The organism is Clostridium sp. ATCC BAA-442 (assembly GCF_964239415.1).
GTDB classification, from domain to species: Bacteria; Bacillota; Clostridia; order Oscillospirales; family Oscillospiraceae; genus Flavonifractor; species Flavonifractor plautii.
Window position 1 is genome coordinate 1 of record NZ_CAXSQB010000024.1, and the last position, 50,354, is coordinate 50,354.

Annotated in this window: 60 protein-coding genes, 1 tRNA gene and 1 pseudogene; 23 read left to right on the forward strand and 39 right to left on the reverse strand. The window is 61.4% G+C overall.

Features of this window, described 5'->3' with window-relative positions:
- Positions 1 to 41 precede the first annotated feature (41 nt).
- The 12 genes from ACESY8_RS11295 to acpP form a co-directional block, all read right to left on the reverse strand.
- Positions 42 to 497, reverse strand: a complete 456-nt coding sequence (locus ACESY8_RS11295) for a MarR family winged helix-turn-helix transcriptional regulator (protein ID WP_009259866.1) — start codon at positions 495 to 497, stop codon at positions 42 to 44.
- Between the two features lie 60 nt (positions 498 to 557).
- Positions 558 to 995: a 3-hydroxyacyl-ACP dehydratase FabZ gene (gene fabZ / locus ACESY8_RS11300; protein ID WP_007488094.1), complete on the reverse strand. Its 438-nt coding sequence runs from the start codon at positions 993 to 995 to the stop codon at positions 558 to 560.
- A gap of 3 nt (positions 996 to 998) precedes the next feature.
- Positions 999 to 2,240: a beta-ketoacyl-ACP synthase II gene (gene fabF, locus ACESY8_RS11305; protein WP_054338369.1), complete on the reverse strand. Its 1,242-nt coding sequence runs from the start codon at positions 2,238 to 2,240 to the stop codon at positions 999 to 1,001.
- 14 nt (positions 2,241 to 2,254) lie between these two features.
- Positions 2,255 to 2,998, reverse strand: coding sequence for a 3-oxoacyl-[acyl-carrier-protein] reductase (gene fabG / locus ACESY8_RS11310; RefSeq protein WP_138308394.1), 744 nt, complete (start codon positions 2,996 to 2,998; stop codon positions 2,255 to 2,257).
- Between the two features lie 4 nt (positions 2,999 to 3,002).
- The gene (locus tag ACESY8_RS11315; RefSeq protein WP_054338368.1) at positions 3,003 to 3,929 is read right to left on the reverse strand and encodes an ACP S-malonyltransferase; all 927 of its coding nucleotides are present in this window, start codon (positions 3,927 to 3,929) and stop codon (positions 3,003 to 3,005) included.
- Positions 3,926 to 4,852 (reverse strand): DUF561 domain-containing protein, encoded by a 927-nt coding sequence (locus ACESY8_RS11320; protein ID WP_044939552.1) that lies wholly within the window; start codon positions 4,850 to 4,852, stop codon positions 3,926 to 3,928. Before ACESY8_RS11320 ends, ACESY8_RS11315 begins: the two co-directional genes overlap by 4 nt.
- A 217-nt stretch (positions 4,853 to 5,069) precedes the next feature.
- The gene (locus ACESY8_RS11325) at positions 5,070 to 6,020 is read right to left on the reverse strand and encodes a beta-ketoacyl-ACP synthase III (protein WP_054338367.1); all 951 of its coding nucleotides are present in this window, start codon (positions 6,018 to 6,020) and stop codon (positions 5,070 to 5,072) included.
- A complete protein-coding gene (locus ACESY8_RS11330) occupies positions 6,017 to 6,838 on the reverse strand; it encodes an acetyl-CoA carboxylase carboxyltransferase subunit alpha (protein ID WP_035298655.1) in 822 nt (273 codons plus the stop codon). The genes ACESY8_RS11325 and ACESY8_RS11330 overlap by 4 nt, the downstream gene beginning before the upstream one ends.
- Entirely contained in the window at positions 6,828 to 7,694 is an 867-nt protein-coding gene (gene accD, locus ACESY8_RS11335; RefSeq protein WP_055180442.1) for an acetyl-CoA carboxylase, carboxyltransferase subunit beta, read from the reverse strand. Before accD ends, ACESY8_RS11330 begins: the two co-directional genes overlap by 11 nt.
- Complete coding sequence (accC, locus tag ACESY8_RS11340) at positions 7,691 to 9,070, reverse strand: acetyl-CoA carboxylase biotin carboxylase subunit (RefSeq protein WP_498794744.1); 1,380 nt, start codon at positions 9,068 to 9,070, stop codon at positions 7,691 to 7,693. The genes accD and accC overlap by 4 nt, the downstream gene beginning before the upstream one ends.
- Before the next feature lie 4 nt (positions 9,071 to 9,074).
- Positions 9,075 to 9,503 carry an acetyl-CoA carboxylase biotin carboxyl carrier protein gene (gene accB, locus ACESY8_RS11345; protein WP_009259874.1) on the reverse strand — a complete coding sequence of 143 codons (429 nt, stop codon included), beginning with the start codon at positions 9,501 to 9,503 and terminating at the stop codon, positions 9,075 to 9,077.
- Positions 9,504 to 9,557: 54 nt separating this feature from the next.
- On the reverse strand, positions 9,558 to 9,788 hold the full coding sequence (gene acpP / locus ACESY8_RS11350; RefSeq protein WP_009259875.1) for an acyl carrier protein: 231 nt from the start codon (positions 9,786 to 9,788) through the stop codon (positions 9,558 to 9,560).
- Between the two features lie 238 nt (positions 9,789 to 10,026).
- Here acpP and ACESY8_RS11355 point away from each other — a divergent pair, with 238 nt between their 5' ends.
- A complete protein-coding gene (locus ACESY8_RS11355; protein ID WP_007488075.1) occupies positions 10,027 to 10,827 on the forward strand; it encodes a M55 family metallopeptidase in 801 nt (266 codons plus the stop codon).
- 107 nt (positions 10,828 to 10,934) lie between these two features.
- Here ACESY8_RS11355 and ACESY8_RS11360 read toward each other — a convergent pair whose 3' ends face one another.
- The 5 genes from ACESY8_RS11360 to ACESY8_RS11380 form a co-directional block, all read right to left on the reverse strand.
- Entirely contained in the window at positions 10,935 to 11,177 is a 243-nt protein-coding gene (locus ACESY8_RS11360; RefSeq protein WP_044939558.1) for a hypothetical protein, read from the reverse strand.
- Positions 11,178 to 11,315: 138 nt separating this feature from the next.
- The gene (locus tag ACESY8_RS11365) at positions 11,316 to 11,528 is read right to left on the reverse strand and encodes a cold-shock protein (protein ID WP_009259878.1); all 213 of its coding nucleotides are present in this window, start codon (positions 11,526 to 11,528) and stop codon (positions 11,316 to 11,318) included.
- A gap of 208 nt (positions 11,529 to 11,736) precedes the next feature.
- Positions 11,737 to 12,174, reverse strand: a complete 438-nt coding sequence (locus ACESY8_RS11370; protein WP_007491496.1) for a hypothetical protein — start codon at positions 12,172 to 12,174, stop codon at positions 11,737 to 11,739.
- A gap of 98 nt (positions 12,175 to 12,272) precedes the next feature.
- Complete coding sequence (gene glpK, locus ACESY8_RS11375) at positions 12,273 to 13,757, reverse strand: glycerol kinase GlpK (RefSeq protein ID WP_054338365.1); 1,485 nt, start codon at positions 13,755 to 13,757, stop codon at positions 12,273 to 12,275.
- 14 nt (positions 13,758 to 13,771) lie between these two features.
- Entirely contained in the window at positions 13,772 to 14,434 is a 663-nt protein-coding gene (locus tag ACESY8_RS11380) for a Crp/Fnr family transcriptional regulator (protein ID WP_054338364.1), read from the reverse strand.
- A 149-nt stretch (positions 14,435 to 14,583) separates the two neighbouring features.
- On the opposite strand from ACESY8_RS11380, the gene ACESY8_RS11385 reads away from it, so the two are divergent.
- On the forward strand, positions 14,584 to 14,754 hold the full coding sequence (locus tag ACESY8_RS11385; RefSeq protein WP_007491488.1) for a hypothetical protein: 171 nt from the start codon (positions 14,584 to 14,586) through the stop codon (positions 14,752 to 14,754).
- 67 nt (positions 14,755 to 14,821) lie between these two features.
- Positions 14,822 to 15,640: a MerR family transcriptional regulator gene (locus tag ACESY8_RS11390; protein ID WP_054338363.1), complete on the forward strand. Its 819-nt coding sequence runs from the start codon at positions 14,822 to 14,824 to the stop codon at positions 15,638 to 15,640.
- A 149-nt stretch (positions 15,641 to 15,789) separates the two neighbouring features.
- Here the strand turns inward: ACESY8_RS11390 and ACESY8_RS11395 are convergent, their stop codons facing one another.
- The gene (locus ACESY8_RS11395; protein WP_007491511.1) at positions 15,790 to 16,113 is read right to left on the reverse strand and encodes a carboxymuconolactone decarboxylase family protein; all 324 of its coding nucleotides are present in this window, start codon (positions 16,111 to 16,113) and stop codon (positions 15,790 to 15,792) included.
- A gap of 10 nt (positions 16,114 to 16,123) precedes the next feature.
- Entirely contained in the window at positions 16,124 to 16,570 is a 447-nt protein-coding gene (locus ACESY8_RS11400; RefSeq protein ID WP_226916675.1) for a cupin domain-containing protein, read from the reverse strand.
- A gap of 140 nt (positions 16,571 to 16,710) precedes the next feature.
- On the opposite strand from ACESY8_RS11400, the gene ACESY8_RS11405 reads away from it, so the two are divergent.
- Entirely contained in the window at positions 16,711 to 17,601 is an 891-nt protein-coding gene (locus ACESY8_RS11405; RefSeq protein ID WP_009261411.1) for a LysR family transcriptional regulator, read from the forward strand.
- Between the two features lie 69 nt (positions 17,602 to 17,670).
- Here ACESY8_RS11405 and ACESY8_RS11410 read toward each other — a convergent pair whose 3' ends face one another.
- The 3 genes from ACESY8_RS11410 to ACESY8_RS11420 are packed head-to-tail and all read right to left on the reverse strand — an operon-like array spanning position 17,671 to position 19,497.
- Positions 17,671 to 18,000 carry a YqfO family protein gene (locus ACESY8_RS11410; RefSeq protein WP_054338362.1) on the reverse strand — a complete coding sequence of 110 codons (330 nt, stop codon included), beginning with the start codon at positions 17,998 to 18,000 and terminating at the stop codon, positions 17,671 to 17,673.
- A 6-nt stretch (positions 18,001 to 18,006) separates the two neighbouring features.
- The gene (locus ACESY8_RS11415; RefSeq protein WP_434307954.1) at positions 18,007 to 18,765 is read right to left on the reverse strand and encodes an EFR1 family ferrodoxin; all 759 of its coding nucleotides are present in this window, start codon (positions 18,763 to 18,765) and stop codon (positions 18,007 to 18,009) included.
- Positions 18,766 to 18,789: 24 nt separating this feature from the next.
- Positions 18,790 to 19,497 carry an alpha/beta hydrolase gene (locus tag ACESY8_RS11420; protein WP_054338361.1) on the reverse strand — a complete coding sequence of 236 codons (708 nt, stop codon included), beginning with the start codon at positions 19,495 to 19,497 and terminating at the stop codon, positions 18,790 to 18,792.
- A gap of 127 nt (positions 19,498 to 19,624) precedes the next feature.
- On the opposite strand from ACESY8_RS11420, the gene ACESY8_RS11425 reads away from it, so the two are divergent.
- Positions 19,625 to 20,389: a MerR family transcriptional regulator gene (locus ACESY8_RS11425; protein WP_009261408.1), complete on the forward strand. Its 765-nt coding sequence runs from the start codon at positions 19,625 to 19,627 to the stop codon at positions 20,387 to 20,389.
- A 35-nt stretch (positions 20,390 to 20,424) separates the two neighbouring features.
- Here the strand turns inward: ACESY8_RS11425 and ACESY8_RS11430 are convergent, their stop codons facing one another.
- The 4 genes from ACESY8_RS11430 to ACESY8_RS11445 form a co-directional block, all read right to left on the reverse strand.
- The gene (locus tag ACESY8_RS11430) at positions 20,425 to 20,655 is read right to left on the reverse strand and encodes a hypothetical protein (protein ID WP_007491523.1); all 231 of its coding nucleotides are present in this window, start codon (positions 20,653 to 20,655) and stop codon (positions 20,425 to 20,427) included.
- A gap of 694 nt (positions 20,656 to 21,349) precedes the next feature.
- Positions 21,350 to 22,435 carry a glycosyltransferase gene (locus tag ACESY8_RS11435; RefSeq protein ID WP_054338360.1) on the reverse strand — a complete coding sequence of 362 codons (1,086 nt, stop codon included), beginning with the start codon at positions 22,433 to 22,435 and terminating at the stop codon, positions 21,350 to 21,352.
- Positions 22,436 to 22,494: 59 nt separating this feature from the next.
- Positions 22,495 to 23,607, reverse strand: a complete 1,113-nt coding sequence (locus ACESY8_RS11440) for a BclA C-terminal domain-containing protein (RefSeq protein ID WP_044939576.1) — start codon at positions 23,605 to 23,607, stop codon at positions 22,495 to 22,497.
- A gap of 13 nt (positions 23,608 to 23,620) precedes the next feature.
- Positions 23,621 to 24,733 (reverse strand): BclA C-terminal domain-containing protein, encoded by a 1,113-nt coding sequence (locus ACESY8_RS11445; protein WP_054338359.1) that lies wholly within the window; start codon positions 24,731 to 24,733, stop codon positions 23,621 to 23,623.
- Between the two features lie 264 nt (positions 24,734 to 24,997).
- On the opposite strand from ACESY8_RS11445, the gene ACESY8_RS11450 reads away from it, so the two are divergent.
- On the forward strand, positions 24,998 to 25,816 hold the full coding sequence (locus ACESY8_RS11450; protein WP_421823255.1) for an alpha-helical endospore appendage domain-containing protein: 819 nt from the start codon (positions 24,998 to 25,000) through the stop codon (positions 25,814 to 25,816).
- 287 nt (positions 25,817 to 26,103) lie between these two features.
- On the opposite strand, the pseudogene ACESY8_RS11455 reads toward ACESY8_RS11450, so the two are convergent.
- From ACESY8_RS11455 to ACESY8_RS11500, 10 genes and pseudogenes are all read right to left on the reverse strand, one after another.
- A pseudogene (locus ACESY8_RS11455) lies at positions 26,104 to 26,237 on the reverse strand (transposase); the annotation flags it as partial.
- A gap of 257 nt (positions 26,238 to 26,494) precedes the next feature.
- Complete coding sequence (locus ACESY8_RS11460; RefSeq protein ID WP_204681352.1) at positions 26,495 to 26,653, reverse strand: DUF6440 family protein; 159 nt, start codon at positions 26,651 to 26,653, stop codon at positions 26,495 to 26,497.
- Positions 26,654 to 26,674: 21 nt separating this feature from the next.
- The gene (locus ACESY8_RS11465; RefSeq protein WP_054338358.1) at positions 26,675 to 27,358 is read right to left on the reverse strand and encodes a DUF2461 domain-containing protein; all 684 of its coding nucleotides are present in this window, start codon (positions 27,356 to 27,358) and stop codon (positions 26,675 to 26,677) included.
- 15 nt (positions 27,359 to 27,373) lie between these two features.
- Positions 27,374 to 28,225, reverse strand: a complete 852-nt coding sequence (locus ACESY8_RS11470) for an RNA polymerase sigma factor (RefSeq protein WP_434307955.1) — start codon at positions 28,223 to 28,225, stop codon at positions 27,374 to 27,376.
- A gap of 216 nt (positions 28,226 to 28,441) precedes the next feature.
- Positions 28,442 to 28,633 (reverse strand): helix-turn-helix domain-containing protein, encoded by a 192-nt coding sequence (locus tag ACESY8_RS11475; protein ID WP_353956946.1) that lies wholly within the window; start codon positions 28,631 to 28,633, stop codon positions 28,442 to 28,444.
- A 6-nt stretch (positions 28,634 to 28,639) separates the two neighbouring features.
- Positions 28,640 to 28,792, reverse strand: a complete 153-nt coding sequence (locus ACESY8_RS11480; protein WP_353956947.1) for an AraC family transcriptional regulator — start codon at positions 28,790 to 28,792, stop codon at positions 28,640 to 28,642.
- Between the two features lie 228 nt (positions 28,793 to 29,020).
- A complete protein-coding gene (locus ACESY8_RS11485) occupies positions 29,021 to 29,764 on the reverse strand; it encodes an ABC transporter permease (RefSeq protein WP_204681348.1) in 744 nt (247 codons plus the stop codon).
- Positions 29,761 to 30,480 carry an ABC transporter ATP-binding protein gene (locus ACESY8_RS11490; protein WP_054338356.1) on the reverse strand — a complete coding sequence of 240 codons (720 nt, stop codon included), beginning with the start codon at positions 30,478 to 30,480 and terminating at the stop codon, positions 29,761 to 29,763. Before ACESY8_RS11490 ends, ACESY8_RS11485 begins: the two co-directional genes overlap by 4 nt.
- Before the next feature lie 69 nt (positions 30,481 to 30,549).
- Positions 30,550 to 31,290 (reverse strand): MerR family transcriptional regulator, encoded by a 741-nt coding sequence (locus ACESY8_RS11495; protein ID WP_054338355.1) that lies wholly within the window; start codon positions 31,288 to 31,290, stop codon positions 30,550 to 30,552.
- 253 nt (positions 31,291 to 31,543) lie between these two features.
- On the reverse strand, positions 31,544 to 31,795 hold the full coding sequence (locus ACESY8_RS11500) for a hypothetical protein (RefSeq protein ID WP_054338354.1): 252 nt from the start codon (positions 31,793 to 31,795) through the stop codon (positions 31,544 to 31,546).
- A 156-nt stretch (positions 31,796 to 31,951) separates the two neighbouring features.
- Here ACESY8_RS11500 and ACESY8_RS11505 point away from each other — a divergent pair, with 156 nt between their 5' ends.
- A complete protein-coding gene (locus ACESY8_RS11505; protein WP_174888196.1) occupies positions 31,952 to 32,254 on the forward strand; it encodes a helix-turn-helix domain-containing protein in 303 nt (100 codons plus the stop codon).
- Between the two features lie 305 nt (positions 32,255 to 32,559).
- On the opposite strand, the gene ACESY8_RS11510 is transcribed toward ACESY8_RS11505, so the two are convergent.
- Positions 32,560 to 32,646, reverse strand: a tRNA-Leu gene (locus tag ACESY8_RS11510).
- Between the two features lie 160 nt (positions 32,647 to 32,806).
- Here ACESY8_RS11510 and ACESY8_RS11515 point away from each other — a divergent pair.
- The 11 genes from ACESY8_RS11515 (at position 32,807) to ACESY8_RS11565 (ending at position 43,638) form a co-directional block, all read left to right on the forward strand.
- The gene (locus ACESY8_RS11515) at positions 32,807 to 34,186 is read left to right on the forward strand and encodes a hypothetical protein (protein ID WP_007493840.1); all 1,380 of its coding nucleotides are present in this window, start codon (positions 32,807 to 32,809) and stop codon (positions 34,184 to 34,186) included.
- A 40-nt stretch (positions 34,187 to 34,226) separates the two neighbouring features.
- Entirely contained in the window at positions 34,227 to 34,913 is a 687-nt protein-coding gene (locus tag ACESY8_RS11520) for a response regulator transcription factor (RefSeq protein ID WP_007493839.1), read from the forward strand.
- Positions 34,914 to 35,200: 287 nt separating this feature from the next.
- On the forward strand, positions 35,201 to 36,628 hold the full coding sequence (locus ACESY8_RS11525) for a sensor histidine kinase (RefSeq protein ID WP_054338353.1): 1,428 nt from the start codon (positions 35,201 to 35,203) through the stop codon (positions 36,626 to 36,628).
- A 92-nt stretch (positions 36,629 to 36,720) separates the two neighbouring features.
- Complete coding sequence (locus ACESY8_RS11530) at positions 36,721 to 37,701, forward strand: DUF1385 domain-containing protein (protein ID WP_054338352.1); 981 nt, start codon at positions 36,721 to 36,723, stop codon at positions 37,699 to 37,701.
- A 169-nt stretch (positions 37,702 to 37,870) separates the two neighbouring features.
- Positions 37,871 to 38,734, forward strand: coding sequence for a peptide chain release factor N(5)-glutamine methyltransferase (gene prmC, locus ACESY8_RS11535; RefSeq protein ID WP_065534952.1), 864 nt, complete (start codon positions 37,871 to 37,873; stop codon positions 38,732 to 38,734).
- Between the two features lie 43 nt (positions 38,735 to 38,777).
- Complete coding sequence (recA, locus tag ACESY8_RS11540; protein WP_007493829.1) at positions 38,778 to 39,890, forward strand: recombinase RecA; 1,113 nt, start codon at positions 38,778 to 38,780, stop codon at positions 39,888 to 39,890.
- Positions 39,877 to 40,524, forward strand: coding sequence for a regulatory protein RecX (locus ACESY8_RS11545; protein WP_054338351.1), 648 nt, complete (start codon positions 39,877 to 39,879; stop codon positions 40,522 to 40,524). The genes recA and ACESY8_RS11545 overlap by 14 nt, the downstream gene beginning before the upstream one ends.
- A 44-nt stretch (positions 40,525 to 40,568) precedes the next feature.
- Positions 40,569 to 41,144, forward strand: a complete 576-nt coding sequence (locus ACESY8_RS11550) for a nitroreductase family protein (protein WP_007493825.1) — start codon at positions 40,569 to 40,571, stop codon at positions 41,142 to 41,144.
- A 13-nt stretch (positions 41,145 to 41,157) separates the two neighbouring features.
- Positions 41,158 to 42,477, forward strand: a complete 1,320-nt coding sequence (gene rimO, locus ACESY8_RS11555; RefSeq protein ID WP_204682084.1) for a 30S ribosomal protein S12 methylthiotransferase RimO — start codon at positions 41,158 to 41,160, stop codon at positions 42,475 to 42,477.
- Positions 42,478 to 42,481: 4 nt separating this feature from the next.
- On the forward strand, positions 42,482 to 43,009 hold the full coding sequence (gene pgsA / locus ACESY8_RS11560) for a CDP-diacylglycerol--glycerol-3-phosphate 3-phosphatidyltransferase (protein ID WP_007493822.1): 528 nt from the start codon (positions 42,482 to 42,484) through the stop codon (positions 43,007 to 43,009).
- A complete protein-coding gene (locus ACESY8_RS11565; protein WP_024723205.1) occupies positions 43,009 to 43,638 on the forward strand; it encodes a DapH/DapD/GlmU-related protein in 630 nt (209 codons plus the stop codon). Before pgsA ends, ACESY8_RS11565 begins: the two co-directional genes overlap by 1 nt.
- 47 nt (positions 43,639 to 43,685) lie before the next feature.
- On the opposite strand, the gene ACESY8_RS11570 is transcribed toward ACESY8_RS11565, so the two are convergent.
- Together ACESY8_RS11570 and ACESY8_RS11575 are read right to left on the reverse strand one after the other, a co-directional pair.
- Positions 43,686 to 44,165 (reverse strand): zinc ribbon domain-containing protein, encoded by a 480-nt coding sequence (locus ACESY8_RS11570; RefSeq protein WP_009257752.1) that lies wholly within the window; start codon positions 44,163 to 44,165, stop codon positions 43,686 to 43,688.
- A 472-nt stretch (positions 44,166 to 44,637) separates the two neighbouring features.
- Complete coding sequence (locus tag ACESY8_RS11575; protein ID WP_024723204.1) at positions 44,638 to 45,132, reverse strand: zinc ribbon domain-containing protein; 495 nt, start codon at positions 45,130 to 45,132, stop codon at positions 44,638 to 44,640.
- Positions 45,133 to 45,450: 318 nt separating this feature from the next.
- Between ACESY8_RS11575 and epsC the strand changes: the two genes are divergently transcribed.
- The 5 genes from epsC (at position 45,451) to ACESY8_RS11600 (ending at position 50,215) form a co-directional block, all read left to right on the forward strand.
- Positions 45,451 to 46,149 (forward strand): serine O-acetyltransferase EpsC, encoded by a 699-nt coding sequence (gene epsC / locus ACESY8_RS11580; protein ID WP_009257754.1) that lies wholly within the window; start codon positions 45,451 to 45,453, stop codon positions 46,147 to 46,149.
- The gene (cysS, locus tag ACESY8_RS11585) at positions 46,146 to 47,555 is read left to right on the forward strand and encodes a cysteine--tRNA ligase (protein ID WP_009257755.1); all 1,410 of its coding nucleotides are present in this window, start codon (positions 46,146 to 46,148) and stop codon (positions 47,553 to 47,555) included. Before epsC ends, cysS begins: the two co-directional genes overlap by 4 nt.
- A gap of 192 nt (positions 47,556 to 47,747) precedes the next feature.
- On the forward strand, positions 47,748 to 49,055 hold the full coding sequence (locus ACESY8_RS11590) for an MATE family efflux transporter (RefSeq protein WP_204682085.1): 1,308 nt from the start codon (positions 47,748 to 47,750) through the stop codon (positions 49,053 to 49,055).
- 130 nt (positions 49,056 to 49,185) lie between these two features.
- Positions 49,186 to 49,677 (forward strand): RNA polymerase sigma factor, encoded by a 492-nt coding sequence (locus tag ACESY8_RS11595; protein WP_007493806.1) that lies wholly within the window; start codon positions 49,186 to 49,188, stop codon positions 49,675 to 49,677.
- A 70-nt stretch (positions 49,678 to 49,747) separates the two neighbouring features.
- Positions 49,748 to 50,215: a hypothetical protein gene (locus ACESY8_RS11600; RefSeq protein WP_225123345.1), complete on the forward strand. Its 468-nt coding sequence runs from the start codon at positions 49,748 to 49,750 to the stop codon at positions 50,213 to 50,215.
- Positions 50,216 to 50,354: the final 139 nt, after the last annotated feature.

Below are 50,354 nucleotides of genomic sequence, written 5' to 3' on the forward strand. Positions count from 1 at the left end.
CCCCCCCCCCCCCCCCCCCCCCCCCCCCCCCCCTCTTCTGTTTACAGAGTTTGAGAATGACCGAGATCCACCTCGGGCATCAGTTCTTGGTTGATAATAGTGAGCATCTCTTCCAGCTTGGCGCACTCCTCCGGGGAGAAACGCTGCCGGATGCGCTCGGTCACGGCATGGACGTAGTCGTTGCTGATGTTGTAGTAGTCCTTGTATTTCTGGGTGACCTGGAGGTGGTACTCGCGCTTGTCGTGGGCGGACTGGATCTTCTGCACATAGCCCTTGCGGATCAGGCTGTTGATCTTATAGGCCGCGTTGGGCGGCGAGATGCGCATAAAGGAGGCGAACTCGTTGATGGTTGGGCAGCCCAGGGCCTGGATGGTCTCCATGGCGAAGGTCTCTACCGTGGTCAGGCTGGCCTCGCGGTTTTGAAAGCGCTCGAAGATCTCCTGATAAAAATGAAGCTTGAATTTGGTATACACGATTTCAAATTTCTGTTCCAACATGCCGGCGCCCCCGCATTGTCATATTTTTTTCATTTTATCAAAAAGCGGAGGGAAGGGCAATCACAAATCTTTGGCCAAGGCAAAGGTAAGCTCTGCCGAAACGGCCAGTTGGCCGCCCACGGTGGCTTTGGCCTCAGCGACAGCTACCGGGCCCTTCTGCTTTAGAATGGTGCACTCCAGCTCCAGTACGTCGCCGGGGGTGACCTGGCGGCGGAAGCGGGCGTTTTTGATGCCGCCGAACAGGCCGATCTTTCCCTTGTTCTCCGGCATGGACAGCATGGTCACGGCCCCCACCTGGGCCAGGGCTTCAATGATGAGCACGCCGGGCATCACGTGGTACTGGGGGAAGTGGCCCTGGAAGAAGGGCTCGTTGACGGTGACGCATTTGATGCCCTTGGCCCACTTGCCCACCTCGCCGTCCACGATGCGGTCCACCAGGGCGAAGGGGTAGCGGTGAGGGATGATCTCAGCGATCTGGTTGGAATTCAGCTGCATCATGGCTCAGCCCTCCCACTTCTTGAACAGCACGCAGGCGTTGTGGCCGCCGAAGCCCAGAGAGTTGGACAGGGCATACTCCACCTGCTGCTCCCGGCCCTGGTTGGGGATATAGTCCAGATCGCAGGCCGGGTCGGGCACCTGGTAGTGGATGGTGGCGGGCAGGAAGCCGTCCCGCAGGCTCAGGGCGGTGAAGATGGCCTCCACCGCGCCGGCGGCCCCCAGCATGTGGCCGGTCATGGCCTTGGTGGAGCTGACGGCCAGCTTGGCGGCGTGGGCGCCGAACACGGCCTTGATGGCCTCGGTCTCCCCGGAGTCGTTGAGGGGGGTGGAGGTGCCGTGGGCGTTGATGTAGCCCACCTGATCGGGGGACGCCCCGGCGTCGGCCAGGGCCAGGGCCATGGCGCGGGCGCCGCCCTCCCCGTTGGGGGCGGGGGCGGTGATGTGGTAGGCGTCGCAGGTGGCGCCGTAGCCCACCACCTCAGCATAGATCTTGGCGCCCCGGGCCATGGCGTGCCCGTACTCCTCCAGCATCAGCACGGCCGCACCCTCGCCCATGACGAAGCCGCTGCGCTCGGCGTCAAAGGGGATGGAGGCCCGGCTGGGGTCATCCCCCACATGGAGGGCCCGCATGGAGGTGAAGCCGCCGATGGACAGAGGGGTGATAGCGGCCTCGGCGCCGCCGCAGAGCATCACCTCGGCGTAGCCGTCCCGGATGTGGCGGAAGGCGTCGCCCACCGCGTTGGAGCCGCCGGCACAGGCGGTTACCGGGCAGGTGCACATGCCCTGAAAGCCCGCCATGATGGCAATGAAGCCGGCGCCCATGTTGGCGATGGTGGTGGGGATATAGAAGGGGGAGGCCCGGTCAAAGCCCTTCTGGGAGCAGCGCAGCTCCTCGCTCTCGGCCATCTCGATGCCGCCCACGCCGCTGGAGACGATGACGCCGCAGCGGGTGAGATCCTCCTTCTCCCGGTCCAGGCCGCTGTCGGCCAGGGCCTCCTTGGCGGCGGCGGCGGCCAATTGGGTGTAGCGGCTCATGTGCCGCACATCCTTCTTGTCCAGCACGGTGGTGGGGTCCCAGTCCTTGACCTCGGCGGCCAGGTGGACCTTCTGGGCGGAGCAGTCATACCGGGTGATGGGGCCAATGCCGCACACCCCGTCCCGGACAGCCTGCCAGGTGTCGGCGGCGTTGTGGCCCAGGGGGTTGACGGTGCCAAGGCCGGTAATCAGCACTCTGCGTTTTTCCATAATTGCGTTCCTCCTCACATGCCCATTCCGCCGTCCACCTGGAGCACCTGGCCGGTGATGTATCCGGCCTCCTCGGAGGCCAGGAAGGCCACAGCGGCGGCCACGTCCTCCGGGGTGCCGGGGCGGCCCGCCGGGATGGCGGACAGCATGGCCTCCCGGGCCGCGTCGGGCAGGGCGGCGGTCATATCAGTGGCGATATAGCCGGGGGCCACCGCGTTGACGGTGACGCCGCGGCCGCCCAGCTCCTTGGCCAGGGACTTGGTCATGCCGATGAGCCCCGCCTTGCTGGCGCAGTAGTTGATCTGGCCCGGGTTGCCCCGCAGGGCCACCACGGAGCTGAGGTTGACGATGCGGCCGTAGCGGGCCTTCATCATGGGCCGGGCGGCGGCCTTCATGGTGAGGAAGGCCCCCTTGAGGTTGGTCTCGATGACCGCGTCGAAGTCCTCCTCCTTGAGCATCATGGCCAGGTTGTCCCGGGTGATGCCCGCGTTGTTGACCAGAATGTCCAGGGAGCCCAGCTCCTTCACGGCGGTGTCGATGAGGGTTTTTACGGCGGCGGGATCGGCCACACTGCCCTGGACGGCACGGGTCTGGACGCCCAGGGCCTCCAGCTCCTTTCGGGTCGCCTCTGCCGCGGCGGTGTTGCCCGCGTAGGAGAAGGCCACGTTGGCCCCCCGGCGGGCCAGCTCCAGGCAGATGGCGCGGCCGATGCCGCGGCTGCCGCCGGTGACGACGGCGGTTCTTCCGGTAAAGCTCATAGCGTTATCCTTTCAGCGCGGCGGAGAGGGCGTCCAAATCGGCGCAGGTCTCCACGGCGTAGGTCTTGATGGCGGGAGCGGTCTTCTTGACAAAGCCGCTGAGGGCCTTGCCCGGGCCGATCTCCACGATGGTGTCCACCCCCAGCTCGGCCAGGCGGCGGATGGTGTCCTCCATGTAGACGGAGGTCTGCACCTGCTTCTCCAGCAGGGCGGGGATGGTGTCCTCCGGCCCCATCTCCCGGCCCAGACAGTTGAAGAGCACGGGGATGCGCATCGCGCCGAAGGTGGTCTCCTTGAACTTCTCCCGCAGGGCATCACCGGCGGGGGCGAGGAGGGAGGTGTGGAAGGGCCCGCTGACCTTCAGGGGCAGGCAGCGCTTGGCGCCCAGCTCCTTGGCCAGTGCGGCGGCCTGGTCCACGGCGGCCTGCTCGCCGCCGATGACCAACTGGCCGGGGCAGTTGTAGTTGGCGATCTCCACCACCCCCGCGCCGGCGGCCTGCCGGCATGCCTCCTGGAGCTTCTCGCGGTCCAGGCCCAGCACGGCGGTCATGCCGCAGGGGCGGCCCGCCGCGGCCGCGGCCATGGCCTTGCCGCGGAAGGCGGCCAGGGAAATGGCCCGGGAGGCGGTGAACACCCCGGCGCACTGGAGGGCAGAGTACTCGCCCAGGGAGAGGCCCGCGGCGTAGTCCGGGACAATGCCCCGCTCCGCCAGCAGGGCGGTCATGCCGGCGGCAAAGGCCACCATACAGGGCTGGGTGTACTCGGTCAGGTTCAGCACCCCGTCGGGGGCGGTGAACATGGTGGTTTTCAGATCGAAGTCCACGCCGGCGGTGTCCAGCACGGCGCGGAAGGCGGGATGGGCCTCGTAGAGATCGGCCCCCATGCCGGGGTGCTGGCTGCCCTGCCCGGCGTACAGAAAGGCCAGACTCATTCGCTCAGCCCCTTTCGCACGGCCGCATATCCGGCCATCAGCTCCTCAAAGATCTGCCGCAGGGGACGGATCTCGTGCACCATACCGGCCACCTGGCCGGCCATGAAGCTGCCGCCGTCCACGTCGCCGTCGAACACGGCCTTCCGCAGGGAGCCCAGGGTGAGCTGCTCCATCTCCTCCAGGGGGACATCCTTCTTCTCCATGCGCAGATATTCCCGGGCCATCTTGTTCTTGAGTACCCGCACCGGCGCTCCGGTGGAGCGGCCGGTGACGGTGGTGTCGTTGGCGCCGGCCTTGAGCACGGCCTGTTTGTAATTGGCGTGGATGGGACACTCCTCGCTGGCCAGCAGGCAGGTGCCCACCTGGACGCCGCAGGCCCCAAGGGCAAAGGCGGCGGTGAGCTGCCGGCCATCAGCGATGCCGCCGGCGGCGATGACGGGGACGCTCACCGCGTCCACCACCTGGGGCACCAGGGCCATGGTGGTCAGCTCGCCGATGTGGCCGCCGCTCTCGCAGCCCTCGGCGATGATGCCGTCGATGCCATAGCGCTCCAGCCGCTTGGCCAGAATGGGGGCGGCCACCACGGGGAACACCTTGATACCCGCCTCTTTCCAGGCGGGGACGTATTTGCCGGGGTTGCCCGCGCCGGTGGTCACCACCTGCACCCCCTCCTCTGCCACCACCTTGGCCAGAGCGTCGATGTGGGGGTTCATCAGCATCAGGTTGACGCCGAAGGGCTTGCCGGTGTTCGCCTTGGCGGCGCGGATCTCGGCCCGCAGGGCCTCGGCGTCCATCCCGCCGGAGGCAACCAGGCCCAGGGCACCCGCGTTGGACACGGCGGCGGCGAACGCTCCGGTGGCGATGTTGGCCATGCCGCCCTGGATGATGGGGAACTCAATCCCCAAAAGCTCGTTTAATTTCATAGAAACTCCTTATGAAACGCCTCCACGAAAAAGCCTCGCAGAGTTTCCCCGCCCGCAGGCGGGGAAATAAAATGAAATCCGTTTTCGGACGCGATATGTGCGTGGACGAAAACACTTCTCAGCCCACAAGTGTGAGTGTTATCCGGCGAAGCCGGACAAAACTTGCGCGCAGGGGCTGCATCTCTCTCCAACAAGCGGCTCTGCCGCTTGTTGGAAGCTACGCCAGCTCCAGCAGAGCCCCGGCCCAGGTCAGCCCGCCGCCGAAGCCCACACACAGGGCTTTCTGGCCGGAGGTGATGGCCCCGCCGCCCACCAGCTCGTCCAGCAGCAGGGGAACGCTGGCGGCGGAGGTGTTGCCGGTGCGCTCGATGTTGCCGGGGCACCTGGCCGGGTCGATGCCCAGCTTCTTCACGGCAAAGTCGATGATGCGCTGGTTGGCCTGGTGGAACACGAAGAGGTCGATGTCCTCCGGGGTAAGGCCGGTCCGGTCCAGCACCTCCCGGGCACAGCGGGGCACAGCCTCCACGGCGAAGCGGAACACCGACTGGCCGTCCATATGGACATGGGGGGGCGCGGCAGTGTTGACGCCGGGGACGTAGAGCACCTCTGAGTTGCCCCGGCAGCCCAGCACGGCGTGGAGGGAGGGGTAGTTTGCCCCCCACTCCACCAGGGCGGCCCCGGCACCGTCGCCGAAGAGCACACAGGTGCTCCGGTCGCCAAAGTCCATGACCCGGCTGAGGATTTCCGCCCCCAGTACCAGGCCGTACTTCCGGGGGGTGGAGGCCAGCAGGCACTCGGCGGTGTGCAGAGCGTACACAAAGCCGGAGCAGGCGGCGTTCAGATCAAAGCATATGGTATCCTCCGGAAAGCCCAGCTCCTTTTGGAGCAGGCAGGCGGCGGCGGGGGAAAGAAAATCCGGGGTGACTGTGGCCACCAGGCAGATGCCGATTTCGCCGGGGGCGACGCCGCCCCGCTCCAGTGCCTGCCGGGCGGCGGCCAGACAGAGGGAGGTGTGGCTCTCGCCGTCGGTGCAGTAGCGTCGGGAGCGGATGCCGGTGCGGGTGGAGATCCATTCGTCGTTGGTATCCACGATTTTGGCCAAATCATCGTTGGTCACGACCTTTTTGGGCACGGCGGAGCCGGTGCTGATTAACTTAATCCCGTTCATGTACGCTCCTTTCTCAGGGCCTTCGCGCCCATCGCGCGGAATTTTTTATAGCGCCCGGCGGCCAGAGCCGGACCGCTGAGCTTGCCCAGGGCATTGAGCTCCTTGACCAAGGCGGTGTCCAGAGTCCGGAACAGGGCGGCGGGGTTGGTGTGAGCCCCTCCCTCGGGCTCAGGAATGATGCGGTCGGCCACCTCCAGCTCCAGCAGGTCGGCGGCGGTGAGCTTCATCACGCCGCAGGCCTCGTCGCTGCGGGAGGCGTCCTTCCACAGGATGGCGGCAAAGCCCTCCGGGGAGAGGACGGAGTACACCGCGTTCTCCAGCATGAGCACGCGGTTGCCCACGCCCAGGGCCAGGGCGCCGCCACTGCCTCCTTCCCCGGTGACCACGGAGACTACAGGCACGGTGAGACGGCTGGACAGGGCCAGGGTGCGGGCGATGGCCTCCGCCTGGCCCCGGGCCTCGGCCTCCAGGCCGGGGTAGGCGCCGGGGGTGTCGATAAAGGTGATGACGGGGCGGCGGAACTTCTCCGCCTGAAGCATGAGCCGCTGGGCCTTGCGGTAGCCCTCTGGTGAGGGCATGCCGAAGTGGAGGGACAGGTTCTCCTCCAGGGAGCGGCCCTTCCGGTGGCCGATGACGGTCACCGGCTTGCCGTGGAACAGGGCAACGCCGCCCAGGATGCTGCCGTTCTCGGCGCACAGGCGGTCGCCCCGCTGCTCAAAGAAATCGGTAAACAGGTGCTTGATGAAATCTGCCGTGCCGGGGCGCTCCGGGTGGCGGGCCAGGGCCACCCGCTGGGCGGGGGTCAGCTTACTTGCCATGCGCGTCGCCCCCCTTTCCATGGAGCTTCAGCAGATGGAGCAGGGTGGCGCGCAGCGCGTCCCTTGGAACGATGGCATCCAGGAAGCCGTGCTCCAGCAGATATTCGGCGCTCTGGAAGCCCTCGGGGAGCTTTTCGCCGATGGTCTGCTCAATCACCCGCGGGCCGGCGAAGCCGATCAGGGCGCCGGGCTCGGCCAGCATGATGTCCCCCAGGCTGGCAAAGCTGGCGGTGACGCCGCCGGTGGTGGGGTGGGTGAGCACCGAGATGTAGAGGCCGCCCTTCTGGGAGAACCGCTCCAGGGCGGCAGAGGTCTTGGCCATCTGCATCAGGGAGAGGATACCCTCCTGCATCCGGGCCCCGCCGCTGGCGGAGAAAAGGATGAGGGGGAGCTTGTACTTGTCGGCGTACTCCACCAGCCGGGTGACCTTCTCCCCGACGGCGGCGGACATGCTGCCCATGAAAAAGCGGCTGTCCAGGGCGCCCACGGCCACCCGCTGGCCGCCTATGCGGCCGGCGGCGGTGACCACGCCCTCGTTCATGCCGGTGCGGCGGCGGGCGCCGTCCAGCTTGGCCTCATAGCCGGGGAAGTCCAGCGGGTTGTTGGAGGCCAGGGGGGCGTCCAGCTCCCGGAAGGTACCCTTGTCCAGAATGAGGCTCAGGCGGTAATAGGCCCCCACGGGGTAGTGGTGCCCGCACAGGGGGCAGACATAGCGGTGGCCTACCAGCTCCCGGCGGGGCACCGCCTTGCCGCAGGCGGGGCAGGCCTCCTCGGTGTGGGCCGGAGCGGGGGAGGAGCCCCGCAGGGCCTTGAGGGAGAGGAGCTTCTGGCGGCGCTGTGCAAAGACGCTGCTCATACCTCACGCACCTCCCCGCTGCCGCTCCAGGCCAGAAGGGTGTCCATATGGGCCTCTAGAAAGCCGGTGGAGTAGTTGCCCCGGACGAAGTCGGGGTGGTGGAGGATCTGGTGGAGCAGGTCGGTGTTGGTAGCCGGTCCCTCAATGACCAGCTCCTCCAGGGCCCGGCGCATCCGGCGGATGGCCTCCAGCCGGGTGGGGGCATAGACGATCAGCTTGGCCATCAGGGAGTCGTAGTAGGGGGGCAGCTCGTAGCCGGTATAGAGGCCGGTGTCCACCCGCACGCCGTAGCCACCGGGCAGGTGGAGGAAGTCGATGCGGCCGGGACAGGGCTGGAACCCCTTGGCCGGGTCCTCGGCGTTGATGCGGCACTCGATGGCGTGGCCGCGGAACAGGACCTCCTCCTGGGTAACCGAGAGGGGGAGCCCGGCGGAAACGCGGATTTGCTCCCGCACCAGGTCCAGGCCGGTGACCAGCTCGGTGACTGGGTGCTCCACCTGGATGCGGGTGTTCATCTCGATGAAGTAGAACTGGCCGTCGGGGGCCAGCACGAACTCGATGGTGCCGGCGTTGACGTAGCCCGCGGCCCTGGGGGCCGCGGCCGCCGCGCCCATCCGCTCCCGCAGCTCCGGGGTCAGGGCCTTGGAGGGGGACTCCTCCAGCAGCTTCTGGTTGCGCCGCTGGATGGAGCAGTCCCGGTCGCCCAACTGGATCACGTGCCCCTGCCCGTCGGCCATGATCTGGAACTCGATGTGGCGGGGGTTGACGATCAGCTTCTCCAGGTACATCTCCCCGCTGCCGAAGCAGGCCAGCGACTCGCTGCGGGCCTCTTCAAACAGGGGGATGAGCTGTTCCGGCTCATACACCCGGCGCATCCCCCGGCCTCCACCGCCGGCGGAGGCCTTGATGAGCACCGGGTATCCAATGGAGTCGGCCAGGGCCTTGGCCTGCTCGGCGGTGTCTACCGCCCCGTCGGAGCCGGGCACCACCGGCACCCCGGCGCTCTGCATCAGCTTCCGGGCGGCGGCCTTGTTGCCCATGGCGCGGATTACGTCGCCGGAGGGGCCGATGAAGGTGATGCCGGCGGCCTCGCAGGCGTCGGCAAAGTCGGCGTTCTCACTGAGAAAGCCGTAGCCGGGGTGGATGGCGTCGCACCCGGCGGCCTGGGCCACGGTGAGGATGGCATTGACGTTTAAATAGCTGTCTGCCGAGCGGGCGGGGCCGATGCAGTAGGCCTGCTCCGCCAACTGGACATGGAGAGCCTCCCTGTCCGCCTGGGAGTAGACCACCACGGGCTCGATCTCCAGCTCCCGGCAGGCCCGGAATACCCGGACGGCGATCTCGCCCCGGTTGGCAATTAAAATGCGCTTGAACATGGGCTCACCCTTCCCGGTAGCGGAGCAGCGGCTCCCCGAAGGACACCAGGGCCCCGTCCTCCTGAAGGATCTCCTCGATGACGCAGTCGCAGGGGGCCTGCACCTCGTTCATCATCTTCATAGCCTCCATCAGACACACGGTCTGACCCTTTTTCACATGGTCGCCCACCTGCACAAAGGGAGCAGCATCGGGGGCGGAGGCGGCGTAGAAGGTGCCCACCAGGGGGGCGGTGATGCACTTGTCCGCAGGCGCTGGAGCAGCCGCCGGCGACACAGCGGCCGCGGGGGCGGGCACCGGGGCGGCGGCAGGAATGGGAGCGGCCGGGCCGCCCTTGCCCAGCTCCAGGGAGAAGTCCTTGGTGGAGAGCTTCAGGGTGGTGGCGGTGCTGGCGTCAAAGCGGGCCATCAGCTCAAAAATCTCTTGATTGGTCATAACGGCTCCTTTCGGAAAAAAGGCACCGGCCTGCACCGGTGCCCAGGTTCCTTATTACTCAGCGTGATCCTCCAGGTACTTCACCAGGTCGCCCACAGTCTTCATGTTGGGCAGCTCCTCGTCGGCAATGGTCACACCGAACTCCTCCTCCAGAGCCATGGACAGCTCCACGGCGGCCAGGGAATCGGCCTCCAGATCCTCCGCCAGGCGGGCATCGGGGGTCACCTTGTCGGCGTCGCAGCTCAGGGTTTCCACAATAATCTCTTTAACCTTCTCAAAATCCATGACAGATTCTCCTTGCAAAATTACTTCAATCATTTTACTTAAAATTTTTTAAATAAAATAATTTAAGCATATTTTAGCAGGTCATTCGCATTTGTCAAGAAAAAAGTTTGTAAAATAATGGGTTCAATTGGGGTGAGCCCTTGAGCGGCAAGGTGTTTTGCCCGAGAAAAAAGTTGTAGGGTCCCCTTGCGGAGGCGGGCAAATTGCAGTACGATAGCGGAAAAGGAGGAATCATATCGTGAAAGTATTTATTAGCGCGGATATTGAGGGAACCGCTGTTACCGCCACACGGGAGGGCTGTCGGCCGGGGGAATTTGAGTATGAGCGCAGCCGGAAGGAGATGACGGCGGAGGTGGTGGCCGCCGCCGAGGGGGCCCGGGCCGCCGGAGCCGAGCTGGTGGTGGTGAAGGACGCCCACGGGCCGGGGCTCAATATTCTGCCGGAGGAATTGCCGGAGTATGTCCAGCTCATCCGAAGCTGGAGCGGCTCACCGGAGATGATGGTGGAAGGGCTGGACAGCAGCTTCGATGCCGCCTTTTTCGTGGGCTATCACAATGCGGCGGGGGAGGGAGGCAACGCCCTGAGCCACACCATCAACGGCGGCGTGGTTCACCGCATCACCGTCAACGGGCAGCCCGCCTCGGAGTTCCTGATCTACAGTTGGATGGCCGCTTGGTATGGGGTTCCAAGCGTGCTCCTCACGGGAGACAAGACCCTGTGCGAGGTGGGGGCGGAGCTGCACCCCTCCCTGGTTACCGTGCCGGTAAAGGACGACGTGGGGGGACGTTCCCAGGGCCTCAGCCCAGTTTTGGCCCACAGACGGATCCGGGAGGGGGCAGAGCGGGCAGTGAAGCAGGACTTGTCCGCCGCCCGTATCACCCTGCCGGAGCATTTCCGGGTAGAGCTGACCTATAAGAGTCACCGGGATGCCTATACCAAGGGCTTCTACCCCGGCGCGGAGCGGGTGGACGCGATGACCTTGGCCTATGAGACCGGCGACTGGTACGAGGCAAACCGTTTCCTTCTGTTCGCCATCTGAGCAATGCGCCGCGTAAAGCAAAGGGCCGCCCGGTATAACCGGGCGGCCCTTTGCGTGAATGGGGGGTGTTGTTTTAAGTAGCCGCCCCGGCCGGGGCGGCAGGGCAGTCAGCCGCGGCAGCAGCCGCAGCCGCAGGAGGAGTCCTCGTCCTCCCCGCCCGCAGTATCCCAAAGGAACGCGGGGAAGGAGACATACACGGGCCAACGGGTGTTGGCAGCCGTGCCGCCGCCGGGAAAGACGGGCAGCTCGGGGAAGGAGGGCAGGGTGGTGATCCCGCCGTTCCCGGTATTGGAACCGTTCCCGCAGCAGCAACAGCAGCAATTGCGGTTCTGACCGTGACAACAACACATAGTAAGGTACCCCCATTCAAATTTGCGGCGGGCCTTCGCCCCCCACATCGACAGTATACGCCGCAGGTCCGCCGGGGGTGCCTGGACAAACAAGCGCCCCCGGCCCGCAGGGGCCGGAGGCGCCGTTCCATCCGTATGTTAGGCGGCGACCACGTTGACCGCACGCAGCTTGTCGGCATTCTTGGGATCGGGCTCCACATCATAGGTGACCTTCTGGCCCTCCTGAAGGGTCTTGAAGCCGTCGCACACGATGGCGGAGAAGTGCACGAACACATCGTCGCCGCCCTCGTCGTTGGAGATGAAGCCGAAGCCCTTGGTCTCGTTGAACCACTTGACAGTACCGTGATACATAATGGTACCTCCTGAAAAAAATTTGGAGCTAAATGACATAGAAAAAAACCCACACATTTGCCGCTCGTCTGAAGATCCGACGATGACTACAAACATGTGAGTTCAGGCCGTGCATTTAGACTACTATACAAATATAACACGAAATCCAGGCCACGTCAAGAGGAAAGAAGCGGAAGGGGGGGGGGGCAGGCGCCGCCCCCGGAGGGATTCAGAGACGCTCCTTTTCCGGATTGTCGGAAATGAGCCGCCGGATGGCCTCGTCCGGGTAGGACAGCAGCCGGCCGTATTCCCAGGCGAGCTGGCTGCGGTTGCCGCCGAAGTAGGCCCGCTCGGCCACCAGATTGGCCTTGCGCTCCTTCAGGCGCAGGTACTGGTCGAGAATGTGGCCAGCCCGGTAGAACAGGATGTTGAACTTGCCCTGATTCAGCGAGAGGGGAAAGAGGTCGGTGAGCAGCGGGGTGTCCTCTATGTAGAGCTGGTTGCCGTACTGGTGGCAGCAGGAGCGGGCAAAGGGGATCAGGGCGTCCCGCTCTGCGGCGCTGTCCATGGGATGGCTGAGGGCCAGTGCCTTCACCCCGGAGCGCACCATCTCGTTGAAGCAGTCAATCACGCCGCACTGGTAGGAATAGGGATCAATGTTCTGCATAATCAGGGCCTCCTGTCTTGTCCCCTCTATTTTACCCCACCGCTGCCCATATGACAAGCGGGTAAAGAAAGGGAAAAAAAGGAAGATGTGTCGATTTTCTACCGGGCCCAGTCCCGGCTGCGGCCCACCGCCCGGTGCCACTGCTCCAGCAGGCGCTCCCGCTGCTCCGGCGGCATGGCGGGGGAGAAGGCGGTGTCGCACCGCCACAGGCGGCGCAGCTCGCCGGTACCGCTCCACACCCCGGCGGCCAGACCGGCCAGATAGGCCGCCCCCAGGGCAGTGGTCTCCCGGATGGCGGGACGGCGGACCTCCCGATCCAGGATGTCCGCCTGGAACTGCATGAGGAAGGCGTCCCGGCTGGCCCCGCCGTCGGCCTTGAGCTGGCCCAATGGCAGGCCGGTATCCGCCTCCATGGCGTGAACCAGGTCGGCCACCTGGTAGGCGATGGACTCCTGGGCCGCCCGGGTGATGTGCTCCCGCCGGGTGCCCCGGGTGAGGCCCACCAGAATGCCCCGGGCGTACATGTCCCAATAGGGGGCCCCCAGACCGGTAAAGGCGGGTACCAGATAGACGCCCCCGTTGTCGGGCACCTTCTGGGCGTAGTACTCCGCGTCCCGGCTCTCGGGGAAGAAGCGCAGCTCGTCCCGCAGCCACTGGATCACCGCCCCGCCCACGAAGACGGAGCCCTCCAGGGCGTACTGCACCCCTCCGTCCAGCCCGACCGCCACGGTGGTGAGCAGGCCGTTGCGGCTGGCGCATGGCTTGTCCCCGGTGTTCATCAGCAGGAAGCAGCCGGTGCCGTAGGTGTTCTTGGCGTCGCCGGGGGAGAAGCAGCCCTGGCCGAACAGGGCGGCCTGCTGGTCGCCGGCCATGCCGGCGATGGGGATGCGCACGCCCTGTATGTCGGTGTAGCCGTAGACCTCGCTGGAGGGGCGCACCTGGGGCAGCATGGCCCTGGGAATGTCCAGGGCGGAGAGGAGGGTGTCGTCCCAGTCCAGGGCATGGATGTCAAAGAGCATGGTGCGGGAGGCGTTGGTGACGTCGGTGGCGTGGACGGCCCTGCCAGTGAGCTTCCACAGCAGCCAGGCGTCCACCGTGCCGAACAGAATCTCCCCCCGGCGGGCCTTTTCCCGGGCCCCCTCCACATGGTCGAGCACCCACTTGATCTTGGTGGCGGAGAAGTACGCGTCGGGAACCAGGCCAGTGGCGGCGCGGATGTGCTCCTCCAGGCCGTCGGCCCGCAGCCGGTCCACCAGCTCCGCCGTGCGGCGGCACTGCCAGACGATGGCGTTGTAGATGGGCCGCCCGGTGGCCCGGTCCCACAAAATGGTGGTCTCACGCTGGTTGGTGATGCCGATGGCGGCGATCTCCGCCGGGTTTACCCCCGACTGGGCGATGACCTCCATCATTACCCCGTACTGGGAGGACCAGATCTCCATGGGGTCATGCTCCACCCACCCCTCCCGGGGGTAGAACTGGGTGAACTCCTTTTGCGCCACGCCGAGAATGTTCTGCTCCCGGTCAAAGAGGATGGCGCGGGAGCTGGTGGTGCCCTGATCCAGAGAGAGAAGATAGGTGCCCATAGCGAAGCCTCCTTTTAGAAATTGAGGGTGAAGCGGTCCCGCCGGACGGTGAGCACGCCCTCCCGCTGGAGGGCGCCGATGGTGCGGGACAGTGCGCTGCGGTCCACGCAGAGATAGTCCGCCAGGGCCTGCCGGTCAAAGGGGACAGTGACGGTGGCGCGGCCTGTCCGGGCGGCCTGCTCCTCCAGATAGGAGAGCAGCCGCTCTCGGATGGTGCGGCCGGACAGGTGCCCCAGCTTGACCGCCAGAGAGAGGTTTTTCTCCGCCAGCACCTGGAGCAGGTTGGAGATGAGCCGGGTGTGGAAGGTACAGGCGGCGGAGCAGGGGGCGGAGATGCGGCCGCAGTCGATGAGCAGCACCGCCGCGTCGGCGGCCGCCGTGACGGTCACCGGCAGGCTCTCCGCCCGGGCGCAGGCGAAGGACTCGGCAAAGAGGCCGCCGGGGCGGATCTCCCCCATGACCACTCGCTGGCCGTCGGCCTTGGTCCGGCTCACCTGCACCTGGCCAGTGAGCACCGCCCCCAGGTGGGTGGCGGGGTCGCCGGCATGAAAGATCACATCCCCCTTGGAGTACTGCCGCAGCCGCGCTCCCAGACAGTCCAGCATGGACAGCAGCTCCCTGTCCCCCATGCCGTGGAACAGGGCGACCCTCCGCAGGGCCCCCAGATAGGCCTCCATGGCGCCCTCCCCTCTGTTGCAAAAGCAACCCGTTTGCCTTATGGTAGCAGAAAAAACGGATGAAGGCAAGAGAAAGCCGCCGCCGTCTTGCAAAATGGGGTGGAAGCTGGTAAGATAGGGACAGATTTGACAGAAACGGCGGTGAAGGTATGACAGGTATGTTGGCCGTTGGCGTGCTTCTGATTGCCCTTGGCGTGGTCTTTCTCGCGGTGCCTCTGGAGCAGCTCCAGAAGGTGTTCCGGCGGATGCGCTCCCGGATTGGAACCAAAATCGGCGGTGCGGTGCTGGTGGCAGCCGGTATCGCCCTGGCCCTGTACTGACATGGATAAGGCAGGCAGTAGGATAATCCTGAGCTCAGGAAGATCACATATATGTGAGGAATCGGCCATGTTGAAAATCGGTACCTTTTCCAAGTTGTCCAGGCTCAGCATCCGCATGCTGCGCCGCTACGACGAGCTGGGGCTGCTCCAGCCCGTCCACACCGACCCGTTCACCGGCTACCGCTACTACCGCGAGGAGCAGCTCACCACGGCGGGGCGCATCGCCGCCCTGCGGGACATGGGCTTCGGCCTGTCCGCCATCGGGGCGCTGCTGGAGGACGGCGGACGGGAGGAGCTGGACCGCCGCCTGGCGGAGCAGCAGCGGGTGCTGGAGGCCCTCCTGGCGGAGACGAGGCAGCGGCTGCGCCTCCTGGAAACGGCCCGTGCACAGTTGAGAAAGGATGAAAGCACCATGGAATACAGCGTTACTCTGAAAAATCTGCCCCAGCGGCGGGCGGCCTGCGTCCGCATGACCCTCCCCAGCTATGAGGCCGAGCACCAGCTCTGGCAGGTGATGGCCCGGGAGACCGCGCCCTTGAGCCTCCGGCTGGAGGAGCCCTGTCTCTGCTCCGTCACCTATTACGACGGGGAGTACCGGGAGCGGGAGGTGGATGCGGAGGCGCAGAAGACGGTCCGGGGAGACTACCCCGACACGGAGCACGTCCGCTTCCGCACCCTGCCCGCCGTGACGTTTGCCTCGGCCACCTTCCGGGGGCCCTACGACAAGATCCGCGCGGCCAACGCCGCCGTGGCCGCTTGGGTGCGGGACAACGGCTATGCCTTTGACGGCCCGGCCTTCAATATTTACCACGTCAATCCCAGCGAAACCGACGACCCGGAGGAGTACGTCACCGAAGTGTGCTACCCGGTGAAAAAGCGGGCGTAACACTTCATGCGCACAGGATCTGCCATGAAACGATGCAAAGGCTCAGGCGCATGAAGTGATTGCGCATGTGGGCGGTCCCGGCCCATGCGCTGTCATCTCATGACCATGCCGCGGTAAGAGGCCCAGGCTTATGCCTGGGCCTCCCGCTGTCAGCCCTCGTAGACCTCCTTCGCCATACGCAGGGCGGCCCAGGCCTTGGGCCATCCCGCGTAAAAGGCGGCGTGGGTGAGTATTTCCGCCATCTCTCCGGCGGTGACGCCGTGGCGTTTGGCGTTGGCAATGTGAAATTTCAGAGAACTGTCCAGAATGCCGCCGGCCATCAGGGCCGTGACGGTGACGATGCTGCGGTCGCGGGCGGAGAGAGCCTCCTCCCGTGCCCACACCTCGCCGAAGAGCACGTCGTCATTGAGTTGGGCGAATTTGGGGGCAAAGCCCTCTAGCTCGTCCCGGCCCGCCGTTATCTTTTGTTCCATAAAAGACCTCCTACTGATTATCTGTCCCGCCGGTCAGTGCCTCCAGAGCCCGATAGGCCGCCGCGTCCACCGGCTCACACCACTCGTTTTGGGAACCCTCCCCAGGGACCTCGACGGCCAGGTGCTGAAAGGCGCTGTCCACTGCCGCCCCGTGCCAGTGCTTGACATTGGGCGGGATATTCACCACGTCGCCGGGACGGAGCGCCCGGGGAGCTTCGCCCCACTCCTGATACCACCCCCGTCCAGCGGTAACAAGCAGAATTTGCCCGCCGCCGCGGGCGGCGCGGTGGATGTGCCAGTGGTTGCGGCAGCCCGGCGCGAACGTGACGCAGCCTACGGGTACCTGCTCGGTGGAGAGCATATTCAGATAACTGGTGCCGTCAAAGTAAGGGGCAAAGGCGGTGTTCTCCGCCCCTGCGTGGAAGGGGCTGGTGCGGTTGAGCTCTTCCAGTGTCATGGTGCAATCTCCTCTCCGGCCAGGCGGATATTCCACCTGCGGTTGTTTGCTCCTATTTTAAGCCGGGCTGGCTTGACAGGGAAGCGCCGATTTTGTACCATGGTATCAACCAAAAGTTTGAACGGAAGGGAGGAGCGGCCATGTTCAACCCCCAATTGGCCACCTTTGTCTGCGTGGCCGACTGCGGCAGCTTCAGCCAGGCGGCGGAAAAGCTCTACCTCTCGTCCACGGCGGTGATGAAGCAGCTCAACGCCCTGGAGCGGCACCTGGAGCTGAAGCTGCTGGAGCGCACAAGGCGGGGGACCGTCCTGACCCCGGCGGGAGAGGTCATTTACCGCTACGCCAGACAGATGTTCGCCGACTCGGACCGGGCGCTGCGGGAGGCGCGGGCGGCCGCCCAGGCGGCCCGGTCTGCCTTTTGTGTGGGAACCTCCATCCTCAATCCCTGCCGGCCCTTTATGGACCTGTGGTACCGCTTCTGCGGGCACTTCCCCGGCTACCAGCTCCACCTCGTCCCCTATGAGGACGACCACCAGGGGATTTTGGGAGAGATCGGCGCCCTGGGAGAGAAATTTGACTTCCTTATCGGTGCCTGCGACTCCCGTCAGTGGCTGGACCGCTGCAATTTTCTCCCTCTGGGGGAGTATCGCCACTGCATCGCCGTCCCCCGGGGACACCCCCTGGCGGGGCGGAAGGGGCTCACCCTGGCAGAGCTGCATGGGGAGACCCTGATGATGGTGAAGCAGGGGGACTCCCCTTCAGTAGACCGGGTGCGGGCCGCAGTGGAGGCCCATCCGCAGATCCATATTGAGGACACCCCGCAGTTTTATGACATGGAGGTGTTCAACCGCAGCGTCCAGACCGGCCACCTGCTGATGAGTCTGGACTGCTGGACGGAGGTGCACCCGTCCCTGGTGACCCTTCCGGTGGATTGGAACTTCACCATCCCGTACGGCCTGCTCTATCAGCTCCGGCCCGGCGCAGATGTGGCCCGGTTTGTGGCCCTGGTCCGGGGGGACGGCCCCGCATAAGAAGACAGCGCGCCCGCCGGATTTCCGGTGGACGCGCTGTTTGGCCAGAAGGGGGACACGGGCTCCGCCTCATAGTCCGGTGCGGTAAAGGGGGATGACGTTGATGACGGGCTCCTCATAGGGGTGGGCCCGCTTGACGGCCGCCACGGTCTCCTCCACGCGGTCCGTCCGGCAGGTGACCTCCACCTTGAGCTCCGGCGCATGGCATGCCTCACCCACCCTGCCCAGATAAGGGGCGGTGCCCGCCAGGGGGCGCCAGACGCCGATGACAGGGCTATAGGAGAGACAGCGGTCGTACCGGCCGATATGGCCCGCGTCCACCGACCACAGGGCCTGCTGAACGGCCTCCAGGTGGCTCTCAGGGAGATAGATTTCCAGCTTGCAGAACTCAAATTCCATGGCCCCTCACTCCTCCCGGTATTCCGGACACTGGTAGCGGGGCTTGCCCCGGCTGGCCCTGCCGTACTCAATGGCTCCGGCAGGACATCCGCAGATGCAGGCCATACAGTGGGTGCACCGGTCCCCCCACACAGGGCGGCCGTCCCGGAGGCGGATATTGTTTTCCACACAGACTGCGGCGCATTTGCCGCAGCCCACGCAGGCGCTGGTGGAGCGGAAGGGGCCGGCCTTGATGATAAAGCGGTAAAAGAAGGCGTTCACCGGTCCAGATTTGAGCTTGTCGATCGCTCCGCGCCGGACGGGCGGGAGGGACTCGCCCCGGCGGATGCGCTCCGCCCCCTCCTCCAGCCCCGGCACCGCGGCTGCCACGATGGCGTGGGCCTCCTCCGGCCCGGGAGCGCGGAACAGGGCGATGTAGTTCTCCGGCATGACAACCGGCAGAACGCCGCGGTAGGTGAGGCCCATGTCCCGGCAAAGGGCCTCCAGCCGGGGGATGGGATCGCCGATTTCCGCCCCGCAGGTCATGACAAAGTAGGCGTCCCGGCTGCCCGAAAACCGGCCGCCGCGGAGCAGGGCCTCGAAAATGCGGGGGAGCTGCCAGCCGTAAGTGGGAGACACAAAGACCCACGGTGACCGGGAGGTGAGGGCGGGAAAGCGGCCGTCCCGCAGGAAGGGAAAGGCGTCCACCGCCTCATCCCCCAGCCGGTGGGCTAGCCATTTGGCGCAGTAGCGGCTGTTTCCCGTGCCGCTGAAATAGAAAATCATCAGGAGCGCTCCTTTTATAAACGGTTATTTCATTTGCTCCAACACATCCGACTCCCAGCGGTGGAGGGCCGCAAGCTGCTCCGGTGTGTGGAACCAGTGCTCGCCGCCCTCCAGGACGGTGAGTGCTCCGCCGAACCGGCGGGCGAAGTCCTCTACCGCCGCCCGGCGGAGCATGGCGTCCCCGGAGGCGTACAGCAGGGCGGTGGGAGTGGGCCAGCGGGACACCGGATGGGCGCGGACATACTGGAGGTAGGGCCAGGAGAGGGTCTCCCCGAAGGGAGTGTCCAGCTCGCCTGCTGCCTCCAGTTGGGCCTCGCTGACGCCGGCCCACCCCATCATGTCTCGGATGAGCCCCTCCATGTCTACCACCGGGGAGACGAAAAGCGCCTGCTCCAGACGCTCCCCGGCGAAGGCCAGCAGGGAGAACCAGGCCCCCAGACTGGTGCACCGCAGGGCGGTATGCCGCCACTGCCCTTTGGCATAGCCCAACAGCGCCCGCAGCTCGGGCGCTGCGTGCCAGGGGTCCAGGGGCACCCCGTCCCCGCGGCGTGTCCCGTGCTCCGGCAAGTCGGCCGCCAGCACCTGCCAGCCCCGGGGACAGGCGAGGGCGGCAAAGTCCTCCGCCTCCTCCTTGCACCCGCCCTTGCCGTGGACATACAGCCAGACCCGGTCGGCGGGAGGACCATAGAGGGCGGCCTTCAGCCCGGCCGCCTCCAGCTCAGTTAGTTCCATCGTTTCCTCCTCGTGTGCCCGGCAGCTTTACCGGGCAGGATACTCTATTATAACACAAACCTGGAGAAAATGCTTGACTTTGACGCTGCGTCAACTGCTATGCTGTAGAAGAAGGGGGGAATACCGGATGGAATATTCCATTCAAGCCCTGTCGCGCCTGTCCGGGGTGACCACCCGCACCCTGCGCTGGTACGACGAAATCGGTCTTTTGAAGCCCAGCCGGGTGGCGGAGAGCGGGTACCGCTATTACGGCCCGGCGGAGGTGGACCGGCTTCAGGACATCCTCTATTACCGGGCCCTCGGGGTGGAGCTGGCCCGGATCAAGAGGTGCCTGGACGACCCCTCCTTCGACCGGCTGGCCGCCCTGCGCAGCCACCTGACCGCCCTGGAGGCGGAGCGGGCGCGGCTGGAGGGCCTGATCCGGTCGGTACGACAGACCATCGGAGCCGAAGAAAGGAAGGAAATCATGGACGATAAGCAGAAATTTGAGGCATTCAAACAGCGGGTTGTGGACTGGCACCAGGAGACCTATGGGGCAGAGGCCAGAGGCCGATATGGTGACGCCGAGGTGGACGAGGCCCAGACTGCGGTTTTGAACCTGACCCCAGAGCAGTACCAGGAGTGGACGCGGCTGGGCGGGGAGCTCCAGACCGCGCTGGAACGAGCGGTGGCCTCCGGCGCTTCTCCGGAGGGGGAGGACGGCCGGGCGGCTGCGGCGCTCCACCGCCGCTGGCTCACCCTCACCGGCAACCAGTACGACCCCGCCAAGCACCGGGGCCTGGCCGAGCTGTATGTGTCTGACCCCCGCTTTACCGCCTACTATGACAGGGCTGTGCCCGGCTGCGCCCGGTTCTTACGGGACGCAGTAGCCTGCTGGGCGGAGAGGCTGTGAAAGGGGGGAGCCGCGCAGCTGCGCGGCCCTCCGCCTTATTCCAGCTCGTCCAGGCGGTCCTGGAGCTCGTCGGCCAGATCCTCCAGTGCCTCGTGGCGTTCTCCCCAGTCCTCATAGGCATCGCTGTCCATATCCTCCGGCTCGAGCTCGTCCAGCTGCTCCAGCACAAGCTGGATCCGTTCCAGGCAGGAGAGAAGTTGAGCGCGGTCCATGCCGTCCAACTCTGGCTGTCCGGGAAAGGCTGGAAAATCAAGCGTGTCCCCCATCCGGGTGCCTCCTTTCGGCTCTATGAAGTATGACGATTCTACCACAGCCGTTCTCTCATGAAAACATTGCAGGCGGGATTTCTTTCCGACAAGCAATGGAATACCGAACGGCGGAGTAGACACCAAAATAAAAAAGATGCGTCTCCCAAAGCCGTGTGACGCAACACGTTCCATAATCGGTTCCGTCTCTTTTTGAAGAGTGCGTTCACTCAAAAATGCTCCCATGATCTTCTTGATAACGTTCCCTTGAATTTCGGTCAAAAATACAGTATAAACTTTTCGCAAGTCTATCATAAAGTTCTCTCGTATAAAGCAAAAGTATTATTGCAAGTAGCTTCTTATTCAGCGTGACTATGATTTTTATTGTACTACATTACGACGGATTTTGCCGCCCCAATAAGACTATGGGGGTTGTTCCCAAAACATACAAGTAACTTTATCGAAGGGACGATTCTCATGAGCAGCAGGCAAAAAAGCATCAAGCCGATGTCAGTAGGAGTTCGAATCCCACCCATTACACGTTTTGACCTTTGAATTTGCTCTGTTTGTATTTGACTGGTGGCATAAGGCGTTTTATATAGGAAAGGCCGAGACTTTTCTAGCAAAAAGGATTTTAGACATAAAATGGCCCTACCTGACCAGAACAAGGATAACCATTTGTTCTGGTCAGGTAGGGCCATTCAATTGGACCCGCCTAACGAGGCAACGACTCTGACAGGCTTTGAAAGATAGCCCGGTTGTGAAGAACCGCCGATGAATCCGGTTTACAGGCGGCGGCCAGTTCATTGAAGGTTTCCGCTCTTTTCTGGTCGCCCAGATGGCTGTAACAGACGCACAGCTGGATACAGGGGAGATAACCATAGCAGTCCGGAGAGACAAAGCCGCCCCTGCGATCATCCCGGGCGCAGGTCAGAGCCAGAGCGTACCAGTAGGCAGCCTGCTGGTACCGCTCCTGCCGGAGGAAGCAGTTTCCGATCTCACAGCAGACCTCTGCCCTGGGTCGGTCGTAGGTGAAGCTGCGAAATAACGCAGCCAGCGCCGCTTGCTCATGGCCCAACTCCTTGTGACAGTAAGCGCAGTGGCAGCATGCGTCAATGTTGTTCTCCACCCAGCCCTGGCCTTCTTCCAAAAATCGCTCAAAGACATCCAACGCCTCCTCCCAGCGATGGTGGCAGTAGAGCTCACGGCCGTAGTAGAACTGCTGACGGGGTTCCAGCTGTTTCCCAGCAGCCAGTTGGGCCTGGTAGATACGCAGGTTCCGGTCTGGGTCGGAGGGGCGGGTCTTGCGGTGGGTGACGGCGAAATCCGAGTACAGGACATTCCCAACCGGCGTGACAACCTCGTGGACGGCTCCTACCCAGCACATCCCAGCCCGGTTTTTAATCAGCCTTTCCCGGTAGTAAGAGAAGGTCACGCGGCCGCGTTCGTCAAAGCCGGTGTGGTAGGGGGCCATGACCACCGAGACAGTTGGGTCCAGAGTCTCTTTTAGGTTGAGAAAAGCCTTCTGATCCTCCTCCAAAAATACGTCGTCGGCATCCAGCCACATGCAGTAGTCCATAGACGCATGGGAAAAGGCTTCGTTCCGGGCGGCGGAAAAGTCATCCTGCCAGGGAAAGTCAAAGATTTGATTGGTAAAGTGGGTGGCAATCTCCCGGGTCCGATCGGTGGAGCCGGTGTCCACAATGATAATCTCGTCCACGAGGCCAGCCACACTCTTCAGACAGCGCTCCAGCACATCTTCCTCATTCTTTACAATCATACACAGACTGACGCTTATCATAGTGGCGCTTCCTTTTGATTCATCATGATATTGTTTCCGCCGGTTTTTACCGGCGGCACTCAGCTCAGACGGATGATGGTCAGAGAGGCCCCCGCGCCGCCGCTTACCAGAATGGCGGTTCCGGCAATTGTGGTAAAGAGCTGCAACGTAATGGTGGAGTTTGCGGGCAGGGTGACCTTAATCTGGTTTTCAAAGTTAGAGGTTGAGACCACCGGGTTGATGGTAGAGGGGATGCTGTTCACCCCGTTGATCACCAGCCGGGTTCCCATCAGCAGGGCCACAGTGGTATTCACATGGTAAGATATCTGATAGGTGCCCGCCGTGGCCACGGTAAACACCGTGTTCCCGGTGTTGGCCGTGATGTCGGGGGACAGAACTTGGGCGTTGGGCAGGGGGATTGGGCTGCCCCCCAGCGCCACCAGAACGCTGCTGCCCTGGGTGTTGGCGGCAAAGCCGGCGGTGGCGGTAAGGTTGGGACCTGTGGCTCCAGTGGGACCGGACGCCCCCGTGGGACCGGTTGCCCCTGCCGCGCCCGCCGCGCCGGTGATGCCAGCTACTCCGACGGCACCGTTTGCGCCGGCGGAACCTGTCGCTCCGGTGGCTCCGGTAGCTCCGACTGCTCCGGTGGGGCCCGTAGCCCCGGTTGCTCCGGTGGCTCCAGTGGGACCTACAGCCCCGGCAGGGCCAACTGCCCCGGTTGCTCCGGTGGGACCAATGGGACCCTGCGCACCAGTGGGACCTGTCGTACCGGTGGGACCTGCGGCGCCCGTCGGACCGGTCGGGCCGTCCGCACCTGTGGGGCCCGTGGGGCCAGTGACCCCGACAGGCCCTTCTGCGGGGCCCGTCGCGCCCGTCGCGCCGGTAGCCCCGGTGGGACCGGGCAGGATGGGGGCGCTCATGGCCGAGGCCAATTTGCCGGTTAGCAGCATCTGCTGCTCCATCACGCTGGACAGCGTCTCCTGCACGCTTTGATTGACCTGCATTACCTCATCCAAAGCCGCAGCCGCTTCAAGGCCTGGCAGAGTACCCAGAACGTATTGCAGCTTTTCACCCTCGGCGTTGAGGATGTGGCTCAGGCTGAGCTCCTCAGCAGCAATGGAGGAAATGATCTCATTGATGCTGCCCTCTCTGCTCAGAGGAGGCTCGATTGGGGGAAAGGTTGGCAGTGACATGAGACATCCCTCCTCAGCTTAGACGGGTAATGGAAAGGGCCGCGCCGGCGGAGCCCGGCAGCAGGGTGGCCACGGAGGCGATGCCAAACATTTGCAGGGAAACGGTGTCCCCGGCGTTTAGGTTCAGCAGGATCTCGTTGGAGAAGTGGCTCAGAGACACCGCAGGGGCCACGGTGGAGGCCGTATTGGCCGCGCCATTGATAAGAAGGCGGGTACCGCTGGCCAAGGACGCGGTGGTGTTTACATTGTAAGAAATCTGGTAGCGCCCGGCGTTGGTTACCGTAAACACCGTGTTGGCCCCGTTGACCGTGATGTCCGGGGAGAGCAACTGGCCGTCCGGAAGGGGAACCAGGGTGCCCCCTATAAGGACGGTCAGCGCCGTGCCGCTGGTATTGGCTGCAAAGGCGGAGGTGGCGGTGATGTTGGGACCGGTGGGGCCGGTTGCACCAGTCGCGCCCGTCGCGCCGGTAATACCTGTTGCGCCGGTGGCCCCAGTGGCCCCGGTAGCCCCCGCAACACCTGTAGGGCCGGTGGCTCCCGTAACGCCGGCAGGTCCGGTCGCGCCGGTGGCCCCGGTGGCTCCCGTGGCCCCGGTGGCTCCAGTAGCCCCGGCAGCTCCAGCCGCGCCGGTGGCCCCTGTCGCGCCAGTAGGCCCAGTGGGCCCAACCGCACCAGTCGCCCCAACCGCACCGGCAGCGCCAACAGCTCCGGTGGGGCCGGTTGCACCGGTTGCGCCGGTGGCCCCGGTCGCGCCGGTGGCCCCGGTCGCGCCAGTAGGCCCTCCGGCAGGCCCGGTAGCTCCGGTTGGCCCGGTGGCGCCGGTTGGACCCTGCATGGGGGAGGCTGTCAAAGCGCCCTGCATCTTTGCTTTCAGAAAGAGCTGGTTCTGCGCCGCGGTTTCCAGCATACTGCGGACGCTCTCATTGGCGGCCAGCACGTCGCTGACTGTGGCGGGAGGGCCGCTGAGACCGGGCAGGGTTCCCAGAATATATTGCAGTTTCTCTCCTTCAGCGTTGAGAATATGGCTCAGGCCGAGTTCTTCCATCGCAATAGAAGAGAGAATTTGATTAACTGCGTCTTCCCGTTCAATGGGGGGATTCACTACGGGAAAGCTAGGCAGAGACATTATCGGGAATCTCCTTTCAAATTGAGAGGTACATACTAATATGCACCGGTGCGCTGGCGGGAGCGAGGCACTCCAAAACGTCGCGCTGGGACATTCTATGTATCTTCCAGCCAACAGGTTCCCGGTGGAACAAAACTGCCCCGGATGTCATAGGGTAAGACGGCGGCATGGATATCCTGCCGCACATCTTGGACCCGGCCCCGCCGGGACGAACTATGGAGTTTCAATATGTCTATGCCCTCCTTTCCACCCAACGGGGCGGATATGACCCAAGAGGAAGCTCTGACCATGATTATCGCGTCCATTGCCATGGAAGAGCTTGCCCTGAGTCATATTCTCAACGCTGAGGGTGAGAAACTACAATATATCCTGGGGACTTTGCCCGGCACAAGCCCCTGTGCCTGTCCCCATGACGTGCTGGCCGTCAACAAAAGCGTCACCGCCCTTGTTGAGGCAGTGACGCAAAACCAGATGCTGTTGAAAAACAAGCTGGCTCAGGTGCTAGAGTTTTGCCCGCTTCCATCGCCCCCGCCGCCAGCTTGTAAGCCGGAGCCGGGGCCTACGCCCTGTCCTTCTCCTTGCCGGCCAGATCCCTGTGTGTCCCAGTGTCCGGTGTCCTGCTCCCCACCCCATCTAGTGTCTCATCAGGTACTGTCCTGTGAAAAAAGCGCTGTTCAATTAATAGGACTGCGGGAGAGAATGCTGTGGAATCCGGACTGTCGCCTGTGCTGGAGACAGCGAAGCCGTTCAGGAAAAGATATCTGTTTGGACGAACGTACCCCTGCTCAGATTCAGCTTGATCCAGGGAAAACCTACGCAGTCCAATACGCACTGAATGTCTGCGCCACATCACCGGAAGAGGGGACAATTCTCCTCAGACAGTCGCCCTGTGGTGCGTTTACAGATGCGCTGCCTCTGCATTTTTCCATAGGACACCCGGCACACGGTCAGCAGACATTGCACTATGTCTCTGTAATGCACCCCTGTATAAACAATGGATACAGCGTGAAGTTGTCCCTGATGCTTGACGCCAAAGCGCCTCTGTATGTGGAGCAGGCAGTGATGGATGTGGTAGAGCTTTGATGACATGATTGAGCATTTTAATAGCATGTAACGGCTCTGCCGGGCACAAGAGAATCCAGTACAAAGGAGATAAAACGAATTTTGCTGCCGGACAAAGAATGGCTGGAAAGCCAGATAAAAGCAGGTGTTATATTATGAGCGGAACCTCATGACAACCTCCGGCTTCACCTTGGATCGAGAACGACAGAATATACCTTACGGTAAAAATGACCATACAGCGTCCATCCTTATTGACCGCAATCGCTGTCAGAATGGCCACATTAGTTTGCTGATAGTAGCCGGAGAACCCACGTGGTCTCAGTTATATCCTCCACACGCCGGATGGATACGCCGGCTAGATACATCTCGATCAGGGTTTCTTCACACTGCTCTCCCGGCAGCGACAGCTCACAATGGCAACCGTTTTAAAGGAAATACCCTTATAAAGTTGATGTGGCAATGCTTAATATGTGGCTGTTATGGTGTTCAAATAGAGCAGAGCCGATAACTGTATTTTACTTGCGTGTTACCGGCTCTGCGTCTAAAGTGTATGTGCTATGATATTTACTTTAGCTTGTCAATTCGCATTTTATACGATTATTTTTCATTGCAATTGACAGTTTTGTTGGTAGTTGCCTTAAGTTGACGGCAGTAGTGCTTATCAAGAAAAACCGCCCTGCGGCAACGACCTACACCATATTACTGCTGCTGGCCCACAATTGGTTTCCCGTTCTTGTCCAGCAAGAGATACAGCCTGTCGGCAGTTCCGAATTTTTCCATCGGATAGTTTACGCCGGTTTCCCGAGCCACAATGATGCTGACACCTCCGTGCGATCTTTGTGAATTTTGAAAAATCATTGAGATTGTCCTCCGGGCATTCTACCTTGTTGGCATCTGGAATTCTGTCAGGGCCTTATTAAGATAATCGTTGAACGGTTTCATAAGGCGGAACAGTTCGACTGCCTTTTCAAGAAATGACTCTGCATCCATGAGGTCGGTATCGCTGACCATATATTCCAGATACCAGCTTTTGAACTTGAGATACTCGGCCTGCGGATGTTCTTTTTCATATCCTGCGGGGACGTTTTTGAGTGCCGTTCCCCGCACGGTAAAATATTTCTTGAAGTCAGGCGCTCCGATAATCTGTTCCCATTCCTCGCCATGCTGCGAAATATAGTTCCGAATCATCGTCGTCGCGTCTTTGAACATATCCGCGAACAGGCCCCCGCCGAGGAAGGTCTGGTCGCCCGGTTTCATCATGAGGTAATATCCCACGGGGATGGGCAGTTTCCCCATGGAGGAAATATGGGTGCGGAACGCAGGATTGTACGGGGATTTGTCGTGGCTGAAACGGGTATCCCTGTTCAGCTTAAAGGTGAGTTCCTTGGGACTGTTATGCAGAACGCTGGGATCAAATTCTCCGATCTGAAAGATGAGCGTTTGAACCAGCGCCTCAAATTCCGCATTGGCCTTTTTGTATTCCGCTTTGTGAGCGTGATACCACTCCCGATTATTGTTTGCGCTTAAATCGGTCAGGTATTTCAGTATGACTGATGTGTTCATTGCTCTGACTCCTCCCTATGCGTTCTGGACGATGGACAGGGATGTTCCGACCAAAAACCTCTGAATGAACTGCTTCAGGGCCGCTGGGGACTGATAGGGTTTGCAGAATGAAAACTCCTCCGACAAATCATCAATGGCCTCCATAGCTGCTTTTACCTCCACCATGGTTTCCATGGATATTGGTGTGGCGGAGGTAAAGTCCAACTGGGCAGGAGAAATCCGATGATTCTGTATCGCGTAATTGACCCGGTTGATGCAATGGCATTTTCCGCGCCCGTATTCCCCGCAATACTCTCCGAGGAAGTCCGCCATTTTCTTTCTGATCCTGGACAGCCTTTGACGGTAGGTTTCCGGTGTGATACCCAAAATATCCCCCGCGATTCGGCTGTCCACTTTGAACATGGTACCCAGGATGAAAATGCACCGGCTTTCCGTATCCAGGCACTGGAGCAGGACGTTGGTGCAGGACATTTTCAATTCCTCCGCCAAAAGGGCCTTTTCCACGTCCTGCGTCAAATCCGGCACATCTTCAGTTTTTCCGTTTGCAATATCATCCCCGTAAAATTCAAAACTGAGGGGGAACTTCGCAAACATATGTTTCTTGTAGTTTTTCAGATGGTTGACCGCGATACTGAATACCCAGGTGGAGAAGGAGCTGTCCTGTTTGAACGAGGACAAATGCGTGATGATTTTCAGCAGAATATCTTGCGATGCGTCCTCTGCGTCCGGGAATGTTCCGAGCATCCGCAGCGACAGGTTAAACACCAGATCCTGTACGCTGAGGATGACGGTTTCCAGAGAATCTTTGTCTCCTGCGACGGCCTTATCAATTAAGACTAGCAGTTCTTTGTTTTGTATGTTTTCCATGATGTTTACCTCCTATATTCAATTAGACAACCGTGGAGCGGACGTGTGACAAGAAATTTGAATTTTTCAAAAAAATATGGCCGACATATCCATCTGGCTTTTTGAATGAAATCAAGACAGGTTTCAGATCATATAACTTTAGCCGCAATGCCAACAATCAGAATCGCCGTGAGAATATACTTTTTTCTTGTCAACAAGAACGTAACTCATGGAAACCTACGGCTTGTCAAATGTATTGAGCTTGGGCAATCCTTTCCTGTAATCTTCGGGTGTGATCCTATACGTTTCCTTGAAAGCCCGCGTAAAATTTGCGTGGCTGGAAAAGCCGTAGTCTAAGGCAACATCAAGGATTCTCTGCTCGAAGTCCCCCAGATTCTCGATCGCCTTCGCCAAGCGGCGGAGTTTCACATATTCTTAAACCGTTTTATTTACCAGCTGCTTAAACAAGCGCTGGAAATAGAAAAGGGACAGACCGACAGTGCCTGCCAGCGCTTCTGTCGAAATTTCTTCTGTCAGGTGTTCCTCGATATAAGTCAAGGACTGTTCGATTGCTTCCCATGAGTGCATTGCAACACCTCCTGATTGATGTTCATAGTTATGAGCAAAATGTTGTTTGGCCCATCCCTATGACGCTCACATCATACCACATTATTTTTGGTGGGGCTATTCACACAATGCCCTTTTGATATGTGCGCTGTTTGAAATGACCTTTGACCACGAGTATATTGCCGTACACTGCACCCATAGTCAAGTTGAATATCGTTCCAAGGTTCCTACCATATTATAGATTCAATATTACTCCCACCTAAAGTATTTTATTGCAGTTCCTGAACAAACAAGGATAACGCACACCATTACAATGATTGGGAAACCCAAATGATCGATTGGCAGACCGAGGAACGCCGCTTTCATAAGCTGGATGCCTTGGGTTATGGGGAATACGCTGATAATTTTTTGCATGACCTCCGGCATAACCTCAAAAGGCAGGGTGGCCCCGGAGAAAATTAGCATGGGAAAATACAGGATACAGGCGATAACGCTTGCGCTTTTTGTGTTCCTGGCAATACCGCCCACCATCATGCCAATGCTCAATGTAGAACATACAGTCAAAAGCCAACTGCCGACAAACCCGGCCCAGGAGCCGTGTAGTTGGACGCCCCAGGCCAGCCGGGAGAGCAGAAGCAAGGTTATCAGGGACACCAGCGCATAAATCACATAAATCAGAAATTCCACGGCAAGCAGCATACCGGGGCTGATGGGTGTAACCTGAAAGCGTTTCAGGATTTTCCGCTCCCGGTACTCCGCTACCACCAGCGGCAGGCCCATTAGTCCGCCCGCACAGACGGAGATCGCGCACAGTGCGCCAAGGGACTGCTCCAAAAATGAATAGTCCACGCCGTCCGCCGCCGGACTTGCCCCATACAGAAAGCCGAGGATCACCAGCACAACCAAGGGCAGGATCACGGCAAAAATCACCATATTCATATTGCGGATATTCAATTTCAGTTCGTTTTTCAGCAGAGTGCAAAAGGCTTTCATTCCATCCCCTCCCCGGAAAGTTTCAAATAGGCATCCTCAAAATTTCCACAGCCGCTTTTCTTTCTTGCCTGTGCTACGGTTCCGTAAAACACGGCACGGCCTTTTTTGAGAATACAAATTTCGTCACACAAGGCCTCCACCTCGTCCATGAAGTGAGAGGTCAGGAAAATTGTCAGCCCGCCCTCTTTCAGCTCTTTCAGGATTTTCCAGACATCCCGCCGCGCCCTTGCGTCAAGGCCGGTTGTCAGTTCGTCCAGGAAAACAACCTGCGGGTTTGGGATCAGAGCCAGCACGATGAAAAGCCGCTGACGCTCACCGCCGGACAGACTTTTGACAGACGACTGCGTTTTGTCCCCAATCCCAAATTGCTCACACAGCCCTTTCCAATCAGCGGGGGCCATGTAAAGACAGGCGGTTTCCTCGCACAATTCGGACACCTTAATTTCCGCCTGATAATCGCACTCCTGAAATTGAACGCCTACCTGCTGGAACAGACGGCGGCGGTCTTTCCTGGGGTCAAGTGAGAGGATAGAAACCGTCCCGCCGTCCGCCCGCTTTGTTCCCAGGATGCACTCGATGGTAGTGCTTTTTCCGGCTCCATTGGCCCCCAGCAGGCCAATGGCCGTACCGCGTTTTACCGACAGGCTCACATGGTCTACCGCAAGGAGTGAACCATAAGCCTTGGTAACGCTTTCGACTCTTACAACTTCTTCCACGTCGATACCTCCTTTTTTGATGATACAAGAATACCATCAAGGAGAACTTTGGTGGTAAGATGGAGGGTTTCAAAAATTTTCTTTCATTTCTTTCAGCATATCCAGCATTTTTAAGGCGTTTTTCTCCGCCGAGGAAAGGGAGATAATCAACTTGTCGCAGACGGAGATAATATCATCGTCTTGCCGCGGCGTGTTGAGCGCCAGCTTAATGTCAGTATTCGGATTTTTGGAGAGCTGCTGGAGCATCCGCAAAATTGCCTCCAGGGAATAATTTGCACACCGCAGAGAGCGGATGATTTTCAGGCGCTTTATATCCCGCTCCGAGTAGACACGATACCCATTCTGTTTCCTCTTGACCGTCAACAGACCATTCATTTCCCAATTTCGCAGCGTGTCCATTGAGATACCCAAATAATCAGATACCTCTTTCCGTTTCAAAAAAACCGGAGTATCCAGGCTGTCCCCGGACAGGATATGCTGAACAATGCGGATGGCCTCCTCCGCATAGTCGCGCTCTTTCCCCAAATCGGAGATATATTCCTGTGTGAGCAAAATGGCTCCATCAAAATCTTTTTGCGCGGACAGCTTTACAACCGCCACAATCTTTTTTCGCAGACCGCCCTGCAACACTTCAATCTGAAAAGCGGTTCGGGCAAGCCAGAATTGTTGAATGTGAAAAGTTGTAAAAACACGATAACCGTTTGCCTGCCGTTTTGCTGCTGGGATCAGCCCCCATTTTTCGTATAGGCGGACGGTGTTCGGGTGTACTCCGATGACTGCCGCAACTTCGGCGGTTTTGTATATTACCAAATCATTCACCCCCTAATTGTACGATTGTACCTCATTTCTAAAGTCTGGTGGTACAGTGGAGGGTTTTATTATAACTTTTCTGTCTCTCTTTGCATAGAATCCTACCGCATTTTCATTTTTTCTCATATACTTGGCAATTACCACCTACTCCGCCCAAGTAAATGTAGAAAGACCGTCCTATGCTTTCGAGGTGTTCTTCAATCCAATTATTTGGCTGCAAATAATTTGGCTATCTATTCAAGATGACCGGGGATTAAAGGTTCGGATACCAGCGCAGCAGGTCGGACAACCCTTCATCCTCCAATTTTTCTACCACATATCGTAGCCATTCTTCTGGAGTAGGCACATCTCCGATATGAGGTATCTTTTCCCATTGTGTCCGCCGTATAGGGTCAGGATCGTTTATACCAGTTTCAATGCGGGCTGCAATGATGGAGCGCATTTCTTCTACAGATATGTTGCGGTCTTGGGCCAGCTTTTCAAAAAGGGTCTTATATTCAGACAAAAGTAAGCCTCCTTTCACGGCATAGGTAGTATGCCACATTTGGGGCATATAGTAAACGATTATATGACCGCACGCGGCCATTCAATATCTACCAATCCTGACTATTATATTACCGTCTACGGGCTTAAAATAGATACAAAAAAGGCGGCGATAAAAATGGATGTGCAAAAACGCATCAGGGATTTGATGAAACTAAGAGGCTGGACAGATTATCGTCTTGCGAAAGAGGCGAACCTTTCCCACTCTACAGTCACAAATATGTTCAACAGGAACAATGCCCCAACGCTACCGACTCTGGAAGCTGTGTGCAGAGCGTTTGGCATTAACTTGGCACAGTTCTTTGCTGATGAGGTTGATCCGGCACAACTGACCGATGAGCAGCGCACACTTTTTGCGAGGTGGAGTTCGCTCACGGAGCGCCAGAAAAGCCTCTTGCTTGACCTTATGAAAACAATGTGAAACCCGCCGATTCTCTTTGCCAAGAATCGACGGGTTTTGTTTGCGTACCCATAGTATAACGAAATGCCTGATCTTTTAACGAAACCTCTCCAAATTGCTGAAACCACACAATAACATAACGATTCTCCAATAAAACAACGATTGCCCCCAAACACAAAAAGCGCCGCCACTGATTTGGAATTACTCCAGCCAGCGGCGGCGCTTTTCATAAAAGTGTTATATAATCCGCGATTTTCAGCCGTTTTCAAGCAAAAAAGTAAGGACGATAATCTTGATACCCTTGTATCAAAATCATCGTCCCCACATGGTGCCGGTAGTGGGACTCGAACCCACACGATGTTGCCATCAACGGATTTTGAATCCGTCACGTCTACCAATTCCATCATACCGGCAATGGAACTGCAAAATATTATACACGACATTGAAGCGGTTGGCAAGTCTTTTCGATGGAGGAAAATCAGAAAATAATCGGTTAATTAACATACCATTTCCGGTAGAGATGTGCTATGATAATCTTGATTTTATAACTTATCCCATGGAGGGGTTCCGACGATGAAAAAATGCAGGCTGCTTTTGGCGGCGGGGCTGCTGATGTTTCTGACCGGCTGTTTTTCCCAGTCGGTGGAGGAATTCTACGCGCCTCCCAAGGCGCCCGACGATTATCTGAAGCTGGACAATGAGATCAACAAGGTGCTCACGCAAGGGGGCGAGTACGCCGCGCCCCTCAGCGGGGAGCTGACCCAGAAGGTGCAGCTTCAGGATTTGGACGGGGATGGCGTACAGGAGGCTATTGCCTTTTTCCGGGTGAGTGCGGATGAGCGGCCGCTGAAGATCTACATCTACCGCCAAGTGGGGGAGAACTACGAGGTGGCGGCCGTGATTGAGGGCTCAGGAAATGCGATTGACTCCATCTACTATGAGAACCTTGACGACAGCCCCTCCAAGGAGCTCATCGTGGACTGGGAGACAGCGGGGCAGAGGCACTCCCTGGCGGCTTACTCCATCGACCGTTATGAGGTGCTTGAGTTGATGCGCACCGACCACGCCGGCTTCCAGATTTATGACGTTGACGGGGATGGACAGAAGGAAATCCTCGTGCTCCAGATGGCGGCAGGGGAAGTGGGCCAGGCAGAGAGCTTTGTCAACAGCGCGCCGGGCAGCCGAGTGGAGGTCTATAACTTCCGGGATGGTATCCTGGAGCTGGACGCCTCCGCACCACTGTCCAACGGGGTGGAGAAGCTGGTCAGCATGAAGACGGGCTATCTCCAGAACATGGCGCCGGCGCTGTTTGTCACCTCCACCTACGCTGAAAACGGGCAGATCACCGACATTTTCGCCTGGAAAAACGGGGGGCTGGAGAATGTGACCCTGGAGCCGGACACCGGCGAGAGCGACAGCACCATCCGGTGGTCCACCGAGGTGGAGAGCACGAAGGTATCCTATACCGACATCAACCATGACGGCATACTGGAGCTGCCATCCGCCTATGCGCTCCCCGATCCCAACAATGTGGGGACGGCCCCCAACTTCTGGGCCATCCGCTGGTGGCAGTACGACATCAACGGGGTTTCTCATCTGGTATATACCACCTACCACAACAGCCGGGACGGCTGGTACTTTGTTCTGCCCGAGGCGTGGTCGGGGAAGGTGACGCTCTCCCGCAGCGACTTGGCGGGCGGCGGCGAGCGGGCCGTAATCTTTTCTTACTGGGAGGGAAGCGCGGACACAGCGCCGGTGCCGTTCCTGGTCATCTACAAGCTGACCGGCGACAACCGCGTAATGCGGGCCAACATGGCCGACCGCTTTCTCCTGCCCAACACCGGGGAGGAGAAGGAGACCATTTATGCCGCGCGCCTGATCGAGAGTGGTTGGGACTGCGGCTTGGACGAGGAGGGCGTAAAGGCCAATTTCGCCCTGATTACCAGCGATTAGCGCCCACGGCGGACGCCTGTGTGCGAAAGGAGGAAACGGGATGAAAAAGGTACTGGTGCTGGAGGATGAGGCGAACATCCGCAGCTTTGTGGTCATTAACCTTAAGCGGGCCGGCTATGAGGCCATCGAGGCCGAGACCGGGGAGGAGGCGCTGGCCCAGCTCAAGCGCAACCCGGACATCAAGGTGGCGCTGCTGGACATCATGCTGCCCGACATGGACGGATTTGAGGTCTGCCGCCGTATCCGGGCGGGAGACAACAACATCGGCATTATCATGCTCACCGCCCGCACGCAGGAGATGGACAAGGTGACCGGGCTGATGACCGGGGCGGACGACTATGTGACCAAGCCCTTCTCTCCGGCGGAGCTCACCGCCCGCATCGACGCCCTCTACCGCCGTACCGGCGGAGGGGACCCGGTGGATACCGGCGAGATCAGCCAGCCGCCTTTCCTGCTGAACACCCGCAACCGTACCCTGGAGAAAAACGGACAGCGGGTCAAGCTTACACAGGTGGAGTACTCCATCATAAAGCTGTTTATGGACAACCCGGGAAAAGCCCTCTCCCGGGAGGAAATTCTCGACTCGGTGTGGGGACGGGACTACTTCGGCGAGCTGAAGATCGTGGACGTAAACATCCGACGCCTGCGCATTAAAATCGAAGACGACCCCACAAATCCTGCTTATATCACCACCGTGTGGGGATACGGGTATAAGTGGGGCTTTTAGCCAGAGGCGGACGGGGCGTCTTCGATGGGCCCCGCCCTGGGGCGGGGCGGCGCGGAGCGCCGTACAAGCGTTTTTGCCGGAGGCAAAAGCCTTGGCCCGGGGCAATTCACTTGCCCCGGGCAGAGGGAAAAGAGGGGTCCCCGCAAAGCTCTGCTTTGCGGGGCATGACGATCCCACAAATCCTGCTTATATCACCACCGTGTGGGGCTATGGATATAAGTGGGGCTTTTAATGCCGGCCGGGCGGCCGGGATCTAGAACCAAACCCAGGTGGTGACAACAAGATCCATGAAGAAAATCACAGGTATCCGAAAGCGGTGGATGGTGAACTCCATCAGTGTGGTGCTGTTTATCGTGCTGCTGGCGGTGGCGGCCTTCTCCGCCGCGATGGGGAGCTACTACTATTCCACCCTGAGTGAGTCTCTCAAGCAGAAGGCGGAAAACGCCATCAGCAGCTTTGACTACTACCGCACAGAAGCCGAGTATTACGACAATGCCCGGGCGGTGGTGGCCGGGGAACCCAACAGCGACAAGCTGGAGGTAGAGTATCTGGATGCCGACGGCCAGATTCGCTTTTCCAGCTCCGACCTGACGGCCTTTCGCTCCCCCGGAACGCCGGACATTGCCGAGGCCATCAGCATGAAGCGCACTAAGGTATGGATCGGCGCCGACCCCAGCACCGGCGAGCACATCATGGCCGCCTCCAGCCCCCTGATGATCGACGGGGAGGTGGTTGGGGTCATGCGGTATGTCACCTCCCTGAATAAGGTGGACAAGCAGATTATCATCATCGTGGCCATCGCCTTGGGCATCGGTCTGGGTATCCTGGGCATGGTGTACTTCTCCAACCTCTACTTCATCCGCTCCATCGTAGACCCGGTGGCGGGCATCACGGAAACCGCCAAGCGCATCGCCGCGGGCTCCTACGGCGTACAGATTGAGAAACGCTATGACGACGAAATCGGCGCCCTCACCGACACCATCAACGACATGTCGCTGAAGATTAACCAGAGCGAAAAGATGAAAAACGAGTTTATATCGTCAGTGTCCCATGAACTGCGTACTCCCCTGACCGCGATCAATGGCTGGGCGGAAACCATCATGAACGGCGAGGTGCGGGACGCGGGAGATGTGAAGAAGGGGATGGGGATCATCGTCTCCGAGGCGCGGCGGCTGACCAACATGGTGGAGGAGCTGCTGGAGTTCTCCCGCATCCAGGACGGCCGCTTCACCCTGTCAGTGGAGCCCATGGACATCAAGGCGGAACTGGAGGATGCGGTCTACACCTACCGGGAGTTCTTCCGGCGGGAGGGCATTGAACTCAACCACTTCGACTGCGACGAGGAGTTTCCGCCCATCGCGGGGGACCCGGAGCGGCTGCGGCAGGTGTTCTGCAACCTGTTGGACAACGCCGCCAAGCACGGCGGCTCGGGCAAGCGCATTGATACCGCTATCGCCCGGGACGAGGACCAGGTGGTTATCACCATCCGGGACTACGGCCCCGGTATCCCGGCCGAGGAGCTGCCCCACGTGAAGTACAAGTTCTATAAGGGGTCCTCCAAGGCGAGGGGTTCCGGCATTGGACTGGCGGTGTGCGACGAGATTATCACCCGCCACGAGGGTACCCTGGATATTGACAACGCCGAGGGGGGAGGGTGCATTGTAACCATCCATCTGCCAATCCGAGCTCAGGCGGCAATCGAACAAAAGTTCTAAAAATCAAACCCGCGCCCCTTGCAATCGGGGCGCGGGTTTGGTACAATAGACGAAACGATTGAATCCAATTAGTTAAGGAGAACAGTGTACGAATGCCAAATGAAACAAAGCAATCCTGCGCCACAGCCTACAAGACCATGATCGGCGGACAGGCTCTCATTGAGGGGATCATGATGCTGGGACCGGAGAAGAAGGCCGTTGTGGTGCGCAAGCCGGACGGCGAGCTGGAGGAACAGGTGGAGGAGCGGGTGCTCATCAAGGATAAGCACCCCGCCCTGGGCCTGCCGCTGCTCCGGGGTGTCTTCAATTTCTGCTCCTCCCTGGCCAACGGCGTCAAGGCGCTGATGTACTCGGCTTCCTTTTTCCCGGAGGACGAGGAGGAGCCGGAGGAGCCCTCCCGGTTCGAGCTCTGGCTGGACAGACACCTGGGCAGCGAGAAGGCCGCCTCCTTTTTTATCACCGTGGCGGTGGTGCTGGGCATCGTTTTCTCCGTGGGGCTGTTCATCCTGCTGCCCACCGCCCTCACCGGACTGGTGGGCCTGGCCGTTCCCCTGCCCATGTGGCTGCGCAACCTGCTGGAGGGCGTGGTGCGTATCGTCATCTTCATGGGCTATCTGATGCTCTGTTCCCATATGAAGGACATCCACCGGGTGTTCCAGTACCACGGCGCGGAGCACAAGACCATCTTCTGCTATGAACACGGCCTGCCCCTGACGGTGGAGAACGTGCGTATTCAGCCACGCCACCACCCCCGCTGCGGAACCAGCTTCCTCTTTGTGGTGATTGTGGTGAGTATCCTGCTGTCCAGCGTGCTGTTCTCCTTTGTGGAGGTGACAAACACGTTTGCGAGGATGGGGCTGCACCTGCTGCTGTTGCCGGTGATTGTCAGCCTGACCTATGAGCTGAACCGTGTGGTGGGGCGCTACGACAACCGGCTCACCCGGCTGGTGTCCGCTCCCGGCATGTGGCTCCAGAACTGGACCACCTTTGAGCCGGACGACTCCATGATCGAGGTGGGCATCCGGGCATTTACACTGGTGCTGCCGGAGGAGAAGGGGAAGGATCAGTGGTAAAGGGGACCGGCGGGATGAGGCACCAGCAGAAATAAAACCGCTGTGCCGCCCAGACGGCAGAGCCCACGTGAGGCGATGCATAGTTGTCCCATGAAGAAAATGGGGGGATAACCGCCTGGTATTCCCCTGGAGAGAGGAAATTAGAGAGAGACAGAGGAGTGGTTTCTGTATGGCGGCCACGTACAACAACCTCTACCTGGATGCCCGCAAGCGGCTGAGAGAGGCCGGCGTGGAGGGCGCCCAGCTGGAGGCGCGGGAGCTGGTCTGCTGTGCGGCCGGCAAGAGCCGGGAGCAGTTTTACCGGGATATGGCCCTTTATGCCTCCGACCCGGTGGAGGAGAAGCTGGCGGAGCTGCTGGAGCGGCGGCTGGCCGGGGAGCCGGTGGCCTACCTCATCGGGGAGTGGGAGTTCTATGGCCTGGGCCTGGATATCACCCCCGACGTGCTGATCCCCCGGATGGACACCGAGGTGCTGGCCGAGCGGGCCATCCTGCTGGCCCGGGCCGCCGGAGAGGGGGCGAGGGTGCTGGATTTGTGCGCCGGGAGCGGCTGCGTGGGTCTGGCGGTGGCCGCCAACGTGCCAGGCTGCCGGGTGGTGCTGGCCGATGTGAGCGAGGCGGCCCTCCGGCTGTGCAAGCAGAATGTCCGCCGCAACGAGCTCAACGCCCGGGTGACCTGCGTTCAGGCCGACGCCCTGGAGCCGCCCGACGCGGCCCTGTGGGATTTCGACGTGATCGCCTGCAACCCGCCCTATATCCCCACCGGGGATATCGCGGAGCTGGACGTGAGCGTGCGGGACTACGAGCCCCGCTCCGCCCTGGACGGCGGGGCCGACGGACTGGACTTTTACCGGGCCATCGCCGCCCAGTGGGGGGCCGCCCTGCGGCTGGGCGGAGCCCTGCTGTTTGAGGTGGGCATCGGCCAAGCCGGCGACGTGGGGGCCATTCTGGCCCAAAATCAGTTTGAGCAGATTCAGACCTTCCAGGACACCCAGGGCATCGGCCGGGTGGTGGAGGGCGTTTTGAATTCATAAGGGCGGGCAGCGGCCCGCCCGCCGTGAGAGGAGAAGTACATACATGGCAGACAAGAAGAAGGCGGCGGTGGAGTCCGCCGCCCCCGCCGCCGATAAGAAGAAGGCCCTGGAGACCGCCATGGCCCAGATCGAGAAGGCCTACGGCAAGGGTTCCATCATGCGCCTGGGCGACAACGCCGACATCGTGGTGGAGGCCATCCCCACCGGCTCCCTGTCCCTGGATCTGGCCCTGGGCATCGGCGGCGTCCCCCGGGGGCGCATCATCGAAATCTACGGCCCCGAGTCCTCCGGTAAGACCACCCTGGCCCTCCACATCGTGGCCGAGGCCCAGAAGCGGGGCGGCGAGGTGGCCTTCATCGACGCCGAGCACGCCCTGGATCCCTACTATGCCCGGGCCCTGGGGGTGGACATTGACTCCATGCTGATCTCCCAGCCCGACACCGGCGAGCAGGGCCTGGAGATCTGCGAGGCCCTGGTGCGCTCCGGCGCCATCGACGTGGTGGTGGTGGACTCCGTGGCCGCCCTCACCCCCCGGGCCGAGATCGAGGGCGACATGGGCGACTCCCATGTGGGCCTGCTGGCCCGCCTCATGAGCCAGGCCCTGCGCAAGCTGGCCGGCTCCATCGCCAAGACCAACTGCGTGGTCATCTTCATCAACCAGCTCCGCGAAAAGGTAGGCGTGATGTACGGCAACCCGGAGGTCACCACCGGCGGCCGGGCGCTGAAGTTCTATGCCTCCGTCCGCATCGACGTGCGGCGTATCGAGTCGCTGAAAAGCGGCTCGGAGATCATTGGCAACCGCACCCGGGCCAAGGTGGTCAAGAACAAGGTCTCTCCTCCCTTCAAGGAGGCGGAGTTCGATATCATGTACGGCGAGGGTATCTCTAAGATCGGCGAGATCCTGGATCTGGGCGCCAAGCTGGATCTGGTGCAGAAATCCGGCTCCTGGTTCGCCATGGGGGAGACCCGCCTGGGCCAGGGCCGTGATGCGGCCAAGCAGTACCTGAAGGACAATCCGGAGGTGTGCGACAAGCTGGAGGCCGACATCCGCCGCAACGCCTACAAGCTTATGAGTAGCCAGGCCCGGGCCGCGGCCAAGGCCGCAGGCCGGGCGGTGGACATCTCCGCCGAGGACTTCGAGGATGCGGATTCGTAAGCTGGCCCCCTCCGTCCGGGTGGGGGGCCGCTGGCTCTGCCACCTGGAGGACGGAACCATCCTCCGCCTGGGGGAGAGTGAGGTGGTGGCCTTCGGCCTGGGCACCGGAAAGGAGCTGAGCGGGGCGGAGCTGTCCGCCTTGACTGAGGCCGCCCGCGCCGCCCAGGTGCGGGAGAAGGCGGTGGAGCTGCTGTCCGCCCGCCCCCTCTCCCGGAAGGAGCTGGTGGAAAAGCTCACCGCCCGCCCCCGGAACCGGGAGAAGGAGCCCCTCTGCGGCCGGGAGGCCGCCGAGGCGGCGGCCGACTGGCTGGAGGGGCTGGGCTATCTGGACGACGGGCAGTATGCCCGCGCGGTGGCGGAGCACTGTGCTGCCAAGGGCTACGGTCCCGGCCGCATCCGGGAGGAGCTCTACCGCCGGGGGGTGCCGCGGGACTGCTGGGACGGCGCTCTGGAGGGGCTGTCCGGCCCGGAGGAGGCCATCGACGCCTTTTTGCAGAAGAAGCTGCGGGGGGCGGAGCTCTCCGACCCCAAGGTGCGCCGGCGGGCAGCCGACGCTCTGGCCCGCCGGGGCTACCGCTGGGAGGACATCAGTGCCGGCCTGCGCCGCTATGGTGCGGAGCCGGAGGAATGGTAGGAAGAACGCGGCGGACCGCCGCATGTGAGAAAGGAGCACAGACCATGGACACGATGGAAGCCCTGCTGACCCGCCGCAGCATCCGGAAGTACAGGCCGGAGCCGGTCTCCATAGAGGATTTGAAGGAGATTTTGGCCGCCGGGGCCACCGCCCCCTCCGCCGTCAATATGCAGCACTGGTATTTTGTGGCCGTACAGGACCCCGCCGCGCTGGAGGAGGTCAAGGCCATCATGGGCGGCGTGGTGGAGAAATTCCAGCCTGTGCTGGAGGAGCGCTTTTCCCGCCACCCGGAGCAGATCGGCATCACCAACCGCTTCCTGTCCACCCTGGGCGGGGCGCCGGTGTGCCTGCTGGTTTTCATGCTCAAGCCGGACTATCCCGATCGGGACGGAGCCATGCAGAGCGTGTCCGCCGCCATCGAGAACGTGCTGCTGGCGGCCTGGGCCAAGGGCATCGGCTCCTGCTGGCTGTCCGCGCCCCAGCGTATGGGCTTCGGCCCTGCGTTCCAGCGCCGCTTCGCCCCCGACAAGGGGGAGTTCGTGGCAGCGGTCACCCTGGGCTACCCCGACCAGCAGCCCAAAATGCCGCCCCGGCGGGACGGCCGCTATCTGATCGTATAAGGAGAAGTTTTCATTGAAGGTTGCATTTGTATCCCTGGGCTGCGCCAAGAATCTGGTGAACACCGAGCAGATGATGGCACTGGTCCGAAGCGCCGGGCATGAGATCACCGCCCAGCCCGAGGGGGCGGACGCGGCGGTGCTCAACACCTGCGGCTTTATCGACTCTGCCAAGAGCGAGGCCATTCAGAATATCCTGGAGCTGGCCGAGCTGAAAAAGGAGGGGAAGCTGGGCAAGCTGCTGGTCACCGGCTGCCTGTCCCAGCGCTATCAGGACGAGCTGATGGAGGAGCTGCCCGAGGTGGACGGCGTCATGGGCACCGGCAGCTACACCGAGATCGTCCCCGCCCTGGAGGAGCTGATGGCCGGGGGCACGCCCCACCGCTTCGGGGATATCGACCACACGGAGGAGGACGGGGCGCGCATCCCCGCCACCCCCTCCTACACCGCCTACCTGAAGATCGCCGAGGGCTGCGACCATCGGTGCGCCTTCTGTATCATTCCCAAGCTGCGGGGCCGCTACCGCAGCCGTACCATGGAGTCCCTGCTGGCGGAGGCCAAGACCCTGGCCGACGCCGGGGTGAAGGAGCTCATCGTCATCGCCCAGGACATCACCCGCTACGGCATTGATCTCTACCACAAGCGGATGCTGGGGGAGCTGCTCACCGAGCTGTGCAAGCTGCCCTTTCACTGGATTCGCCTGCACTACCTGTACCCCGACGATCTGGACGACGCCCTCATCGACGTCATCGCCCGTGAACCTAAGGTGCTCAACTACATCGACATCCCCCTCCAGCACATCAACGACGGCATTCTGAAGCGCATGTGCCGCCGCTCCACCAAGGCGGAGATCCTCGCCCTGCTGGCCAAGCTGCGGGACCGCCTGCCTGGTCTGGTGCTGCGCACCTCCCTGATCTGCGGCCTGCCCGGCGAGGGGAAGGCGGAGTTTGAGGAGCTGTGCGAGTTTCTGCGGGAGGCCCGTATCGAGCGGGCGGGCATCTTCCAGTTCTCACCGGAGGAGGGCACCCCCGCCGCCGAGATGGAGGATCAGGTGGACGCCGCCACCGCCGAGCGCCGGGTGGAGCTGGTGGTGGAGCTTCAGTCCCGGGTGATGGACGCCTTCAACGAGGAGCGCCTGGGCGAGTGCCTGGAGGTGCTGTGCGAGGGCTTTGATGCCGAGATGGGCTACTATGTGGGCCGCACCTATGCCGACTCCCCCGACGTGGACGGCAAGGTGTACTTCACCGCCGGCGGCCTGGTGCCCGCCGGGGCGTTCGTCTGGGTGCGCATCACCGGCACCAGCGACGGGGATCTCACCGGCGAGATAGAGGAGTGAAGCAATGAATACCGCCAATAAGCTGACCATGCTCCGGGTGGCGCTGATCCCGGTGTTCCTGATTCTGCTCTATCTCCGCTTCCCCTTCCACATGTATTTCGCCCTCACGGTCTTTATTCTGGCCAGCGTAACCGATTTTGTGGACGGCTACATCGCCCGCCACTACAACCAGGTCACCGACTTTGGCAAGTTTATGGACCCTCTGGCCGACAAGGTGCTGGTCATGGCCGCCCTGCTCTGGTTCGTAGAGGCGGGCCGCTTGCCCGCCTGGGTGCTTCTGGTGGTCATCGTGCGGGAGTTCGCCGTCACTGCCCTGCGGCTCATCGCCGTGGAGCGGGGGCGGGTAATCGCCGCCGCCTGGTCGGGCAAGGTCAAGACGGCCTCCACCATGGTGTGCATCTGCCTGATGCTGCTCATTGCCCGGCCTGCGCTGGATCTGGTGTGCGCGGCGGTGATCCTGGTCACCACTGTCTACTCGGGCGCGGAGTATTTTGTGAAGAACAAAGATGTGGTGGACTGGAGTAACCTGTAATGCTGGATTTTACGAAAGAGCTTTGCCCCGACCGGCCGCTGATCCACCCAACCTCCCAGACGAAAAACTGCCGGTTCGGCCGCTATGTGGAGATCGGCGACCACTGTGTGCTGGAGGAGACCGAGGTGGGGGACTACACCTACTGCTTCGGCTCCAACGACATCATCTATACCGCCCTGGGCAAGTTCAACTCCATTGCCACCGGCGTGCGCATCAACCCGGTGCAGCACCCGGCCAAGCTCCGGGCGGCGGCCCACCACTTTACCTACCGCTGCTCCCACTACGGGCTGGGGCCGGATGACGCGGCTTTGATCGACTGGCGGAGGCAGAACCACCGGGTGGTCACCGGAAACGACGTGTGGCTGGGCCACAACGCGGTGCTCATGGGCGGCGTCACCCTGGGCGACGGCGCGGTGGTGGGCGCGGGGGCCGTGGTGACCCATGACGTGGCGCCCTACGAGATCGTGGGCGGAGTACCCGCCCGGCACATCGGCTGGCGCTACCCGCCCGAGCTGATTGCCGCCATGGAGCGCATCCGCTGGTGGGACTGGAGCCACGACATGCTGAGGGAGCGCCTGCGGGACTTTGACGACGCGGCGGCCTTCTGCCGGAAGTTTGACCCGCAATAGAAAACGAGGGCCCGTTGCTTTCATCCAGAAAGCAACGGGCCCTTGCATTAAAAGACCTGCTGGAATAGATTGAACAGGAACGTTAGCAGGGGAATGGCGTTGATACCTAGCACAATAGCTAAAACGGTCATCCAAAAGCTCAACGGCTCCCTCTGTGTTCGGACAGGCGGAATGTAGATGGGTGAGGAGACCTCCTCGCCTACCACAATTTTAGAGGAGATACCGTACCCGGCCAGTACTTGCACCAACCGCTGGGCCTCACGCGGCTTCAGGTGAGTGACCAGCACCGCCGGGGCCCGTTCCAGCAGGGCTTGCGCATCCTTCTGAGAGAGGCCCAGCTCCTTGGAGAGACAGTGCAGAGCGGCCGGGATATCCGCGTGTGGGCCCAGACCGGTGAACACGAGCGAGTACTGCCTAGGGGCCCGCTTGGGGGGAGGGAAACTCTGGAGTGGATAACCGCAGTGAATGCAGGCCAGGGCTTGGTCAGATACCTCTTTTCCGCACTCAGGACAGGAGATCAAGGCCATAAGATACCTCCTCTTGTGTAAAAGCTGGGGGATTCCGGTTCCATAATAACAGGTTAATCTATGGTTTGCAACCGTACTCCGCCTTGACACATTTCCCGGAACATAGTAGTATACTAGAACAGTTGAATTGCGTGAGGAACGGAAATGGTACCCAGCGAGTAACCCGCCAAAGAGAGAGCGTTACCGGCTGAGAGCGCGCCCAGGGGGTAACTGGGGAATGTGTGTCCGGGAGCGCGGGGGATATGGATGCCCCACGGCTGGCCCCGTTACCGACCTTTGAGTGAGAAATGAGAGTGGAACCGCGATTTGTACCGCCTCTTATGCCGTCCGGCATGGGAGGCGTTTCTGTTTTTCAGGAGGTGTTTGGACTGACGCGGCTGTGCCATCCCTGAGACTGATCACGGCACCCTGGCGGTCTACCGCCCGGAGGAGTGGCTGGAGCGGGTGCAACCCTTTTTGGAGGAGACCCCGGTCAGCCGAACAGACTGGTGAACAGCAGACTCAGCAGAGACCAGATGACCAGGGCGGTGAGTGTGGCGAATACGACGGAAGTGAAGGTCAGGGCATCGCCCGGCACCGGAGAGGGGAGCTGGGGCGGCTCCGGCACCGCCCCATCCACCAACTGGACGGGAGCGCCCGCCCGACGGAATACCTCCAGCAGTGCAAGGGCCTCCTCCTCGGTGAGGCCCTCCCGCAGGGGAACCGGCTCCCGGCGCGCTTGCTCCAGCAGACGTATGCCCTGCTCCCTGGAGAGGCCCAGCTCCTTCATGAGGGCGCGGAGCGTTCTGCTGCGGGCATCCGGATAGGCGGGGCGGGCGGTGAGGCGGACGGTAAAGCGGTTGGGCCCTGTGATGGGGCGGAAGTCCGCATACGGTGCGGCGGAGGAGAGGGGATAGCCGCAGTGAATGCAGGCCGGAGCCCGGTCGGATACCTCTTTTCCGCACTCAGGACAGGAGATCAGGGCCATAAGATGCCTCCTTTTGTGTGAAAGCGTGTGGTTTCAGCCCCATACTAACAGAAATCCCCCTGAATTGCAACCGCAAAGCGCCTTGACACATTTCCCGGAACGTGGTAGTATACTAGAACAGTTGAATCGCGTGAGGAACGGAAATAGTACCCAGCGAGTACCCGCCAGAGAGGGAGCGTCACCGGCTGAGAGCGCGCCCAGGGGGTAACTGGGGAATGTGCGTCCGGGAGCGCGGGGGATATGGATGCCCCCCGGCTGGCCCCGTTACCGGCCTTTGAGTGAGAAATGAGAGTGGAACCGCGATTTGTATCGCCTCTTATGCCGTCCGGCATGGGAGGCGTTTCTGTTTTTCAGGAGGTGTTTGGACTGACGCGGCTAGGCGAGACCCTGCGGGCCTATCAGGCCCGCGACCCGGCGGCCCGGAGCCGGCTGGAGATTTTTCTGCTCTACCCGGGCGTGCACGCGCTCATCTACCACCGGATTGCCCACTTTCTCTACCGGCACCGGCTCTTCTTCCTGGCCCGGCTGGTGAGCCAGTGGAGCCGCTGCTGGACGGGAATTGAGATCCACCCCGGCGCGCAGATCGGCCGGCGGCTGGTTATCGACCACGGCATGGGCATCGTCATCGGCGAGACGGCCGAGATCGGCGACGACTGCCTGCTCTACCACGGGGTCACCCTGGGGGGCACCGGCAAGGACCACGGCAAGCGCCACCCCACCCTGGGGAACAATGTGATGGTGTCCGCCGGAGCCAAAGTGCTGGGCCCCTTCAAAGTAGGGGACAATTCCCGCATCGCGGCCAACGCGGTGGTGCTCAGCGAAATACCGCCGGAGGCCACCGCCGTGGGCGTCCCCGCCCGGGTGGTGCGCATCGCCGGGGAGAAGGTGGACTTCGCCGGGCAGGTGGACCAGATCCACGTGACCGACCCGGTGCAGAAGGAGCTTCAGGCGTTGAATTCCCGGCTGGAATGGCTGGAACAACTGATGGATGAACAGGCAAGGAGTAAGAATCTATGAAAATCTACAATTCCGCAACCCACACCAAGGAGGAGTTTGTCCCCCATGAGCCGGGCAAGGTGTCCATGTACACCTGCGGCCCCACAGTGTACCACTTTGCTCACATCGGCAATCTGCGCAGCTATATCATGGAGGACGTGCTGGAGAAGCTGCTCCGCTATGCGGGCTATGATGTCACCCGCGTCATGAACATCACCGACGTGGGACACCTGGCCTCCGACGCCGACACCGGCGAGGACAAGATGCTCAAGGGGGCCCAGCGGGAGCACAAGACCGTGATGGAGATCGCCCAATTTTATACCGATGCCTTCTTTGCCGACTGCAAGAAGCTGAACATCAAGTACCCCGACGTGGTGCAGCCCGCTACCGGCATGATCGGTGACTATATCAAGGTCATCTCCTCCCTCATTGACAGGGGCTACGCCTACTTCGCCGGCGGCAACGTCTACTTCGACACCTCCAAGCTGGAGAAGTATTATGTGTTCAACGACCACGACGAGGAGGACCTGGCCGTTGGTGTCCGTGAGGGCGTGGAGGAGGACGCCAACAAGCGCAACAAGAACGACTTTGTGCTGTGGTTCACCAAGTCCAAGTTCGAGGATCAGGCCCTCAAGTGGGACTCCCCCTGGGGGGTGGGATACCCCGGCTGGCACATCGAGTGCTCCTGTATCTCCATGAAGTATCTGGGGGAGCACCTGGACATCCACTGCGGCGGCATCGACAACGCTTTCCCCCACCATACCAACGAGATCGCCCAGTCGGAGGCGTACCTGGGCCACCCCTGGTGCAAATACTGGGTGCATATCCACCACCTGAACACCAACTCTGGCAAGATGAGCAAGTCCAAGGGAGAGTTCCTCACCGTCTCCCTGCTGGAGGAGAAGGGGTATGATCCGCTGGTGTACCGCTTCTTCTGCCTCCAGTCCCACTACCGCAAGGGGCTGGTGTTCTCCTGGGAGAACCTGGACAACGCCAAGGCCGCCTATGACAAGCTGGTGGCCCGTGTAGCCGCCCTGAGCGGTGAGGGAACTGTGGACGAGGGGGCCGTGGAGCGGTTCAAGAACGACTTCCTTGAGGCGGTGGGCAACGATCTCAACACCTCTCTGGGGGTCACCGCCCTGTACGATGTGCTCAAGGCCGGCGTGAACGACGCCACCAAGCGGGCGACGCTGGACAGCTTCGACCAGGTCCTGGGCCTGGAGCTGCTGTCCCACGCCGACGCCCTCAAGGCCCAGCAGGCCGCCCCCGTGGAGGGCGCGGAGGAGATCGAGGCCCTGATCGCCAAGCGCCTGGAGGCCAAGCGCGCCAAGAACTGGGCCGAGGCCGACGCCATCCGCGACCAGCTCCGCGCCATGGGTGTGGAGATCAAGGACGGCAAGGACGGCACCACCTGGACGCGGATCTAAGCCATCAAAGGGAGGAGACCGGAAAACGGTCTCCTCTTTGCTTCGCTTCGTGTTTACACATGCGCCGAAGGGACTTCCCTTGCCAAACAGGCGGAATATCGGTAAAATAGAACCACTATAGCGGATTCAAGCGCGGAAAAAGGGGGGAGAAGGACGGAGAGGCAGACACAGAACGACTTTTCCAGGGGGAGCATGGCGCGGAACATCCTTCAGATGGCGCTCCCCATGACGGTGGCGCAGCTCATCAACATCCTTTATAATATTGTAGACCGCATGTACCTGGGCCGGTTGCCGGGGCACCTGTCCCTGACCGGGCTGGGGCTGTGCCTGCCCATCATTTCCATCCTCATGGGCTTTGCCAACCTGTGCGGCATGGGGGGCGCGCCCCTGTGCTCCATTCACCGGGGCAAGGGAGAGAACGAGGAGGCCGAGCGGATTTTAGGCAACTCCTTTACCCTCCTGCTCCTGTTTGGCGGGGGACTGACGGTGTTCTGCCTGGCCTTCCGGAGGCCCATCCTCTATCTCTTTGGGGCCAGCGACCTGACCTTCCCCTACGCCAACGACTACCTGACCATCTATCTGCTGGGCACCCTCTTTGTGATGATCGGCCTGGGCATGAACCCCTTTATCAACGCCCAAGGCTTCAGCCGCATGGGGATGATGACGGTGGCCCTGGGGGCGGCGGTGAACATCGTGCTGGATCCCATCTTCATCTTTGCCCTGGATATGGGGGTGCGGGGGGCGGCCCTGGCCACGGTGCTCGCCCAGGGCTGTTCCGCCCTGTGGGTGCTGAAGTTCCTCACTGGACGGCGGGCGCTCCTCCGGCTGCGGTGGAACACCCTGCGGCTCCAGGCGGCGCGAGTACGTCGGATCCTCGCCCTGGGCACCTCCGGCTTTGTCATGTCCATGACCAACAGCCTGGTGCAGGTGCTGTGCAACGCCTCCCTTCAGCACTACGGAGGCGACCTTTACGTGGGGGTGATGACCGTCATCAACTCCATCCGGGAGGTGGTGTCCATGCCGGTGCAGGGCATCACCAACGGCTGCCAGCCGGTGCTGGGCTACAACTACGGCGCGGGGGAGTACGAGCGGGTGCGCCGGGGGATCCGGTTCACCACGGTGCTTACGGTGGGCTACTCCGTGGCGGCGTGGGCGCTGGTTATGGCCGTGCCCGAGCTGCTCATCCGTATCTTTAACGACGAGCCGGAGCTGATCGCTGCGGGCATTCCGGCCTTCCGGCTCTATTTCGCCGCCTTCTTCTGCATGTCCTTCCAGTTCATCGGGCAGTCGGTGTTCGTGGGCCTGGGGCGCTCCAGGAGCGCGGTGTTTTTCTCCCTGCTGCGCAAGGCCTTCATCGTGGCCCCGCTGACGCTCCTGCTGCCGGGGCTGGGCATGGGGGTGGACGGGGTTTTCGCGGCGGAGCCGGTCTCCAACGTGCTCGGCGGGCTGGCCTGTCTGCTCACCATGTATGTCACGGTCTACCGGCGTCTGGGTCGGTAAGGCCAGGGGCGGATTTCCCGAAGGGGAAATTCCGCCCTCTTTTTGTGCCCGGCCTGAGATATTTCCCACCCCTGGCGGGTATTCTCAGTGAAAGGCCTTTCAAACGACGACCGCAAGGAAGGGAGTACCCATGACAGACGAGACATTCGAGCGGGTGGCCCGCACCTACGGGGACATGCTCTACCGGGTTGCCTACCACGCCCTGAAGAACCGGGCGGACGCGGAGGACGTGACCCAGACCGTCCTGCTCAAGCTCTACCAGCAGGGAGACCGCTTTGAGAGCGAGGAGCACCGGAAGCACTGGCTGCTGCGGGTGGCGGTGAACGAGAGCCGGCGCCTGCTGCGCTCCTTCTGGCGGAGCCGCGCCGTGCCGCTGGATGAGCAGTGGGACGCGCCGGTGTCCGATGACCCCGCCAAACGCGAGCTGTTCCAGGCCGTCATGGGCCTGGAGACCAAGTACCGCCTGACCATCTATCTGTATTACTACGAGGGCTGCTCCGTCAAGGAGGTCGCCGCGGCCCTTCATGCCAATCCGTCCACGGTGCAGACCTGGCTCCAGCGGGCCAGGGAGCGGCTGCGGAGGGAGCTGTCCGAAGAAGAGGAGGGAAAGGGCTATGTTTGAACCCAATCAATACCGTGAACTCTGCTCGGAGCTGCATGTATCCGAGGAAAAATTAGAGGAGGTTATCCAAATGACTGAGCAGGAAAAGAAGCGCAAGTTCCACCGTCCCATGCGTCTGGGCTTGGTGGCCGCCGCCGTGGCCGCCATGCTGGTGGTAACGGTGAGCGCCGCCAATTCCGAGGCGATTATGACCTATCTCACAAGTCTCCGCGACGCTGCGGTCGCCGGGGAGGCCTGGGCGGATTCCCCGGTGAATACGGAGGAGGGGACGGGAGGACTGTGCCTCCCGGAGGCGTCCCTGGAGGAGCGGGACGGCCGCACCATTCTGATTGTGGACGGAGTGGAGACCGATGTAACCCAGGCGCTGACCGACCAGGGGGAATACCTGTATGAGTGCGGCGAGGGGGAGGAACAGGCACAGGTACGGGTCTATTTGGACGAGCAGGGCGCGCCCCGGCTGATGACCAGCTTTTTCACAGCCGGAGAGGACGGCGGAACGGGGGCGGTTGTGGTTGTCCCGGCGGACGGGGAGGAGTAAGGAAACGCCCCCATAGAGCTGGATTGGCTCCTTGGTGCTCTCCGGATTGTTGACTCAAATAATCTTAAATGTCATACTGCTCCACGGAAAAAACCAGGCGGCCCAAGGAATTGGGCCGCCTGGTGCTATTGGTATTTTT

Bases quoted from the DNA above. Each gene is read 5' to 3' on its own strand.
- ACESY8_RS11295 (WP_009259866.1), bottom strand. From the start codon at position 497: ATGTTGGAACAGAAATTTGAAATCGTGTATACCAAATTCAAGCTTCAT.
- fabZ (WP_007488094.1), bottom strand. From the start codon at position 995: ATGATGCAGCTGAATTCCAACCAGATCGCTGAGATCATCCCTCACCGC.
- fabF (WP_054338369.1), bottom strand. From the start codon at position 2,240: ATGGAAAAACGCAGAGTGCTGATTACCGGCCTTGGCACCGTCAACCCC.
- fabG (WP_138308394.1), bottom strand. From the start codon at position 2,998: ATGAGCTTTACCGGAAGAACCGCCGTCGTCACCGGCGGCAGCCGCGGC.
- ACESY8_RS11315 (WP_054338368.1), bottom strand. From the start codon at position 3,929: ATGAGTCTGGCCTTTCTGTACGCCGGGCAGGGCAGCCAGCACCCCGGC.
- ACESY8_RS11320 (WP_044939552.1), bottom strand. From the start codon at position 4,852: ATGAAATTAAACGAGCTTTTGGGGATTGAGTTCCCCATCATCCAGGGC.
- ACESY8_RS11325 (WP_054338367.1), bottom strand. From the start codon at position 6,020: ATGAACGGGATTAAGTTAATCAGCACCGGCTCCGCCGTGCCCAAAAAG.
- ACESY8_RS11330 (WP_035298655.1), bottom strand. From the start codon at position 6,838: ATGGCAAGTAAGCTGACCCCCGCCCAGCGGGTGGCCCTGGCCCGCCAC.
- accD (WP_055180442.1), bottom strand. From the start codon at position 7,694: ATGAGCAGCGTCTTTGCACAGCGCCGCCAGAAGCTCCTCTCCCTCAAG.
- accC (WP_498794744.1), bottom strand. From the start codon at position 9,070: ATGTTCAAGCGCATTTTAATTGCCAACCGGGGCGAGATCGCCGTCCGG.
- accB (WP_009259874.1), bottom strand. From the start codon at position 9,503: ATGACCAATCAAGAGATTTTTGAGCTGATGGCCCGCTTTGACGCCAGC.
- acpP (WP_009259875.1), bottom strand. From the start codon at position 9,788: ATGGATTTTGAGAAGGTTAAAGAGATTATTGTGGAAACCCTGAGCTGC.
- ACESY8_RS11360 (WP_044939558.1), bottom strand. From the start codon at position 11,177: ATGTGTTGTTGTCACGGTCAGAACCGCAATTGCTGCTGTTGCTGCTGC.
- ACESY8_RS11365 (WP_009259878.1), bottom strand. From the start codon at position 11,528: ATGTATCACGGTACTGTCAAGTGGTTCAACGAGACCAAGGGCTTCGGC.
- ACESY8_RS11370 (WP_007491496.1), bottom strand. From the start codon at position 12,174: ATGCAGAACATTGATCCCTATTCCTACCAGTGCGGCGTGATTGACTGC.
- glpK (WP_054338365.1), bottom strand. From the start codon at position 13,757: ATGGGCACCTATCTTCTCTCTCTGGATCAGGGCACCACCAGCTCCCGC.
- ACESY8_RS11380 (WP_054338364.1), bottom strand. From the start codon at position 14,434: ATGGAGGCCTATCTGGGGGCCCTGCGGAGGGTCGCCCTGTTCCACGGC.
- ACESY8_RS11385 (WP_007491488.1), top strand. From the start codon at position 14,584: ATGACAGGTATGTTGGCCGTTGGCGTGCTTCTGATTGCCCTTGGCGTG.
- ACESY8_RS11390 (WP_054338363.1), top strand. From the start codon at position 14,822: ATGTTGAAAATCGGTACCTTTTCCAAGTTGTCCAGGCTCAGCATCCGC.
- ACESY8_RS11395 (WP_007491511.1), bottom strand. From the start codon at position 16,113: ATGGAACAAAAGATAACGGCGGGCCGGGACGAGCTAGAGGGCTTTGCC.
- ACESY8_RS11400 (WP_226916675.1), bottom strand. From the start codon at position 16,570: ATGACACTGGAAGAGCTCAACCGCACCAGCCCCTTCCACGCAGGGGCG.
- ACESY8_RS11405 (WP_009261411.1), top strand. From the start codon at position 16,711: ATGTTCAACCCCCAATTGGCCACCTTTGTCTGCGTGGCCGACTGCGGC.
- ACESY8_RS11410 (WP_054338362.1), bottom strand. From the start codon at position 18,000: ATGGAATTTGAGTTCTGCAAGCTGGAAATCTATCTCCCTGAGAGCCAC.
- ACESY8_RS11415 (WP_434307954.1), bottom strand. From the start codon at position 18,765: ATGATTTTCTATTTCAGCGGCACGGGAAACAGCCGCTACTGCGCCAAA.
- ACESY8_RS11420 (WP_054338361.1), bottom strand. From the start codon at position 19,497: ATGGAACTAACTGAGCTGGAGGCGGCCGGGCTGAAGGCCGCCCTCTAT.
- ACESY8_RS11425 (WP_009261408.1), top strand. From the start codon at position 19,625: ATGGAATATTCCATTCAAGCCCTGTCGCGCCTGTCCGGGGTGACCACC.
- ACESY8_RS11430 (WP_007491523.1), bottom strand. From the start codon at position 20,655: ATGGGGGACACGCTTGATTTTCCAGCCTTTCCCGGACAGCCAGAGTTG.
- ACESY8_RS11435 (WP_054338360.1), bottom strand. From the start codon at position 22,435: ATGATAAGCGTCAGTCTGTGTATGATTGTAAAGAATGAGGAAGATGTG.
- ACESY8_RS11440 (WP_044939576.1), bottom strand. From the start codon at position 23,607: ATGTCACTGCCAACCTTTCCCCCAATCGAGCCTCCTCTGAGCAGAGAG.
- ACESY8_RS11445 (WP_054338359.1), bottom strand. From the start codon at position 24,733: ATGTCTCTGCCTAGCTTTCCCGTAGTGAATCCCCCCATTGAACGGGAA.
- ACESY8_RS11450 (WP_421823255.1), top strand. From the start codon at position 24,998: ATGACCCAAGAGGAAGCTCTGACCATGATTATCGCGTCCATTGCCATG.
- ACESY8_RS11460 (WP_204681352.1), bottom strand. From the start codon at position 26,653: ATGATTTTTCAAAATTCACAAAGATCGCACGGAGGTGTCAGCATCATT.
- ACESY8_RS11465 (WP_054338358.1), bottom strand. From the start codon at position 27,358: ATGAACACATCAGTCATACTGAAATACCTGACCGATTTAAGCGCAAAC.
- ACESY8_RS11470 (WP_434307955.1), bottom strand. From the start codon at position 28,225: ATGGAAAACATACAAAACAAAGAACTGCTAGTCTTAATTGATAAGGCC.
- ACESY8_RS11480 (WP_353956947.1), bottom strand. From the start codon at position 28,792: ATGCACTCATGGGAAGCAATCGAACAGTCCTTGACTTATATCGAGGAA.
- ACESY8_RS11485 (WP_204681348.1), bottom strand. From the start codon at position 29,764: ATGAAAGCCTTTTGCACTCTGCTGAAAAACGAACTGAAATTGAATATC.
- ACESY8_RS11505 (WP_174888196.1), top strand. From the start codon at position 31,952: ATGGATGTGCAAAAACGCATCAGGGATTTGATGAAACTAAGAGGCTGG.
- ACESY8_RS11515 (WP_007493840.1), top strand. From the start codon at position 32,807: ATGAAAAAATGCAGGCTGCTTTTGGCGGCGGGGCTGCTGATGTTTCTG.
- ACESY8_RS11520 (WP_007493839.1), top strand. From the start codon at position 34,227: ATGAAAAAGGTACTGGTGCTGGAGGATGAGGCGAACATCCGCAGCTTT.
- ACESY8_RS11525 (WP_054338353.1), top strand. From the start codon at position 35,201: ATGAAGAAAATCACAGGTATCCGAAAGCGGTGGATGGTGAACTCCATC.
- ACESY8_RS11530 (WP_054338352.1), top strand. From the start codon at position 36,721: ATGCCAAATGAAACAAAGCAATCCTGCGCCACAGCCTACAAGACCATG.
- prmC (WP_065534952.1), top strand. From the start codon at position 37,871: ATGGCGGCCACGTACAACAACCTCTACCTGGATGCCCGCAAGCGGCTG.
- recA (WP_007493829.1), top strand. From the start codon at position 38,778: ATGGCAGACAAGAAGAAGGCGGCGGTGGAGTCCGCCGCCCCCGCCGCC.
- ACESY8_RS11545 (WP_054338351.1), top strand. From the start codon at position 39,877: ATGCGGATTCGTAAGCTGGCCCCCTCCGTCCGGGTGGGGGGCCGCTGG.
- ACESY8_RS11550 (WP_007493825.1), top strand. From the start codon at position 40,569: ATGGACACGATGGAAGCCCTGCTGACCCGCCGCAGCATCCGGAAGTAC.
- pgsA (WP_007493822.1), top strand. From the start codon at position 42,482: ATGAATACCGCCAATAAGCTGACCATGCTCCGGGTGGCGCTGATCCCG.
- ACESY8_RS11565 (WP_024723205.1), top strand. From the start codon at position 43,009: ATGCTGGATTTTACGAAAGAGCTTTGCCCCGACCGGCCGCTGATCCAC.
- ACESY8_RS11570 (WP_009257752.1), bottom strand. From the start codon at position 44,165: ATGGCCTTGATCTCCTGTCCTGAGTGCGGAAAAGAGGTATCTGACCAA.
- ACESY8_RS11575 (WP_024723204.1), bottom strand. From the start codon at position 45,132: ATGGCCCTGATCTCCTGTCCTGAGTGCGGAAAAGAGGTATCCGACCGG.
- epsC (WP_009257754.1), top strand. From the start codon at position 45,451: ATGCCGTCCGGCATGGGAGGCGTTTCTGTTTTTCAGGAGGTGTTTGGA.
- cysS (WP_009257755.1), top strand. From the start codon at position 46,146: ATGAAAATCTACAATTCCGCAACCCACACCAAGGAGGAGTTTGTCCCC.
- ACESY8_RS11590 (WP_204682085.1), top strand. From the start codon at position 47,748: ATGGCGCGGAACATCCTTCAGATGGCGCTCCCCATGACGGTGGCGCAG.
- ACESY8_RS11595 (WP_007493806.1), top strand. From the start codon at position 49,186: ATGACAGACGAGACATTCGAGCGGGTGGCCCGCACCTACGGGGACATG.
- ACESY8_RS11600 (WP_225123345.1), top strand. From the start codon at position 49,748: ATGACTGAGCAGGAAAAGAAGCGCAAGTTCCACCGTCCCATGCGTCTG.